Origin of the sequence: Bacillus infantis (assembly GCF_020171945.1) — a bacterium.
GTDB classification, from domain to species: Bacteria; Bacillota; Bacilli; order Bacillales; family Cytobacillaceae; genus Bacillus_AB; species Bacillus_AB infantis_A.
Genome location: NZ_JAIVAP010000008.1, coordinates 115344 through 173014 on the forward strand (window position 1 = coordinate 115344; position 57671 = coordinate 173014).

56 protein-coding genes and 2 pseudogenes (2 of these 58 cut by a window edge) are annotated in these 57671 nt (G+C 45.0%); 16 read left to right on the forward strand and 42 right to left on the reverse strand.

Annotated elements, in window-relative coordinates; all coding sequences use genetic code 11:
• From LCM00_RS13125 to LCM00_RS13145, 5 genes are all read right to left on the reverse strand, one after another.
• Positions 1-756, reverse strand: partial view of a murein hydrolase activator EnvC family protein gene (locus tag LCM00_RS13125; protein WP_224902617.1) — the 5' portion only. 609 nt of this gene lie to the left of the window's left edge; the window shows 756 of its 1365 coding nt (coding positions 1-756); its start codon is at positions 754-756; its stop codon lies beyond the left edge, outside the window.
• 164 nt (positions 757-920) lie between these two features.
• A complete protein-coding gene (gene ftsX, locus LCM00_RS13130; protein WP_224902618.1) occupies positions 921-1814 on the reverse strand; it encodes a permease-like cell division protein FtsX in 894 nt (297 codons plus the stop codon).
• Positions 1804-2490 carry a cell division ATP-binding protein FtsE gene (gene ftsE, locus LCM00_RS13135; protein WP_022544395.1) on the reverse strand — a complete coding sequence of 229 codons (687 nt, stop codon included), beginning with the start codon at positions 2488-2490 and terminating at the stop codon, positions 1804-1806. Before ftsE ends, ftsX begins: the two co-directional genes overlap by 11 nt.
• Positions 2491-2836: 346 nt before the next feature.
• Positions 2837-3154, reverse strand: a complete 318-nt coding sequence (gene cccB, locus LCM00_RS13140) for a cytochrome c551 (protein WP_224902619.1) — start codon at positions 3152-3154, stop codon at positions 2837-2839.
• A gap of 46 nt (positions 3155-3200) precedes the next feature.
• Entirely contained in the window at positions 3201-4073 is an 873-nt protein-coding gene (locus tag LCM00_RS13145) for a YitT family protein (protein WP_224902620.1), read from the reverse strand.
• Between the two features lie 305 nt (positions 4074-4378).
• Here LCM00_RS13145 and LCM00_RS13150 point away from each other — a divergent pair, with 305 nt between their 5' ends.
• Complete coding sequence (locus LCM00_RS13150; protein WP_224902621.1) at positions 4379-4879, forward strand: hypothetical protein; 501 nt, start codon at positions 4379-4381, stop codon at positions 4877-4879.
• An 85-nt stretch (positions 4880-4964) separates the two neighbouring features.
• On the opposite strand, the gene prfB is transcribed toward LCM00_RS13150, so the two are convergent.
• From prfB to LCM00_RS13175, 5 genes are all read right to left on the reverse strand, one after another.
• A protein-coding gene (gene prfB, locus LCM00_RS13155) for a peptide chain release factor 2 (protein WP_224902622.1) occupies positions 4965-6069 on the reverse strand; the annotation gives its coding sequence in 2 pieces (ribosomal slippage) (positions 4965-5996 and positions 5998-6069; 1104 coding nt in all).
• Between the two features lie 95 nt (positions 6070-6164).
• On the reverse strand, positions 6165-8681 hold the full coding sequence (gene secA / locus LCM00_RS13160; protein ID WP_224902624.1) for a preprotein translocase subunit SecA: 2517 nt from the start codon (positions 8679-8681) through the stop codon (positions 6165-6167).
• Positions 8682-9250: 569 nt separating this feature from the next.
• Positions 9251-9535 carry a hypothetical protein gene (locus LCM00_RS13165; protein ID WP_224902626.1) on the reverse strand — a complete coding sequence of 95 codons (285 nt, stop codon included), beginning with the start codon at positions 9533-9535 and terminating at the stop codon, positions 9251-9253.
• Between the two features lie 15 nt (positions 9536-9550).
• A complete protein-coding gene (locus LCM00_RS13170) occupies positions 9551-11446 on the reverse strand; it encodes a tetratricopeptide repeat protein (RefSeq protein WP_224902628.1) in 1896 nt (631 codons plus the stop codon).
• Between the two features lie 316 nt (positions 11447-11762).
• A complete protein-coding gene (locus LCM00_RS13175; RefSeq protein ID WP_224902631.1) occupies positions 11763-12605 on the reverse strand; it encodes a DUF1028 domain-containing protein in 843 nt (280 codons plus the stop codon).
• A gap of 129 nt (positions 12606-12734) precedes the next feature.
• Between LCM00_RS13175 and LCM00_RS13180 the strand changes: the two genes are divergently transcribed.
• A complete protein-coding gene (locus tag LCM00_RS13180; RefSeq protein WP_224902633.1) occupies positions 12735-13727 on the forward strand; it encodes a BMP family lipoprotein in 993 nt (330 codons plus the stop codon).
• Positions 13728-13740: 13 nt separating this feature from the next.
• A complete protein-coding gene (locus tag LCM00_RS13185) occupies positions 13741-15399 on the forward strand; it encodes a methyl-accepting chemotaxis protein (protein WP_224902635.1) in 1659 nt (552 codons plus the stop codon).
• A gap of 51 nt (positions 15400-15450) precedes the next feature.
• Here LCM00_RS13185 and LCM00_RS13190 read toward each other — a convergent pair whose 3' ends face one another.
• On the reverse strand, positions 15451-15981 hold the full coding sequence (locus tag LCM00_RS13190; protein WP_224902637.1) for a chromate transporter: 531 nt from the start codon (positions 15979-15981) through the stop codon (positions 15451-15453).
• Entirely contained in the window at positions 15978-16550 is a 573-nt protein-coding gene (locus tag LCM00_RS13195; protein ID WP_224902639.1) for a chromate transporter, read from the reverse strand. Before LCM00_RS13195 ends, LCM00_RS13190 begins: the two co-directional genes overlap by 4 nt.
• Before the next feature lie 711 nt (positions 16551-17261).
• Here LCM00_RS13195 and LCM00_RS13200 point away from each other — a divergent pair.
• The gene (locus LCM00_RS13200; protein WP_224902642.1) at positions 17262-17651 is read left to right on the forward strand and encodes a sporulation protein; all 390 of its coding nucleotides are present in this window, start codon (positions 17262-17264) and stop codon (positions 17649-17651) included.
• Positions 17652-18108: 457 nt separating this feature from the next.
• Here LCM00_RS13200 and hpf read toward each other — a convergent pair whose 3' ends face one another.
• The 20 genes and pseudogenes from hpf to LCM00_RS13295 form a co-directional block, all read right to left on the reverse strand.
• A complete protein-coding gene (gene hpf, locus LCM00_RS13205; protein ID WP_224902645.1) occupies positions 18109-18663 on the reverse strand; it encodes a ribosome hibernation-promoting factor, HPF/YfiA family in 555 nt (184 codons plus the stop codon).
• 249 nt (positions 18664-18912) lie between these two features.
• Positions 18913-19302, reverse strand: coding sequence for a hypothetical protein (locus tag LCM00_RS13210; protein ID WP_224902648.1), 390 nt, complete (start codon positions 19300-19302; stop codon positions 18913-18915).
• A 9-nt stretch (positions 19303-19311) separates the two neighbouring features.
• Positions 19312-19653, reverse strand: a complete 342-nt coding sequence (locus tag LCM00_RS13215; RefSeq protein ID WP_224902651.1) for a flagellar protein FliT — start codon at positions 19651-19653, stop codon at positions 19312-19314.
• Complete coding sequence (gene fliS / locus LCM00_RS13220; protein WP_224902654.1) at positions 19653-20054, reverse strand: flagellar export chaperone FliS; 402 nt, start codon at positions 20052-20054, stop codon at positions 19653-19655. The genes LCM00_RS13215 and fliS overlap by 1 nt, the downstream gene beginning before the upstream one ends.
• 42 nt (positions 20055-20096) lie before the next feature.
• Positions 20097-22178, reverse strand: coding sequence for a flagellar filament capping protein FliD (gene fliD / locus LCM00_RS13225; RefSeq protein WP_224902657.1), 2082 nt, complete (start codon positions 22176-22178; stop codon positions 20097-20099).
• Positions 22179-22194: 16 nt separating this feature from the next.
• Positions 22195-22557, reverse strand: coding sequence for a flagellar protein FlaG (gene flaG / locus LCM00_RS13230; RefSeq protein WP_224902659.1), 363 nt, complete (start codon positions 22555-22557; stop codon positions 22195-22197).
• Positions 22558-23795: 1238 nt separating this feature from the next.
• Positions 23796-23936, reverse strand: coding sequence for a YjfB family protein (locus tag LCM00_RS13235; protein WP_224902662.1), 141 nt, complete (start codon positions 23934-23936; stop codon positions 23796-23798).
• 79 nt (positions 23937-24015) lie between these two features.
• The gene (locus tag LCM00_RS13240; RefSeq protein ID WP_224902665.1) at positions 24016-24255 is read right to left on the reverse strand and encodes a hypothetical protein; all 240 of its coding nucleotides are present in this window, start codon (positions 24253-24255) and stop codon (positions 24016-24018) included.
• 100 nt (positions 24256-24355) lie between these two features.
• Positions 24356-24832, reverse strand: a pseudogene (locus tag LCM00_RS24965) (flagellin); the annotation flags it as partial.
• A gap of 1107 nt (positions 24833-25939) precedes the next feature.
• Positions 25940-26326, reverse strand: a pseudogene (locus LCM00_RS24970) (flagellin N-terminal helical domain-containing protein); the annotation flags it as partial.
• A 109-nt stretch (positions 26327-26435) separates the two neighbouring features.
• Positions 26436-26669: a carbon storage regulator CsrA gene (gene csrA / locus LCM00_RS13250; protein WP_129613318.1), complete on the reverse strand. Its 234-nt coding sequence runs from the start codon at positions 26667-26669 to the stop codon at positions 26436-26438.
• On the reverse strand, positions 26670-27101 hold the full coding sequence (fliW, locus tag LCM00_RS13255) for a flagellar assembly protein FliW (RefSeq protein ID WP_224902670.1): 432 nt from the start codon (positions 27099-27101) through the stop codon (positions 26670-26672).
• Between the two features lie 17 nt (positions 27102-27118).
• Positions 27119-27679 (reverse strand): DUF6470 family protein, encoded by a 561-nt coding sequence (locus LCM00_RS13260; protein ID WP_224902673.1) that lies wholly within the window; start codon positions 27677-27679, stop codon positions 27119-27121.
• A gap of 52 nt (positions 27680-27731) precedes the next feature.
• Positions 27732-28595 carry a flagellar hook-associated protein FlgL gene (gene flgL / locus LCM00_RS13265; protein ID WP_224902676.1) on the reverse strand — a complete coding sequence of 288 codons (864 nt, stop codon included), beginning with the start codon at positions 28593-28595 and terminating at the stop codon, positions 27732-27734.
• A gap of 11 nt (positions 28596-28606) precedes the next feature.
• Positions 28607-30193: a flagellar hook-associated protein FlgK gene (flgK, locus tag LCM00_RS13270; protein ID WP_224902681.1), complete on the reverse strand. Its 1587-nt coding sequence runs from the start codon at positions 30191-30193 to the stop codon at positions 28607-28609.
• Between the two features lie 17 nt (positions 30194-30210).
• Complete coding sequence (locus LCM00_RS13275) at positions 30211-30693, reverse strand: flagellar protein FlgN (RefSeq protein WP_224902684.1); 483 nt, start codon at positions 30691-30693, stop codon at positions 30211-30213.
• An 18-nt stretch (positions 30694-30711) separates the two neighbouring features.
• On the reverse strand, positions 30712-30978 hold the full coding sequence (flgM, locus tag LCM00_RS13280) for a flagellar biosynthesis anti-sigma factor FlgM (RefSeq protein WP_009792978.1): 267 nt from the start codon (positions 30976-30978) through the stop codon (positions 30712-30714).
• A gap of 115 nt (positions 30979-31093) precedes the next feature.
• Complete coding sequence (locus tag LCM00_RS13285) at positions 31094-31510, reverse strand: TIGR03826 family flagellar region protein (RefSeq protein WP_224902686.1); 417 nt, start codon at positions 31508-31510, stop codon at positions 31094-31096.
• A 38-nt stretch (positions 31511-31548) separates the two neighbouring features.
• Positions 31549-32268 (reverse strand): ComF family protein, encoded by a 720-nt coding sequence (locus tag LCM00_RS13290; protein ID WP_224902688.1) that lies wholly within the window; start codon positions 32266-32268, stop codon positions 31549-31551.
• Positions 32249-33616, reverse strand: coding sequence for a DEAD/DEAH box helicase (locus LCM00_RS13295; RefSeq protein WP_224902782.1), 1368 nt, complete (start codon positions 33614-33616; stop codon positions 32249-32251). The genes LCM00_RS13290 and LCM00_RS13295 overlap by 20 nt, the downstream gene beginning before the upstream one ends.
• On the opposite strand from LCM00_RS13295, the gene LCM00_RS13300 reads away from it, so the two are divergent.
• Positions 33521-33748: a hypothetical protein gene (locus tag LCM00_RS13300; protein WP_224902788.1), complete on the forward strand. Its 228-nt coding sequence runs from the start codon at positions 33521-33523 to the stop codon at positions 33746-33748. The genes LCM00_RS13295 and LCM00_RS13300 overlap by 96 nt on opposite strands.
• A 339-nt stretch (positions 33749-34087) precedes the next feature.
• Entirely contained in the window at positions 34088-35017 is a 930-nt protein-coding gene (locus tag LCM00_RS13305; RefSeq protein WP_224902690.1) for a manganese-dependent inorganic pyrophosphatase, read from the forward strand.
• A 36-nt stretch (positions 35018-35053) separates the two neighbouring features.
• Here LCM00_RS13305 and LCM00_RS13310 read toward each other — a convergent pair whose 3' ends face one another.
• The 4 genes from LCM00_RS13310 to LCM00_RS13325 form a co-directional block, all read right to left on the reverse strand.
• Positions 35054-35893 carry a DegV family protein gene (locus tag LCM00_RS13310; RefSeq protein WP_224902692.1) on the reverse strand — a complete coding sequence of 280 codons (840 nt, stop codon included), beginning with the start codon at positions 35891-35893 and terminating at the stop codon, positions 35054-35056.
• A gap of 140 nt (positions 35894-36033) precedes the next feature.
• Positions 36034-36186: a sporulation histidine kinase inhibitor Sda gene (locus tag LCM00_RS13315; protein ID WP_224902694.1), complete on the reverse strand. Its 153-nt coding sequence runs from the start codon at positions 36184-36186 to the stop codon at positions 36034-36036.
• Positions 36187-36311: 125 nt separating this feature from the next.
• Complete coding sequence (locus tag LCM00_RS13320; RefSeq protein ID WP_224902696.1) at positions 36312-36995, reverse strand: response regulator; 684 nt, start codon at positions 36993-36995, stop codon at positions 36312-36314.
• A 69-nt stretch (positions 36996-37064) separates the two neighbouring features.
• A complete protein-coding gene (locus tag LCM00_RS13325) occupies positions 37065-38207 on the reverse strand; it encodes a sensor histidine kinase (protein WP_224902698.1) in 1143 nt (380 codons plus the stop codon).
• 556 nt (positions 38208-38763) lie between these two features.
• Between LCM00_RS13325 and LCM00_RS13330 the strand changes: the two genes are divergently transcribed.
• Together LCM00_RS13330 and LCM00_RS13335 are read left to right on the forward strand one after the other, a co-directional pair.
• Positions 38764-39402, forward strand: a complete 639-nt coding sequence (locus tag LCM00_RS13330; RefSeq protein ID WP_224902700.1) for a YigZ family protein — start codon at positions 38764-38766, stop codon at positions 39400-39402.
• A 92-nt stretch (positions 39403-39494) separates the two neighbouring features.
• Positions 39495-40526: an LCP family protein gene (locus tag LCM00_RS13335; protein WP_224902703.1), complete on the forward strand. Its 1032-nt coding sequence runs from the start codon at positions 39495-39497 to the stop codon at positions 40524-40526.
• Between the two features lie 61 nt (positions 40527-40587).
• On the opposite strand, the gene LCM00_RS13340 is transcribed toward LCM00_RS13335, so the two are convergent.
• Both LCM00_RS13340 and LCM00_RS24655 read right to left on the reverse strand, forming a co-directional pair.
• Positions 40588-40929 (reverse strand): hypothetical protein, encoded by a 342-nt coding sequence (locus LCM00_RS13340; RefSeq protein ID WP_224902706.1) that lies wholly within the window; start codon positions 40927-40929, stop codon positions 40588-40590.
• A gap of 288 nt (positions 40930-41217) precedes the next feature.
• On the reverse strand, positions 41218-41343 hold the full coding sequence (locus tag LCM00_RS24655) for a hypothetical protein (protein WP_257992449.1): 126 nt from the start codon (positions 41341-41343) through the stop codon (positions 41218-41220).
• A 225-nt stretch (positions 41344-41568) separates the two neighbouring features.
• Here LCM00_RS24655 and LCM00_RS13345 point away from each other — a divergent pair, with 225 nt between their 5' ends.
• From LCM00_RS13345 to LCM00_RS13365, 5 genes are all read left to right on the forward strand, one after another.
• On the forward strand, positions 41569-42438 hold the full coding sequence (locus LCM00_RS13345) for a helix-turn-helix domain-containing protein (RefSeq protein WP_224902709.1): 870 nt from the start codon (positions 41569-41571) through the stop codon (positions 42436-42438).
• Positions 42439-42536: 98 nt separating this feature from the next.
• Positions 42537-43199 (forward strand): hypothetical protein, encoded by a 663-nt coding sequence (locus tag LCM00_RS13350; protein ID WP_224902712.1) that lies wholly within the window; start codon positions 42537-42539, stop codon positions 43197-43199.
• An 11-nt stretch (positions 43200-43210) separates the two neighbouring features.
• A complete protein-coding gene (locus LCM00_RS13355; RefSeq protein ID WP_224902714.1) occupies positions 43211-44422 on the forward strand; it encodes an efflux RND transporter periplasmic adaptor subunit in 1212 nt (403 codons plus the stop codon).
• A 182-nt stretch (positions 44423-44604) separates the two neighbouring features.
• Complete coding sequence (locus tag LCM00_RS13360; protein ID WP_224902716.1) at positions 44605-46596, forward strand: S-layer homology domain-containing protein; 1992 nt, start codon at positions 44605-44607, stop codon at positions 46594-46596.
• A gap of 95 nt (positions 46597-46691) precedes the next feature.
• The gene (locus tag LCM00_RS13365; RefSeq protein ID WP_224902718.1) at positions 46692-47333 is read left to right on the forward strand and encodes a hypothetical protein; all 642 of its coding nucleotides are present in this window, start codon (positions 46692-46694) and stop codon (positions 47331-47333) included.
• An 88-nt stretch (positions 47334-47421) separates the two neighbouring features.
• Here LCM00_RS13365 and LCM00_RS13370 read toward each other — a convergent pair whose 3' ends face one another.
• Entirely contained in the window at positions 47422-48534 is a 1113-nt protein-coding gene (locus tag LCM00_RS13370) for a copper amine oxidase N-terminal domain-containing protein (RefSeq protein WP_224902720.1), read from the reverse strand.
• 153 nt (positions 48535-48687) lie between these two features.
• Positions 48688-49734, reverse strand: a complete 1047-nt coding sequence (locus tag LCM00_RS13375; protein WP_224902722.1) for a glycosyltransferase family 4 protein — start codon at positions 49732-49734, stop codon at positions 48688-48690.
• 338 nt (positions 49735-50072) lie between these two features.
• Here LCM00_RS13375 and secA2 point away from each other — a divergent pair, with 338 nt between their 5' ends.
• Together secA2 and LCM00_RS13385 are read left to right on the forward strand one after the other, a co-directional pair.
• A complete protein-coding gene (secA2, locus tag LCM00_RS13380; protein ID WP_224902724.1) occupies positions 50073-52427 on the forward strand; it encodes an accessory Sec system translocase SecA2 in 2355 nt (784 codons plus the stop codon).
• Between the two features lie 15 nt (positions 52428-52442).
• Complete coding sequence (locus LCM00_RS13385) at positions 52443-53333, forward strand: accessory Sec system S-layer assembly protein (protein ID WP_224902726.1); 891 nt, start codon at positions 52443-52445, stop codon at positions 53331-53333.
• Between the two features lie 56 nt (positions 53334-53389).
• Here the strand turns inward: LCM00_RS13385 and LCM00_RS13390 are convergent, their stop codons facing one another.
• Together LCM00_RS13390 and LCM00_RS13395 are read right to left on the reverse strand one after the other, a co-directional pair.
• Positions 53390-54709 (reverse strand): hypothetical protein, encoded by a 1320-nt coding sequence (locus LCM00_RS13390; protein ID WP_224902729.1) that lies wholly within the window; start codon positions 54707-54709, stop codon positions 53390-53392.
• A 107-nt stretch (positions 54710-54816) separates the two neighbouring features.
• Complete coding sequence (locus LCM00_RS13395) at positions 54817-56985, reverse strand: putative sodium/potassium/calcium exchanger (RefSeq protein WP_224902732.1); 2169 nt, start codon at positions 56983-56985, stop codon at positions 54817-54819.
• A gap of 320 nt (positions 56986-57305) precedes the next feature.
• Here LCM00_RS13395 and tagU point away from each other — a divergent pair, with 320 nt between their 5' ends.
• Positions 57306-57671, forward strand: partial view of a polyisoprenyl-teichoic acid--peptidoglycan teichoic acid transferase TagU gene (gene tagU, locus LCM00_RS13400; protein ID WP_224902734.1) — the beginning only. The gene runs 564 nt beyond the window's last position; only the first 366 of its 930 coding nucleotides appear in the window; it begins with the start codon at positions 57306-57308; its stop codon lies off the right edge, out of view.

Below are 57671 nucleotides of genomic sequence, written 5' to 3' on the forward strand. Positions count from 1 at the left end.
CTTGATGGCAGCCTCCTGGGCAGCAAGCAGTTCGTTTTCTTCTTCAAGATTCAGCTTTTCAGCATGCTTATGCTCTTCCTGATCCTTTAAGCTGGCCATCAGCTTGTTCTTTTGAGCTTTCTGTGCATTCAGCTGCTTTTTCATGTCTTCAAGGTCGGTGCGCATCTTCTCCAGGGAAGCAAGCTCACTTTCCACCTTTGCCTGAGTCTCTTCAAGAAGCTTTTTGTCTGCCTCATGCTCGCGCAGGATATCCTGGTCTGCTTCCACAATCGTAGCGACAGCCCCAACGCGGTCAATGAAATCGCTGAAGTTCTGTGCTCCCATCAGGACATCCAGATAGCTGACCATCCCGCCATTTTCCTGGAAGGAGCGGGCGCGGTCCTTAAGCATTTCGTTTCTTTTATTGATGCGGTCGGTGATGACCACGATCTCTGCCTTCAGTTTTTCTATTTCTTCTTTCGTTGCTGCAATTTGCTCTGTTTTTTCCTTAATCTTCGTTTCTGTATCAGAGATGGACAGGCTCAGGCGCTCAAGCTCCTTGCTCACCTTATCCTGCTCACCCTGTAGTCTATTAATCTCTGAATCAGCGCTGTTAATCTTGCTGTCATTGCCGGAGCGCTCTTCCTGAATTTGATTTTTCTTGCTTTCCAGATCACTGATTTTGCTCGCTGATGCCTGGCTGGCAGGGATTCCTCCAAAGATGCTTCCCAGGCCGACAGCCGCGGCAAAAGAAAACGCTGCTATTGATTTTTTCAAGTTCCGATTTCTCCTTTCCAATGGGGCCATATGTACGGGTTAGATCGTCCTCTATATGTTTTTGAAACTTTTCATACTATTCATACGTCTATTCTATGACGCATAAAGGGCCCGGAGTATGGTTCCCCCCTGAAGGGCCCTTCCATGCATCTTTTCTTTTAAACTTATACTTTAAGGAATTTGCGGACACTCATCAGGCTGCCCCAGACTCCGATCAATGCTCCCATCAGAATGAGGAGTGCGGATACCTGGTAGACAAATGGATTGAATTCCAGCAGCTGGATGAAATGGCCTTGAAGCCTTGGCGAGATATAATCATAGGCATAATTATAAGTGGTTGCGACCAGCACGATCGGAAGGATTGCTCCCAGCACTCCCAGCCACAGCCCTTCAAGGAAGAACGGCCAGCGGATGAATGCATTGGTCGCCCCAACCAGCTTCATAATCTCAATCTCTTTCCTTCTTGCAACGATTGTGATTTTAATAGTATTCGAAATCAGGAACATAGCGGTGAACAGCAGTCCCACTACCAGGACAAGACCGACATTCCGGCTTGTATTGATAAAGCCGAACAGCTTTTCTACCTGTCCCTGTCCGTATTTAACTTTTGTGGCATACTGAAGCTTCTCAATCTTCTCTGCCGTCTTCATTGTATCTTCCGGGTTTTTCGTTTTTACGATAAATACATCGTTCAGCGGATTGTCCTGTTCAAAAAGCTTGAAGGCCTGGCCTTCATCCCCAAGACTGTCTATCAGATTGGTCAATTCTTCTTCCTTGGCTGAAAATTCGACGCTTCCCACTTCGGGTATCTGTTCTATTTTATTCCGTAAAACCTGCTGATCCTTCTCATTTGCAGCAATATCGATGTGAACGCGGATTTCCACGTCCTCTTCAATGGTGGTAGCCACTTGATTGAGATTCATCATAATAACGAAAAACACACCGACCAGGATAAGAGTGACGGTTACCGCGCTGGCAGATGCGAATGTCATCCATCCATTCCGGCCGAGGCTCTTAAAGCTCTCCCTGATGTGACGGCGAAGGGTTCTAGCTTTCATAACCGTAATCCCCCCTCTGCTCATCACGTATAATTTTTCCGCCTTCAATGGCAATTACGCGATGTTTGATCGTATTTACTATTTCTTTGTTGTGAGTCGCCATCACGACGGTAGTGCCCCTCGTATTAATTTCATCAAAGATGTTCATGATTTCCCACGAGGTGTCGGGGTCAAGGTTCCCGGTAGGCTCATCGGCGATGACTACCTTCGGTGAATTCACGATGGATCGTGCAATGGATACACGCTGCTGCTCCCCGCCTGACAATTCAGTCGGCAGCATGCGCGCCTTATGCTTCAGATTGACCAGCTCAAGGGTTTCCATAACCTGTTTTTTAATATATTTTGGCTGTTCCTCGATAACTTCAAGGGCAAATGCGACATTCTCGTAAACTGTCAAAGTAGGAAGCAGCTTGAAATCCTGGAATACAACGCCGATGTTTCGGCGGAGCAGCGGAACTTTGTTTGGCCTCAGCTTTTCAAGGTTCACGCCATTAATCGTTATCGTACCGGATGTCGGCCTCTCTTCCCTGTACATCATCTTGATGAAGGTCGATTTGCCGGCCCCGCTCGGACCTACAACATATACAAACTCTCCTTGCTTGATCCGTACGTCTATCCCGTTGGCAGCAGTTACTCCGTTGGAATACTTCTTATATACGTCTTGCATTTCGATCATTTATATCACCTGTAGTTTAGTGTTAAGAATAGAATTAACTTTTCGCTATAAATCGACAGCAATTCGACAACAGTGTTTATAAAAACGTGACAAAATTAAACACAAAACTACTAAAAGCAGCTTGTTCGTATTCTCACTCAACCCATTATAACATCATAGTTTGTCAAAATAACGGAAAAAAATATTACAGTTTCTTTTCATTTGTATAAAAAATGATTCTTTTTTCCTAAAATCGGGTATCGTAATTTGTTAAAATACGACAAAAACACTGGAAAAACCTTCTTGTTTCTAAAAATAAAAAAACCGCTGTGTCCTACTAAAGTAGGACACAGCGGTTTCTAACCTCTTACTTTTTAGCTGCCAGCCATTCTGCCACCGCAGCGGCATCCTCACCTTCAAGAAGCCTTGGCGGCATGGCGCCTTTGCCTTCTGCAATCGTCTTTTCAATTTCTTCCTGGGAAAGCTGTGACCCGATCTTCTGAAGATTCGGGCCAACCCCGCCCTGAAGATTATCGCCATGGCAGGTTGAGCATTTCTGGGTGAACATTTTTTGCGGGTCGCCCGCTCCTGCCGATTCGCTGCCTTCATTTGTTTCTTCCCCGCCGCCGCATGCCGCAAGGACCAATGAAGCTCCCATAAAAATCATCATCAATTTCTTCTTCATTTTGCATACCTCCCTAGATCCGGATAATATCCGGACACCTGTAAGCCTAGGCGCGCTTAAAGCCTTCGCCGAGCACTTCAGATGCATCCATTACTATAATAAACGCTTGAGGATCTATGGTCTTGACGAGTTGTTTCAATTTAGTGAACTCCGTCTGATCAACAACACACATCAGGATTGGCCGTTCATGGTCGGTATATCCGCCATATGCTGATAGTTTTGTCACTCCGCGGTCGATTTTATTCAAAATGCCTTCCCTGACAGCTGCCTGATTGTCTGTTATGATCATGGCCATTTTCGAACGGCTGAAGCCAACCTGGATCAAATCGATCGTCTTAGTTGTCACATAAAGGGCAATAAGTGCATACAAACCTCTTTCAATATCAAAGATGACCGCTGCAGACAGGACGATCAGGCCATCAATGATGGCCACACATGTCCCAAGGGTCAGCCCTGTATATTTATTGATTATCTGTGCCGCCAGATCGGTGCCTCCCGTTGAAGCTTTCCCGCGGAATACAATCCCAAGTCCAAGGCCGACCCCGATTCCGCCGAACAGGGCGCCAAGAAGCGGGTCATGTGTCCAGGGCTCCGCACGGCTCGTCAAAAATACGACAAACGGAAGGAAAATGGTCCCCGCCAAAGTCTTTGCCCCAAACTGCCTGCCTAAGAATATCAGCCCTGCGACGAACAGCGGAATATTAAAGGCCCACTGCACATACGCCGGCTCCCAGCCAACCAATGCGTCCAATATTGTACTGATCCCGCTCACTCCGCCGGAAGCGATCCGGTTCGGCAGCAAAAACACATTGAACGCCACCGCCACAATCCCTGATCCCACAAGCACAAACAAATACTCAAGCGCCCGCTCCGCCCCAGGGTTATATGTACTTCCCCTCTTTTTCTTGCTCACTTGCATCCTGCTCCTTTATTGGTAACATTATTGGTGACAGGTACCTCCCGTTATTTGTCGAAAGTTTCCTGTTTACTTTTTTTCTTCCATAGGCTTTTCATAGCCGACAGTGAGTATAGCATGTTGAAAAAAGGCTGTAAATGCCAATAAAGTGACGTATTAAAGGAGTGGAGCGGAAGTGTATGGATCTTCGGGAATCAGATAAACTAAACTAATGCTGTCCTTAGTTTTTATCTTTTTTACAAAAATATACAGTGTGGATTCCTGTACACAGAAAAGTGGTATAATGTCGAAAAGGAGGTGAATAAAACATGGAGAAGTCCCTCGAACAAATCCTCGTCAGCATGCAGGAGCAGATGGCGAATCTTGGGTCACAGATGAACAGCCGGTTTGATGGTGTGGATAAAAGGCTGGATTCTATCGAAAACAGACTTACTAATGTTGAGACCAGGCTGGATTCAGTTGAAAACAGGCTCGATTCCGTGGAGAATAGGCTGGATTCAGTTGAAGTAAGGCTTGACGGCATGGATAAGCGATTCGATGTTATGGATCAGCGGTTTGATGCTATGGATCAGCGGTTCGATGCTATGGATCAGCGGTTCGATGCTATGGATGAAAGGTTTGACAATCTTACCACCGAAATGAGAAGCCATTTTAAAAAGATTGAAACGAAGCTTGATACCCATGAAAAGCTGTACCAGGTCGTTTCCAACGAACTGAACGCAGTGAAGATTGATATTGAGTACTTAAGCAAGAAAACCGGTGTCCATGATAAAGAGATCAACCAGCTGAAAAAGACCATAAAAGTATAAAATCTCCTCACCCTCATACAGGCCCCACACATATTCCACACAAAAAAAGCCATTGCCGGATCCGGCAATGGCTTTTCCTTCAATATTATAAGCTTAGTCTTGAACGCAGATAAGCATTGATGAATGGATCGAGATCGCCGTCCATTACGCCCTGCACGTTTCCTGATTCCGTGCTTGTGCGGTGGTCCTTGACCATGCTGTACGGATGGAACACGTAGGAGCGGATCTGGCTTCCCCAGCCGATTTCCTTCTGCTCGCCTCGGATTTCCAGCAGCTCCTGCTCCTGCTCTTCAATTTTCTTCTGATAGAGCTTAGCCTGAAGCATTTTCATGGCGCGTTCACGGTTTTTGATCTGGGAACGCTCGGTCTGGCAGGTTACCACTACATTTGTCGGCAAGTGGGTAATACGGACAGCTGAGTCGGTTGTATTGATATGCTGTCCGCCGGCGCCGCTTGCCCGGTACGTATCGATTTTCAGGTCTTCTGTACGGATATCGATTTCGATTTCATCATTGAACTCCGGCATAACCTCACATGAAACGAAAGAGGTATGGCGGCGCCCTGAAGAATCGAACGGCGAAATCCGGACGAGGCGGTGAACACCTTTTTCAGCCTTAAGATAGCCGTAGGCATTATGCCCTTTGATGGCAAGTGTTACACTTTTAATACCGGCCTCATCACCTGGCAGATAATCAAGCGTTTCTACCTTGAAGCCTTTTTTCTCTGCCCAGCGTGTGTACATGCGGAGCAGCATGGAGCCCCAGTCCTGGGATTCTGTACCGCCTGCTCCCGGGTGGAGTTCAAGGATGGCATTATTTTTATCATATTCCTCGCTCAGCAATAGCTGCAGCTCGAACTGCGCAAGGCGCTTGCTCAGCTCGGTCAGCTCTTCTGCAAGCTCATTCTGGAGGTCCTCGTCGCTTTCTTCCTTTACAAGCTCATAAGTCAGCTCCAGATTTTCAAATGTTTCAAACAGGTCATGAAATTCATGTACCTGATCCTTCAGGGCATTCGACTCGCTGATGACAACCTGCGCCGCTTTCTGGTCATCCCAGAAATTCGGGTGCAGCATTTCTTCATCAAGCTCGGCGATGCGCGCCTCTTTGTTTTCTAAGTCAAAGAGACCCCCTAAAGTCCGCTAATACCTTAGCTGTTCTCTCTAACTCATTGCGAATGTCTGCTAATTCCATTCCAGTCACCTCTAAATAGTTTTTTTACAGTGTATCAGGAAAAAGAGAGCAGGCAAAGCTGATCGAGCTTTACCGGCCCTCTTCTGTTCTTATGCTTAAGCTTCTTTGCCGCAGCAGTTTTTGTACTTTTTGCCGCTTCCGCAGATGCAGCTGTCATTGCGTCCGACATCCAATTGCTTTACAGCCGGTTTTTTCTTTACTTTGCCGCCCTCATTTTCCTTCGGGTTGACCGCCTGGCCTTTGGCAACTTCTTCACGCTGAAGGTTGTTGCGGATTTCCGCTTTCATGATGTACTTGGCCACATCTTCTTCGATGCTTGCAATCATGTTCTCGAACATCGCAAAGCCTTCATGCTGGTACTCGCGCAGCGGATCGATCTGGCCATAGGCGCGCAGATGGATTCCCTGGCGAAGCTGGTCCATTGCATCGATATGGTCGATCCACTTAGAATCAACCGCACGAAGCACAACAACCTTTTCGAACTCGCGCATCTGATCTTCAGCAAGAATTTCTTCTTTTTCATCATAGCGCTCTTTTACCTTCGCATAGATGGTTTCAAAGATTTCCTCTGTATCCTTGCCGCGCAGGTCATTGACAGTAAGGTCGCCTTCATTGAGAAGGTTGCCGTTCACATAATCAAGCAGGCCATCCAGATTCCAGTTCTCTTCATCCTCGACAGCAGGGGCAAAAGCCTCCACATTGCGCTGCAGGGCAGCCTGGATCATCTTCTCGGCAATTTCGCGGAGGTTTTCAGACTCAAGCACCTCATTGCGCTGTGCATAAAGGATTTCACGCTGCTGGCGCAATACATCATCATATGACAGAAGCTGCTTACGGGCATCAAAGTTATTGCCCTCAACGCGTTTCTGCGCAGATTCAACCGCTCTTGATACCATCTTGCTCTGGATCGGCTGGCTGTCATCCATGCCAAGGCGCTCCATCATTGATTTCATGTTGTCAGATCCGAAGCGGCGCATCAATTCATCTTCCATGGAAAGATAGAACTGAGTCACACCCGGATCTCCCTGGCGTCCGGAACGTCCGCGGAGCTGATTGTCGATCCGGCGGCTTTCGTGCCTTTCCGTACCGATGACCGCAAGGCCGCCCACTTCCTTCACGCCTTCACCAAGCTTGATGTCAGTACCGCGCCCCGCCATATTCGTGGCGATGGTAACAGATCCTTTTTCACCGGCATGGGCGATGATTTCCGCTTCACGCTCATGGTTTTTCGCATTCAGGACATCGTGGCGGATGCCTTTTTTCGTCAGATATTTAGAAATGATTTCAGATGTCTCGATGGCCACCGTACCAACAAGCACAGGCTGGCCCTTCTGGTTGCGCTCGGCAATATCCTCGACCACCGCACGGAACTTGCCGTCCATGCTTGCATAAATCAGATCTGCACGGTCGTCACGTGCAATCGGCCTGTTCGTCGGGATGACCGTTACATACATATTATAGATATTGCGGAATTCCTCTTCCTCTGTCTTCGCTGTACCTGTCATACCGGCCAGCTTTTCGTACATACGGAAATAGTTCTGGAAAGTGATAGTCGCAAGCGTCATGCTTTCGTTCTGGATCTCCAGGCCTTCCTTCGCTTCGATCGCCTGATGGAGACCGTCGCTGTAGCGGCGCCCCTTCATCAGACGGCCAGTGAACTGGTCAACTATGACGATCTCGCCGTCCTGGACGACATAATCGACATCAAGATGCATGCTCGCATGCGCCTTCAAGGCCTGTGTGATATGGTGGTTGATCGCCACATGGGAAATGTCGAACAGATTATCGATCCCGAAAGCTTTCTCTGCCTTCGTCATCCCTTCTTCTGTCAGCTGGACACCTTTTGTTTTTTCATCATAAGTGTAGTCATCTTCTCTTTTCAGGTTGCGGACAAAAGCATTCGCCTGGATATAAAGCTGGGCAGACTTTTGCGCAGACCCGGAAATGATGAGCGGTGTACGCGCCTCATCGATCAGAATGCTGTCGACTTCATCTATTACCGCATAATACAGCGGGCGCTGGACCTTCTGCTCTTTATAAAGGACCATATTGTCGCGCAGATAGTCAAAGCCAAGCTCATTATTCGTGCCGTAAGTGATATCAGCCGCATACGCAGCCTGCTTTTCTTCTTTTGAAAGTCCGTTCAGGTTCAATCCGACAGTGAGGCCCAGAAATTCATAGAGACGGCCCATTTCCGTCGCATCACGGCTGGCCAGGTATTCATTGACCGTTACAACGTGAACGCCTTTTCCTGCCAGGGCATTCAGGTAAACAGGCATTGTGGCTGTCAGCGTTTTACCTTCACCGGTTTTCATCTCGGAAATATTCCCCTCATGAAGGGACACGCCCCCCATCAGCTGGACCGGATAAGGATAAAGGCCAAGCACACGCTTCGCGGCCTCGCGGACAACAGCAAATGCTTCGACAAGAATGTCATCAAGCGTCTCGCCTTTTTCCAGGCGTGCCTTAAACTCAGCCGTCTTGTCGCGCAGCTGGTCATCAGTCAGTTTATCTATAGTGGAAGCCAGGGCATCAATCTGCTCCGCCTTCTTTGACAGTTTCTTCAAATCGCGTTTATTTTGATCGAACACTTTGTTTAAAATCCCAAGCATCAAAAACGCTCCTTTATATTGGATGTGGGCTCGTCAATTGGCCTCAGAGCTTTTTATGAAAAATAAACAGCAGCCTCTATGGCAACTGCCGCTCCTGTACCTTTCGCTATCACAGCAGCTATCTCCTCCTGCAAAAAATCGCAGGTTTCCTCCTTAATTCTACCACTTCCTCTATAGAGTGACAACAATTGTGAGAAAGTGCACGAAGTATGTGGTAAATGGGGTGAATGATTTTTAGGAGGTCAGGTTGGCAAATGGGCGTAAATTTATGGTAATGTGAGTTGATTTTAAGAAATGTGGTTTGATTTTGAGGCTGATGAGCACAATTATCTTGTTTTGGCCAATTTTTGAATCATAATCACAGTTTCTGAATCCGGAATTAAACTCCAACACAGCTTACCAACGGGGTTTCTACATAAAAATTTGTTTTTTCTACATAAAATTCCTGGAATTCTACCAAAAATCAGAATGATTCTACATAAAAAACGAATGATTCTACATAAAATACAAATATTATCAACAAACCACAAAAAAACCGGCACCCCCACACAATGGAGCACCGGCCCAATTCAAAACCTAAGCAAAGACGTAACAACCACAATCCCCAGCACAGAAAAAGCAAACGTACTGTACTCCAGCTCCTTATTTTGGTCGCCCAGGAATTTGGCTGTAATGGTTTCCAGCACCCGCACCAGGATAAAAAGCACCACCAGCACCGGAATTAGCAGATAGATATTATCCCGCACTGGCCCAAAGTCAATCAGCCTTACTAAGAGCAGCAGCACTCCGAGTGAGACCAGGTCACTCAGATTGCGGTAATTCTTTTTAAACAGCCATCCGAAAAATGTATTCAATATGTCGCACCCTTTTTAGTTATTTTGCAGCCATGTCTGAATCCCGGGAATTTCCTGCCATAAGTGAAGATGCCCATCCGCATAGGTTACAGCCTCATTCTTGTCGCCCCAGCTATAATAGTCCGGAATTGTGCGCGGCATTTTCTTTTTCCCTGAAAGATAGTCTATAGCATGCGGATTCTGCTTCTTCGCCTTCTTCAGCAGCGCAGCCGCTTTGCTTGTGAAACCTTTTTCGAGCAGTTCCAGCAGAACCTGATTGAAGAGTCCTGCAGCCATTTCTTCCGGATAAGCTTTCAATAGCTTTCTGGCTTTCTTGTATTGCCTGCTCTCACAGTAAGCCTGGAACAGCACATACCTGATACCCTGATTGTCATTCGGATTCAGCTCAAGAAGCTCTTCAAATTCCCTAATCGCTTCCGGCAGATTGCCAAGCGCATGAAGCGCCTGTGCATAATTGGCTTTAGCCCTCATAAATGGCCGCGTTTCAATCAGGCCCCAGAAGTGGCCTTTGTTTTCCTTGAAAAAGCCGTCCCCGAGATCCTTCCGGCCAGCCTCCATCCCCTTTTTAAACAGCTTAGCTGCTTCCGGGAGATCTTCCTTTTCAGCAAGGATATTATAGGCATCACTATTGAGCGGATTCAGCTCGAGTGCTTCCTCGGCAAGCTTGTATCTTTTTGCCCCGGATGATTCGAATGCTTCATACATAATATCCTGAGCTTTATCCTTCTTGGTGGCCGAAGCTTTTTTTGGCAGCGGTTTATTCATCAGCCCCTGAAGGAAAGTATCCAATTCCTGTTCGCTCTCGAACTCCTGCTCCCCGACAAGACCCATCAAATCCTGGATCATCCGCTCAGACTCCATCAGGGAAGCCGGCTCCTGGAGCTCAGCTTGAAAGATCTCCTCCAGCACATCCTCGATCGCATGATAGATTTCACCATAAGCATTCGATATGCTGGCTGCAGACACGCCATAAAGGGTTCCCAGCTGTTTTTGAGTATACGCAGGGCCCGACGGATTGGCCAGAGTGTCCACAAGATAGCGTAGCGCCGCCACATAAATCCCGGTCTTCTTCGGCTTCTTGCCAGTTTTCCCGGCATATTTCATCCAGAGGGTGACCCCCATATCAATGACCCAGCTTTCCTCGCCTTCCTGCTCCATATCTCTGGCAAACAAATCAGCAACCTCAGCCGCTCCTTCGTTCGGCCACTCAAACGCCATAGCAGCCCCCGGCACTTCTTCCATCATCTCAAGGAAGAACTCCTGCAGAAATTTCTGCGGATCCTCCATCCTGGTGGCTTTATATTCTTTTAAAATAAAATCCGTATATTGATCATTGTGTTCCCCGTCCAGTTCAAACGGCGCCGGGAAAAATACATGATGATCCAGATAAGGAAGCAGCATGCCGAATGCAAAACGGCCAGCCTCTATATCTCTGTATGATTCAAGGATTGTCACTGTAAACGATTTTCCGCTCAGTACATCCTCAACAAGAAGCTTATTATCGGCCTTCTCCTTGATTACGCCGGCAAAGGCAAACGGCTTGTCCCATTTCTGCAGGATATCCTTCAGGTAGGAATTCTTCAATACAGGGAGCATTTCTTCTATAAATAAATCCATGATCCGCTCGCCGGAATCTAGCTCCCCAAAAGCTGTGAACCAGAACGTGTGGACAAATTCATAGAACTCTCTTTCTTCCTTATCGAAGTACGGAAGATCCTCCAATTCAAAAGACTCCTGGAGCTGTTCTCCGTATACTCGCTTGGCAAATTCAATCGCTTCTCCCTGGAGAGCAATGATTTCCCCTTCCATCCTGTCTGATATTACAATCACATCCTTGCTTCCGCAGCATTTTTTGTATTTTTTTCCGCTGCCGCATGGACAAGGATCATTCCGGTTAATTCTTCCGCTCAACATCTATCTCTCCTTCCGTGCATTCATTCTATCTCTTTTTTAGCATAATCCCTGTTAAATTGAAACTACTAATAGGAAAAGCGGAAGCGCCTTGGTCCCTAAAGGAACGCAGACTAAAAACGCCACGTCCTGTGGCAACGTCTGCATGACCCCCATCCTGGGGGCCTCAAGACGATCCTGCCGAAAAGGCGTTCTTTGCCTTTTTGGCAGGATTGGCTTGTGACCTCGAGGGGGTAGGCGCTGTAGCTAGACAGTAATCGAAGTTAATAAAATATACTTACATATCTAATAAAAAACAGCCGCCAAACGGCAGCTGCTATTCTTGTTTCTTCATATATTCCAGTATATCCAAATCTATTTTCCCCTCATCCTGCTCGCGCTCTTCGAAGTTTTCTGTATGGATATAGGTTTTCAGCGCTTTGTATAACTCCCCGCCAGAGGCCTTTTTCTCGAGATAGCCGAGCCTCACCAGCTGGCTGCCCAATTCTGCCTCGACACCTCCTTCGATATCAGCAACCCTGCCCTCTCTGCTCGGTGCAAAATAAAGCTGCTGCAGATGGTAGATCCGGATCAATTCCGTGATCGGGTCAGGGTGGTCATCAACGCGGAGATCGATAAAGCGGTCATTAAAGCCGCCATAACCTCCTTTTTCTTTCACGACCAATAAAGCTGCTGACTGCTGGCCGCGGCTGTCCCCGCCTGCTTCCTGGCCAGCGTTAAGGGAGGCAAGCAGACGTTCAGCCAGGTTGCCTTCACTGCTGGTAAAAGTATCAGCCATCGCCTTTACTGTATTTTCATCTACTAAAATATTTCCCTGCGCTGCGAAATACTCGCCTGCAGTCCCGCCGGCCCAGTCATAGCAGCCGTTTCCTGTAAAGGTAGCCCCGTTGCCCTCGAAATCAACAATTCCGACCTGGCGCAGTTCCTTGTCAGGGTCTTCGGCTGTAATGAGATCAAGCGCCTCCTGGGCAGTCTTTCCCTGCTCCATTAATTCTAGAGCCTGCGGACCGTAAGCTGTATTCGCATAAGACTGCGTTGCCACTGCACCGACGCCTGCCTTGGCAAATGGCACGACCGCCCCTACACCCAAAAATTTGGATTGAACTGCAATCCCCCATTCTTTTTCCTTCGGATCATAGCCGACGATTGAAAATGTCATTATGTACTCCTCCTAAGATCTCTTTCACTACTATTTCGCGGCCCTAAACAATTTCTCCTGCTTGCTTTTTCTAAATAAATGTCTGATTTTGTCGATATACTCACCGTGAGAAATTTTTAATAGAGGTGAATGGAATTGGTGAAAAAGTTAGGCCTGCTTCTGCTGGGCATTCTGCTGCTGGCAGGATGCTCGCTGCCCGGCGATGCAGCGGAGGAAAAGCAGGAAAAGGAATATAAGATTGGCATTTTAATGTCGGAAACAGGATTAGGGGACGACTCCTTCAATGACTCGGCCTTCCGCGGCCTTGAAAGGGCCCGTGATGAGCTCGGCGTCCTGTTTGATTATAAAGAGGCCCCAGACGGAGATTCAGAGGAAAAGCTGACAGAGCTTGTCGAGGAAAAAAATGACCTTGTCATCGGCCTAGGTTTTACAGCACAAGAGCCGCTTGAAAAAATCGCTAAGAAATATCCAAAACAGCAATTTCTGCTGATTGATGCCGTATCAGAATTGCCGAATATCGCTTCAATCACATTCAAAGAGCATGAAGGCAGCTTCCTGGTCGGAATGGCAGCAGCCATGGCCAGCAGAACGGGCACACTTGGCTTTATCGGCGGTGAGGATGCAGAGGTCATCCACCACTTTGAGCAGGGCTTCATCCAGGGTGCCAGGCATGTGAAACCCGATATCAAGATTTTAACCGAATACGCAGGTTCATTCAGCGATGCTGAGCTTGGCGGCAAAATTGCGGAAACGCAGATCAGCAAAGGTGCGGATTTCATTTATCCGGCAGCCGGGTTTACTGGCTATGGTGCCCTGCAGAAGGCCCAGGAAAAAATGGTTCACGCAGCAGGAGTCGACTCTGATCAATTCTTCGTTGCGGAAAAAGCCATTGTCACCAGCATGCTGAAAAATATTGATGTTGCGGTCTACGATATCGCTAAGCTTTTAAAAGAAAAAGGGAAAGTGGACCAGCATTCATTTGTCCTTGGCCTGGCGGAAAACGGCGTCGGCCTGGCGGAATTGCGTGCATTCCCATTCTCGGAAGAACAGAAAAAAGCCCTTATTGCCGCCAAGGATGAAATCATTGCCGGCGACATTACTGTAAATTCTACTAAACCATAAAGGAGGCTGCAGCATGAGATTGCGCAACCGACTGATGATGATTGCCATCATCCCTCTTATCTTATCAACTCTAATCATCGGTTATATGATCAGCCAGATTCTTGAGCTTCAGAGCTCCTCCAGGGAGGATGTAGAGGTCCTGCTGCAGATAGAAGCCCTGAATGGCGACTTTGTCAGCGCCAGGCAGTCACTGGCAAACGCAGCGGCGACCGGCACGGACGCTAATAAGCAGGAAGCTGCCGGAATGCTCGGAAATATTGAAAAAGAAATGAAGAAGCTGAAATCTGCCATAAGTGAAGCAGACCAGAAAGACACCTTCTCAAAAGCAGAAAATAAATTCAGCATCCTAACAAAAGAAGCCGGCGACGCCCTTAAAAGCGGGAACCAGCCGGAAATCAAGCGGCAGTCCATCCGCATTGCAGGCATCATGAATGATTTTTACTTTTTGGACAAGCAGGCAAAAGAGTGGTATGAAGCCAAGACTGCCCAGATGGAAAAACAGATTGGCTTCATTGTCACATCATCCCTGATTGCCAGCATCCTGCTGATTCTTCTGTCCGGAGGATTTTCATGGCTGGCAGCCAGAAAGATTACAATGCCGCTTAATGAAATCGTCCAGCAGGCAGGGCGTGTCGCCAAGGGAGATTTGACCATCGAGCTCCAAAAGGCGAAGCCGGCCAGCAAATTTGAAATAGACCTTCTGCGTTCAGCTTTTGCCGACATGATTGGCAACGTAAAATCAACCGTTGAATCGATCGATGATGTCGGGAAGCAAGTGTCCACTTTCTCAAAGGAAGTATCCGGTTATATGGAAAGTGTGACAGAAAGCAGCAGCCAGGTGGCCGTTTCTACTGAAGAACTCGCAAAAGGAAGCCAGGCGATTTCCGAGGATATCCAGTCAACCGCAGAGCTAATGCGCAGCATGGGTGACAACTTTACAGTGGTCCAGCAGGAAAGCCAGTCCTCGCTGCAGGCGAGTATGGAGGCCCTGACTTCCATCGACGCTGGCCGAAAGTCACTGGAAAAACAGGCAGCCTTTGCCGGGCAGCTTTCCAGTTCATCAGAAGGAATCAAGACTTCCGTCCAGGAATTCGCCGAGTATACCGGCAAAATCGAGAATGCGGCCAATACGGTCAGAGAAATAGCAGAACAGACCAATCTGCTTGCACTGAATGCAGCCATTGAAGCAGCCCGCGCCGGCGAGGCAGGCAAAGGCTTTGCCGTTGTTGCGGAAGAGGTAAGAAAGCTCGCAGATGACAGCTCGAAAGCAACCGTCCTGATCACCAGCATGGTTTCAAGCATCAAGCAGGGTGTTTCTACCATACTGAATGCAACAGAGCTGGGCAGCAAACTGACTGACGAACAGCTAGGGTCCATCAAAGAAACAGAAGACAGCTTCTTCACCATCGCCGGTCATGTGGCAGGAATCTACGACCAGCTCACAACATTGGCGGAAGGCACGGAAAAATCCGCAAGCATGAGCCAGCAGGTCATCGCGGCGATTGAAAACGTCTCCGCTGTTACGGAAGAAACCGCAGCCGGAACAGAAGAGATTTCCGCTTCCACCGATGCCCAGCTCCGCTCCTTCGAGCAGGTAGGCGATAAGGTTTCAGCACTTGAAAGATTGACTGAGGAAATGAAGCGTGAGCTTGGGAAGTTTAAGGTAAGTTAAGATGGCACAAAAAAGAACCGAATCCAATTGGATTTGGTTCTTTTTTCTCTATCACGCTAAAAATATCCCGCCATAAACAAGCGATCCGGCAATCACATACGCAGGGTGCACTTTGAACTTTTCCATAAGCACAAGGCTGACGACCCCGATGAAGAGAGTCTGCCATATGCCGGCACCTTCGTATGAGGAAAACAGGAAGTCGTACGTCATGACTCCAAGAAGGACGGCGATAACCGGTCTGATGACAACCGTCATCCGTTTGACGCGCGGTGATTCCTTGTATTTCATCAGCAGTCCGAGAAGGCCGATCATCAGGATCAGCGAAGGGGCGACAGTGGCAAAAACGCCGACCGCGGCACCCAGAACACCAGCCTGGTCATAGCCGATATAACCGGCCATCTTTGTGGCTATCGGGCCGGGAAGTGTGTTCCCTAATGCAAGCATCTCACTGAACTCACTTGTGCTGAGCCAGTCATAGCGGTCGACCACTTCATTCTCAACCAGCGGGATGGACGCCGGGCCGCCGCCATAGCCCAGGATCCCGGGGATGAAAAATGCTAAAAATATCTGGATATAAATCATGCTGAATCTTTCTCCTTTTCCGCATTTTTGCCAGCCTTATCCTTTTTAAGGAGCGCCCCGAGCAATAAACCAATAATAATGATTGCGGGATGAACGTTCAGGACCTCCAACACAACCAGGCTTCCGGCCACAAAAAGCAGTGTCCAGCCCCAGCCGAGATTCGATTTGACTGATTTTTTCACAAAATCCCAGGTCAAAGTGCCGAGCATCACAGCAACGACAGGCACAACCGCCATTGACATCCCCTGCACCCAAGGCTGGTCTTTGTAGGAATTCAGCACGGTCAAAAGAAGCACCATCAGAATGATCGTCGGCACAATCGTCGCGATGATGGCATTCAGCATCCCCCAGACCCCTGCAACCCGGTAGCCGATATAGCCGGCCATTTTCGTGGCAATCGGTCCCGGAAGCGCGTTGCCGAGCGCGAGCACATCGCCGAACTCATCTGAATCCATCCATTTATATTTTTCCACAACTTCTTTATGAACGAGCGGAATAGAGGACGGGCCCCCGCCATAGCCCAGGATTCCTACCCTGAAAAAGGCTAAGAATATGTCTGCATGCTTCATGACTGATTCACCTTTTCATCCTTTCCGGCCTGCCCGATGAACAGGCATCCGGCAGCCCTCCCGGCACAATGTCAGGAGGGCTGCCCTAATTATTATTATTTTCTAATTATAACGCTCTATAACCCCTTTGCCTATCCATTTACTTTATTTCGTTACCATGCAGCAATGGTTCCGTTGACCAGGACAAGGCTGGTAAATAAAAGGGCTTCTATTTGCAACATACTAAGCTCGATTTCTTAATTAGAATTAAAAAATCATTAGAACACCTTGTGAAAACAATTGATTTTCCCGGCGATTTTTTGTACAATAAACCTATAAATTCATAGCACGTCTCCCACAAAGGGGAGTAGCTTTTACAGCATAGTCGTCATTACAGAGCATACGCTCTCGGCTTTGCTGGCAGACCTTATTCTGTTAGCCAGACCTTTGCCTGAACGGCAAAGGTCTTTATTTATGCTCTAAAAAGGCCTTTGCCGCGCTGGATGATTCCAGCATTGGCAAAGGCCTTTTTTCGTTGCGGGACATGCGCCTTTTTTGGCAGACAAGTGTGGTAATTGGCTGCGGGCGTGCATATGAAAAGAAAAGAGCTTTGTGGCTGGAATGCCAGAAGGAGCAGGGAATGTAAAGAGAGAAAGTTCCAAAATGAAGTTTAAACAGGACATCCAAAGACTAACAGAATAATAAAACACAAAAAACTAATAGGAGAGATTTATGTTGCTTTTACGAAAGTATATGTCATTGATCGGTGTCGGGTCGGCGAGGATTGACCTTATATTGCCAAAGCTGAGCTACAATCCAGGCGAGAGCATTTGCGGCTATTTCAACATCGAGGGAGGCACAATCGACCAGCAGATCAAACGTATTGAATGCGACCTGGTGGTGACAGATGAAACGGGAGAGAGTGTAGTAGACTCTACCACCATCCTGACTACGAAAAAAATTGAATCGGATGAATGCAACCATATGCCGTTCCACTTCACTTTGCCGGAGACACTGCAGCCGTCAGGCAAAAAGCGCTCCTACCGTTTTAAGACGCGGATGATTTTTAACGAAGGCGTTAAAAGTGCGGATTTAGATGAAATTACAATTGTTCAGGCTTAATGGAGGAAAAAGTGAATATCAAACAAATGAAACAGCTCATTATGGCCGCGGCCCTTGTGAGCATCATCGAAACCGGCTATCAGGCTGTATCCGCACTGGAAATTAAAAACCCGCCGCGGGTATAGCTCGTTCAGTCCAGCTTTCAAAAACCCTCAAAATTCGACATAAAGAACATCTTGACTTTTTCTTTATAAAGAATTTTTATCCACTTAATGTTAATTTTTTAGGAAAAAAGGAAGGTTTTTTTCCAGTTTTATAGTATAGTAGAGGGTATAACATTCGAAGGAGTGAACGTACTTGAAGTTTAAAGCCCTCTTTTGTTTCTTTTTAAAGAACCACAAATACAGCTACTATAATGATCAATGTGTCCGGTGCGGGAAAAAGAGAAAGCGTACCGCTGCCTAAGTCATCTAAATAATAAGACCCTGCTCCATTTGGGAGCAGGGTCTCTTTATCATTATTGAGCTTCAATCAGACCATAGCGGCCATCTTTACGCTTATAGACAACATTGGTACGGTTTGTTTCCGCGTTTGTGAATACATAGAAGCTGTGGCCGAGAAGGTTCATCTGCAGGATCGCTTCTTCATTGTCCATCGGCTTCAAATCAAAGCTCTTCTGGCGGACAACCTCAAGCTCGTTATCCTCTTCTTCCAGGACAGGTGCCTCCGGCTCATCAAAAGAAGCGAACATCAGCGTCGGGCTTCCCTTCTCACGGAACTTGCGGTTCACCTTCGTCTTATGCTTGCGGATCTGCCGTTCCAGCTTATCCACAATCAAATCGATGGCCGCATACATATCATCATGATCCTCCTCAGCACGGAGCACCAGATTCTGCATCGGAATGGTCACTTCCACTTTGGAGCGGTTATTATTATACGTTTTTAAGTTTACATGTACATTTGCATCAGGAGTTTCAGTAAAATATTTTTCCAGTTTCGCAATCTTCTTCTCTACGTATTCTCTAATCGCTGGAGTTACCTCAATGTTTTCACCACGAATGTTATAATTCATAGATGAACTCCTCCTTTTCATTATACAGTAAAACTTTCACAGGCATCCGCGGCCCAATAAGCTGCCGCTCCCTGAAAAAGCCTAGTCTTAAGAGTTTATTAAGACTATGTAAATATAATTCTACTGTACCCCAGAAAAGTCCTGCAAAAACGTTGAGATAAATTGAAAACATTTGTCGAATGCGTGTCGATTCAGCTGCTTCAATGCCTCCGGCAGCAGAAAAGAAAAAAGACCGCCAATAAAAGACGGTCAGGATTGTGTATAAGGCTTAAGCTCCTGCTGGATCATGAGGCTCCAAGCGGCAAAAGCAGGATACAGCTGTTCACGGATGATCTGCTGTTTTTTCTCAAGGCTGCCGAAATTACCTTCCAGCATAGCAGCTTTTTCAGCCACCTCATGAAATGAGGCAAGAGCTCCTTCAAGAGAAGGGGACTCTTTTTCAAACAGCCTGCTCAGCTGTTCACTGGTACTGGCAATATGAGGCAGCGCCTGGAATACATCCAAAAGTAAAAGGTCACCTTCAGTCTTCTCAAGATTGTCAAAGCTCGCCACGATGTATTCAAGTGCCTCTTCCACCGTTACTAGCAGATCCTGATATTCCTTAATTAATATATGCTGATTTTCTTCGAGTTTGATCATAGAAGCCACCTATTTTCGTTTATCGTAAAACATACCGTCCGTTGCCATCGACTGATATGGATTCACGTATTTATTGTTCGATTCCTTCTTAATTGACAGGCCTTTGATATCTTTCTGAATCAGCGCCTTTTCCTTCTGCAGCAGCTGTGACAATCGGATGTTGAGGTCAAGCAGCTTTTTTCCGAGGGCCTTTTCCCCTTCTGAATACGGCGGCTGGAGCTCCTGCATTAGCTGGTCCCGCTCCTCAAGGGCAGCTTCAATCCAGCCGATCTTCTCATCGCGGTCGCTGCCCTGCTCCAGCCGATCAACCAGCCCCACAGTTAAAGCATACAGCCGCTCAACCGAACTCATTAAATCTGCCCCGCCTGGCTGAACTGCTTCTGGCGGTTCACTTGGATAACCTCTTTCCATGTATCACGGAACTCGGTCACAAGCCCTTCCACCTCATCAAGGATGGCTACATCACTTTTCAGATTCGCCTCAACCAGCTGACGGTTCATATAATCATAAAGCGACATCATATTCTGAGACACTTCCTGATCCATATTAAGCGTCACCATCAATTCCCTGATGATGTTCTGCGCCTTCTGGATATTCGTATTCTTCGCTTCAATATTCTTATCAGCAATTGCTTTCTTCGCCTGAAGAATGAACTTCAAGCAACCATTATAAAGCATCAGCGTCAGCTCCCCAGGCGAAGCCGTTGTAACCGAGTTCTGCTGATATGATTGGTATGGATTTTGTGTGGCCATTAAGGACACTTCCTTTCAAAACTGTATTCCCTGTGGCTTTGACTATCCTCCGAACTGTTGCATTAGGTAGGCCATCTGCTCGTTCGAGCGCTGGATGGCTTTTTCCATGGCGGTGAATTGGGACCAGTAGCGGTTTTCCACCTGTGTCAAACGGTCCTCGAAGCGGTCGATGCTTTTGTTGAGGCTGTCAAGCTGCTTGCCCATTGTAAACTGCTGATTGGTAGAAAAAGAGTTTCCTGCCTTCAGCTTGATTTTCTCCATTGAATTATTGACTGTATCATAGAGACGCTGAACAATTCCTTTTTGATCATTAGTTGTTCCAGAGGCATTAAATAACTTTTCAACGGAGGCAGGATCAGCCTCAATCGCTTTTTTTAGCTCTGCCTCATTAATCTCAAGCTTACCGCCTTCAAGGTAATTAGCCGTCGTTTTTATGCCAATGGCAGAAAGCTGCTTATATAGCGGATTAATTCCTTCACTGTTGACGGAAGTGTAAAAGTCCGTTCTCATTGTTGTAAGAAGGCTTGATAGTGTAGGATCCCTGCGCAGAGTTCCGCTTTTTGCCTTCTCCTCCCACTGCTCCTGCTGCTTATCAGACAGCTGCTCGCGCTGTTCATCAGTGAGAGGTGTATATGTTTTATATTTCTCCTCGGATACCTCACTCTGTATTTTGCCGATTAATTCATTATACTTGTCGACGAAACCTTTAATATTTTCATAGATATCATTTGTATTATTATTGATCGAAATATTGACTGGCGCATCTTCAAAAATTTGCTTTAACGTAAAAGTAACTCCACTGATGTCAAATGTGTTGGAGCTTCGTTCTGTTTTTAGCCCATTAATGGTGAAGACGGCATTGTCTCCTCCTGTTTCTTCAGCACCTGCGAATTTAAGTACATTGTCTATAAATTCACCTGAAGTCACAATCTCTTGATCCTCAGGAGCTACTTTGATAATGTTTCCATCTATATCAGTTTGTAATGAATCTTTCCCTTGGAAATTCCCTGTTTCTGTCCTTGTTAGAGTAATCCGATCAGTAAAAGAATCATAAAACATCGTGACACCGGCTGTTGAAGAGTTTACTTTGTTAATCACATTATTAAGGGACTCTGAACCTTGAATATTGAAATTCTCTGTTACCAGTCCCTTTGAGGTATAAGAACCCACTTTAAAGTTGGTATAGTTTTGCTGGTAGTTGACTTCGATAACTGTATCTTTAGAGATCGGGCTATTCATCGTGACTTTTCCATTTGTCTTGTCAAGTGTTCCTATTACGTCATCACCATTTTTAATTTCCAAGACTTTGTCAGCTGATTGATCATCAATTTTATATTCTTTTCCTGCAATTGTAAACGTTGCAGAGCTAATGGAACCTTTTGATAATGAGAACGAGGTGAAATTTTCACCTGCAGTAAAGATTTCGATTTTATTTGTTGCTACATAATCAACTTTAATAGAAGAGCCCTTAGTTAGAGAATCTTTAAAAGTTAAGTTTCCTTTATTATCAACTAACACCTGTCCATCCTTTAAGCTATCCGCACCTATTCCCGATACAACTTCGTATGTTACTCCATTGACTTTAACATTCATACCATTTATATTGGCAATGCTGACTTTTTCATTAAGTCCCAGTGAGAAATTTTTCACTTCATCGGATACGTTTAGAGTCTTGGATTCAACACTCCCTTTATCCCACTCAAAGCCTGTGCTTACTGAAAAGCTATCCTTTTCTTCAAATAGAGATCTGTTAACATCAACTTTTTTATCACTAGATTTTGAAATACCTTCGTTATTTACTTTTGTTGCCGCTGAAGCCAATTTCTCTACTTTAGATATTGAATAGGAAGCCAATGCAGCTGCACTGGTAGCTGTCGCAGTGACCCTGGCATCGTTTGTGGTAGTTGTTGAACGTGCTCTATATTTTGTAGATAGTTTCATTTGTGTTAATTCAGTTCTGAAATTAAGCAAAAGAGTATTCATAGAACGGTAATCATCCCGCTGCCATTCCATTACTTGCTTTTTTTGCTTCATCTTATCTAATGGCATCCGCTCAGCCTTCATTAAATCCGATACGAGCTGATCTATATCCATTCCACTTGCCAATCCACCGATTCTAACCAAGATTGGTCACCCCGCTTTAAATCTTTTTATCAACCATCAGCCCAACAAAATCTGTCATGGCTGCATACATATCAAGCATTTTTTTGGATGGTATTTCCTTCACAACCTCGTGAGTGTCATTATCTACGATTGTTACATAGTACTCATTTAATTTCTCATGGAGCTCAAATTTGAGGGAAGTGTTTGAAGGCTGGAGAAATTCATTCATACCATCAATAATATCATCGAGTTTTTCTTTGCTTTTTTCATTCGGATAAGTATTTTGTCCTGTTAATACAACATCAACTTGCTCTTTATTATCCTGCGTTTCCGTCTTTTCTAAAGATGTAGTTCTAGGTGAATAGGGGACAACGCTTTGCCCTAAAAGCCTCTCAATCATGGAGATCCTCCTATTCTAGTACATGTTAATTATATCGGCTTTAAGAAAGAATATTTTAGCGAAAATAATGTTGCTAGCTTTTATTTAATATTGCGAGTGGATTCAATGCTATAATTAGAACGAACGTTCTTTAGCTGAAGTTATATGATAAAGGAATTTTATAAACTCTCATTAGTCCAGTAAAGCATTCTGGTAGCAAGCATCCTTGGTAATCGTGAATTAACTAAACTATAAAGGGGTTCACGCAGAATAACAATAGCTATCGGGAGCTCTACGGACCTAATTAAAAAGAAAAGCGTAAATGGGAACAAGCTTATTGTCCTGATTTCCTCTATATCACTCCTATAAGCAGTAATTTACGTTCTTCTCCCCATTTACGCTTTACCGAGTTATTACTACATTTTTCATGATAACACCGGAAATAAACAAGTTCCTCAAGCTCAATTAAAGCACTGTTTTGGAACGAGTTTATTCAATAATTCTTTCCATTATTTATAGTTCACTTACGTTTGGGACGTGAAAGGTTTTAAGATGTATTTAGAAGAGAAGGCGGTTGAATCCAATCAGCCGCTTTCTCGTTTTTTCTCTGTTTGATGCAAGCAATACCTCCTGGACCACAACTTTGCCATTGCGACTGGAGGTTTTATTATGAACAAAGTTTTAACTCAATGTCTGAGCAGTATAAATATAGAACTCAAGCAATTTCTTATTTAGTTTAGTCGTAAGATTACGGGAAGAAATGTCGTGAGTTCATTCATGATTCTCTCTCCTTCCAACCAATTTCTACAAAACTGGGTCTCCATTCTTTAGAATAATCTCGATTAGCCATTTCTACACTCTGGATGAGCACTAACTTTAGACTAACGATGTTCATACGCTTTACAGGCTTTTTCTTCATTTCCACTACATTTTCAAGCAGTTCCATCTGTTTAAAGGTTTCATTGAGTATAGATTCATCGTTTGCTCCTCTTAAAATAGCAATAGCCCCTACTCCGATAATCGAAGTAGAGGCTTAGATCGCTTGGTTCTTAAACATCTAGTACCCACCGAACAAAACATACGTACTATAATTAAAATGTATATCTTAATATCTTGTTATTACTTGTTATGTATTTTTGCTATTTGAGTTTCTGTGCGCAGAGCATGTGGCAAGTTGATGGACTTTAGGGGCACAAATCAACTTTCCCCATTTGCCCCAAAAAGAAAAAGAGTAACCTAAACTGTTATTCTTGGTATTCTTATCCTTTTAAATCAATGGTCCCACCTAAGTGTGGATGCGCGGCAAGTTGGATTGCTGATGCATCAGTAGTGCTCTTCAACTTTTGAATTGCATCCCCTTGCTGTTCAGCACTTCCCATCGACATTTTCATCACTGACATAGGTGCCTATTGTTGGACTTAACTTTGTCTTAATGCTATTGACTTTAGGGCTATGTCCATTTAATACACTTCTTTCATACTAATTGTTAATGGATCTTAACTGTTCTTCTAAAGAAAATACTTCGTTCTTCAATTCATTTAATTGATAATTTAACACTTCTACCTGCTTCGAGCTAAGCTCATGTTCAAGAGCATATTCAGCTATCCTTTTCATTTCATATAGCTTTGAGTCTAGGTTTTCCATTATACTCTCCTGCTCCTTACACCATAGAAGCTGTTCTTCAAGAAACCTTTTTAACTCTTGTTGATTATTATCCATCTCGTTTTCTCCTGAAGCTTTCTGCTAGTTTATGGTATTTGGTCTACTTGTAAAAAAAGAGACACTAGGAAAACTAGAGTCTCTTTTTTTAAATCTAAGATTAACGTAATAATTGAAGTACACCTTGTGGTTGTTGGTTAGCTTGAGCTAACATAGCTTGAGCAGCTTGAGAAAGAATTGAATTCTTCGTTTGAGTCATCATTTCTTTCGCCATGTCTACGTCACGTACACGAGACTCAGCAGCTGTTAAGTTTTCAGAAGAAGTGTTCAAGTTGTTGATTGTGTGTTCTAAACGGTTTTGAGAAGCACCTAGTTTAGAACGTTCAGCAGAGACTTTTTCAATTGCATTGTTTATTACTTCTATCGCTGCAGTTGCACTTTCATGTGTACTTACATCAAGAGCCGCCACGTATTCATTATTATCTGTACCATTAGTTACATTGTTAGCGGCTGTGAATTTAGCACCGTCAACTGTTGTATGATCTTGACCAGCCTTACCAACGATATTTAATGCTTCTGAACGCATATCACCAAATTCAACTGTCATTGATTGACCTTTGTTTGCACCGATTTGGAAAGCTGCTTTGAATGTGCTACCAATTACATCTGAAGCTGGACGACTAACACCGTCTTTTACTTCAATTGAATTACCTGCTAATCCTGGCTCTTTTGCTGTTACATCAATGCTACCAGCTGCTCCTGAGTTAACTGTAAGAGTTACATCTTTCATCTTACTGCCAACTTGATCAACAATACTTGCAACTAAAGCTTCTTCATCGGAGGAATCTAACGCAGTTGTTCCACCATTAGCCCAGGTAACAAGAGATAAGTCTACAGAAAAATCTGCGCTTCCTTCGTATTTGCCCTCATTACCATTAAAAAATTCAATTGTTTCATTACCAATAGTAAATCCTTTTCCAGCTAGGAATTTAGTAGCCCCATCTGCACTAACAGTACCAGAATCAAAGTAATCTGTGTTTGATACACTGATACCAGATTCAAGAATTTGACTCTTGATGTCTGCAGCTGTGAAATCGGCTAAGGTAGCTGTAGCTCTTGTACGAGATTCAGCAGATCCAGTAACTTCTACCGCTGTATCTTCTACGGCAGCAAAGTTTGCTCCCTTGTCACTACTTGCAGTTAAAGCAGTCTGCCCAGATGCACCAACAACTGAGATTGATTGACCTTCCCCTATAGCAACTGAATTTACAGTTAATACTGCATCATTACGAGAGAATGTATAGTTATTAGCATCAATATTTGAATTTTGCTGAAGAGCTGCTTCTAATCCTTCTTGTAATTTACTCGTAATAAATTTTTGATTAGTATTACCATCTACCAAGGAAATAGTTACTTCTCTACCGCCATCTTTTACTTCAAAAGTATTTGCTTTTGGATCTGAAGCATCTGCAACATTAGAGAAATTTACTTTTACTGATTCACCATTAAATTCAAAAGTAAACTCTTGTCCATCAAGTTCATCAGCGCCTTCACCTGATGTTAAAGAAATCTGTAGGTTTGCTCCTGTAGCTGGTGTTACTGAACCTGTAGACAATGCTGTTTGAGCGATCGCACCTGTTTCACCCAACTTGAGTTCACCAACAGCCTTAGCATTTGAGCCGTCTCCACGAAGAATTTTCTTCGTATTGAATTCTGTTGTATTACCAATACGATTGATTTCAGAAGTTAACTGATTCATTTCTTTTTGAATTTCGCCACGGTCAGAATCAGTATTTGTATCATTAGAAGCTTGCGTAGCTAATTCGCGCATACGTTGAAGGATATCATGTGTTTCATTTAATGCTCCCTCAGCAGTTTGAATCATTGAAATACCATCTTGAGCATTTTTTGAAGCCATATCTAAGCCACGAATTTGTCCACGCATTTTTTCAGAAATTGCAAGACCTGCAGCGTCATCCCCAGCTTTATTAATACGAAGACCTGAAGATAATTTCTCCATAGATTTAGACTGTGCAGTTGATGCTGTATTCAACTGACGATAAGTATTAAGCGCAGCAATATTATGATTAATTCTCATTACTTTCTTCCTCCTTGAGTGTTTTTCCCACATCCATGTGGTTAATTTTTCAGCTGTTCTAAAGTCGGCCGCCTTTAGGTTAGCTGGTTACATAGTTAATATCGGCCGGTTTAGACAATGTTTAACAAAAAATAAAAGTTTTTTAGTTTTTTTGTCTAAAGAAAGACGTAAGGCTGCCCAGCAGCTCGCTTTCTGTTTTAGTTGCGCTGCTGTTTTCCTGCTGGATGGAGAGATAGATTTCTTTTCTATGTATCTCTACATTCTTAGGGGCATTGATGCCGAGCTTGACCTGATCTCCGTCAATCGAAACAATCGTGATTTCGATGTCGTCATTTAGCATAATCGACTCTTTTGTTTTGCGGGTGAGGACGAGCATTTATTTCCCCTCCTTGGTTATTAGCAGATGCTTCGTTGTATAGGAAGTTCCATTCAGGATAACTTGCTTGCCTTGTTTTTCTTTTTGATTGATGATGACCGGCGCCTGGAGGTTGGCGGTTGTTTTTTCAAAAGGCTCCTGGACCGTTAAGATGGCAAATACGGCAACGTCCTTATCAGATGAAATGGATAATGCCTCGGTCACCTCTTCCGGCAGATCAAATTCATAGTCTGTGAAAAAGCTGAATGGATCTGTCAGGATGAAGGCTGTTTGAGCAGTCTTCACTGACTGCAATACGAATAAAGGCGTTTCCTTAATAGGCAGAATGCAGTATTCCTTCTCATCAATAAACCCAGGTATCCCAGCATTAAAATGAATGACTTGTTTTTCGTTTATTTCTAGTTCTCCATGAAACTTTGTTTGCAGGTTCATGCTATCACCACATTCCTTTATTCATTGCTGACAAAATCGATTGTCAGGCTGTTTTTTTCGAGCACTTCGGGCGTGACTTTTCCAGGTATATAATGATGGATTGGCTTTTGGGTTTCTGCGCTGATGATTGGCTTTTGCGGTGTAGCGTTTATTTTGACCTGTGCAGGTTCATACTGCAGCTTCACACTGAAATAGGACGGCAGCCAGCCGATATTGAACTGCTTTTCCGGCCCTTCGCTGTTTGCCTTGGCCTGTCTCGGGATAGGATTGCCTCCGTTTTCAATCTTCATCAGCTCACTGCCTTCTGAGGCTCTTCTCTCTAGCCCGGAAAGCCAATCCTGGTAGCCATTTTGAGCAAATTCAGCGATCCGTACACTGAGTGACTTAAGATCAACATCTTCCCTTGCCTTTGTTTGGTCAATTGTCAATCTGCCAGGAACCGTTTCAATTTCCAGCTTGGCCTGCGGCTGTTCAATCGACTGAATTGCTTGGGGCTGCTGGATTTCCTGGACGGGCTTTTCAATATTGAGCCCAAGCCGTATAAAGTTAGATTCAAGTCTTATTTGAGGAACCTTCATCTGCTCTTCTCCTTTCTATGAAAAAAAGCTATCACTCGGATAGCTTTCATTTTTATCTTAAAAAGTCCACAAGTGTCGGCTGGATAATCCGCGAGCCAACACTTAAGGCGGCACGATGGACGCTTTCCTGTGTAGTAAGTTCCATGATGACCTTTTCCATATCGACATCTTCATTGTCTGATAGGATTCGGGTCGAGAAGACTTCCTGCTGCTGGAGGCGGTCGTCCATTAGTTCGATGCGGTTTTGCTTGGCACCGATCTTCGCCCGTCCGGCAAGCATTTGATCGATATATTTATCAACCTTTTCAAGATATCCGCCAATTTCAGGGCTGTCTTCATTTAAAGAGTTGATAAGACCTTGAATATCACCGCTGTCTTTTAACATATCACCAAAAATCTCATTGCCGCTCATATTTACTTGAACTTTTATATTTGAAAAGACCTCAAGGTTGATAGCTCCATCATTAAAGGTGCCTTCTTCAGCTGGCTTCACATTAGTCTGCGTTCCGTTAAAAATGTACTTTCCGCCTACTTGTGTTTCACCGATATTAACCAAATGTTCCTTGAGCTGTTTTATCTCTTCCATAATGTTTTTCTTTTGGTCGCCTTCAAGTGTCCCATTACTTGCTTGGACGGTTAATTCCCTAATCCTCTGCAATGCCATGACTCCCTTATCCAAAGCATCATCCGTACTGTCAATCCAGTTCTTCGCTTCGCCGATATTTCGCTGAAACTGCTCAATCCGATTGAGATCGGTCCGATAGTTCATCGCGAGCATCGCTGATACAGGATCGTCCGATGGCTTTGTGAACTTTTTCTGTGTGGAGATCTGGTCCTGCAGCTTGCCAAGCTTGGAATAGCTGTTGCTCAGGTTGCGGAGCATATTATTTGATAACATTGATTGCGTTACGCGCATTTCTTTTCACCTTACCTTCCGACGACGCCCATGCCGTTAATGATTTTATCGAGCATTTCGTCCACTACAGTTATATTCCGGGCTGCCGCGTTATAGGCATGCTGGAATTTAATCATATTGGTCATTTCTTCATCGAGTGAGACGGCACTTACTGATTGTCGGCTTTTATCTACAGAGTCCGCCAGAACTAGTGAGTTTTTCGCATTTTTCTGGGCGCTTTGAGAATCGACGCCGAGACGGCCGATGACTCCGGAATAGTAGGTGTCCAGGTTTCCGGAGGTCATAGTTGCCGGAGGAGTGGATTCATAGCTGCCAAACGATTTAGTTTTTATCAAGGCAAGCTTATGGGCATTTTCGTTATCTCCCGAGCCGCCGTTTTCTTTTGCTGCTGCAGCTATTAAACTGGAGTCTTTCAAAATATCAGCATTCACCTTAATCTGCTGGGCGGGATTATCACCCAAGGCTGGATCAAGGACAAAGAATTCAACTCCTGCTTTCCCTGCTAAATCAAAGCCTTGTTTATGAATGGCATTAAATTCATTCACAAAAGCAGTCGTAAAATCATCCAGCTTCTTCAGCATATCCGGATAATACCCAGCCACATTCCCATTACTGTCCTGATAACCATAACTTTTAACCAATCCAGCAAGCTCGCCTGAGAAATTAATGCCATCCAAAGCGACATCCCCGACTTTTACCTGAGTGATCGTTCCGCTGATCAGCTCCAAATCTTCGTTTGTGGCATCAGCAGTATCATAGACCTCAAGCTTATTAGCAGGCTTAAGACCGTCCTCTTTTGTTACATCCAAAAGCACCGCAGGCGTTGAGAAAGATTTTCCATCCTCCCCAACAATCTCGATCTTATAAAGCCCTTCGGCAATATCCTTAGCATGCCCATACTCAGTCGGTTTCACATTAGTCACTTTAACATTAACCAGTTGCGAAAGCTGATCAACGTACATATCCCGTTCATCATAAAGGTCATTCGGCAAATAGCCGTTCGGCTCTACGCTCGCAATCTGCTTGTTAAGCTGATCAATCTGCGAGACTAGGGCATTGATTTCTTTTACTTTGACACCGATTTCGTTGCCGATGTCCTGCTGGACTCTTGATAGAGAATTATAATAGTAGTTTAATGTGTCTGCCACCATCTGGCCGCTTGCCGCCGCTACATCGCGTGCACCGGTGTTTTCTGTATGGCTGGCGATATCCTGTAGGGAATTCCAGAACTTCTCCATTGTCGCATGAAGGCCGCTTTCAGAAGGCTCGTTCATGATTTCCTCCATTTTTGTAAGCGATTCGCTCATGGAGCTGTAGTAGCCGACTTTATTGGCTTCGACGCGGTATTGGAGGTCAAGGAAGCCTTCACGGATCCGCTGCACGGAGCCCGCTTCCACCCCAGTTCCCATCTGCCCCGGTATTTGCGGACGGTTCATCGATGCTGCCGGGTATGGCGATGTCTGTTCAAAGTTGATGCGCTGGCGGGAAAAGCCTGGCGTGTTGGCGTTGGCGATATTGTGGCCTGTTACATATAAGGCGCTTTGCTGGGTGAACATGCCGCGGCGGGCTGTTTCGAGTCCCATAAAGGTTGAACGCATGGTGATTCCTCCGTCTCTTAGGCTTTCGAGTTAAACAGCCCTTGAGAAGGAAGCTGTTTGTTCTGCTGGCCGGCTGCCGGTCCATAGTTGATATTTTCCGGCTGCGGCCTCATCAGATTCATGGAAACATTGATATACTGCAAGCTTTGGTCCAGCAGCTGCTGGTTCAGATCATTGGCATCTTTTATATGAAGGATGGCTTCTGCCAGCTCTTCCGTCAAACCCGCCAGCTTTTCCTGGTCCGGGAGGCTTAGAATCTCCAGACAGTCTGAGATTGTAGGATTCGCTTTCCCCGGCACCAGGGCCGCTGCCGTTTTCTGCCTGTCATTTTCAATTCTTCTGATCGCAGCCACATGGGTCTGTTCTTCTTTTAAAATCTGGCTGAGGGCTTCAGTGTCCCCTGCCTTGATGATACCGGTTTTCCGGGCAGACAGCTCAGAAAGGCTTTTATGGAGCCTGATGAGCTTCGTCATACTCTCGAACAATAGTTCAGCGGACATGAAGTCCCCTCCCTTCTGTTAATTCTTTGTATAGTAATCAAGCAGGCTTTTCGCCACTTCTTTTGGATTTACTTTATAATTGCCGTTCTCGACCTGGATGCGCAGCTCCTCAACTCTTGCCTGGCGCTGCTGGTCGATCTTGGAGGTTTGCTGCATTTCCTTGGCAGCAGATGAGATCTCCACCTTGTCCGCGGCTTTTTTCGCCTGGGCATTGGCGCTGTCCAGCTTGTTCTGCTGGCGTTTGTATGGGTTAATTCCTGAAGGTCCAAAATTATTAATCTTCATTGTTTTCCCTCGCTTTCGACCGAACGATAGTCTTTCCTCTATTATCGGCTATGCCGGCAGTTTTTTAAATAAAAAGAGCAAAAAGGAATAAAATGCATCTATTTGCCTATATTCTTTACTTGTCATTGATTGAAAAATAGGTGCCTTGCTTCTCCTTAAGCGCCAACTGCTTTTTCCGTTCCTCTTCAGCCTGTAAGCTGTTTATATCCTTCCGCAGCTCTTTTGCACATTTTTGGCAGATCTTCCCTTCGCGGATATATGCTCCGCATTTATCACAAGGATAGCCGAGATTCGGGAACTGAGCCAGCTTCAGCTTGCCTGTCCGGATGAATTTTAAAATCAGCGTCTCTTCAATCCCTGTTGCGTGAACCACCTGCTCCATCGTTGCCGTCCGGTTCTCTCTTTTGCGGATATATTGATAAACCGTTTCGTACTTCAGCTCCTCTTCCTTCCAGCAGTCATTGCATATATCACGGAATTGATTTTTCACAAAAATCTTGTCACAGTAGGGGCAATTTTCCAGTTCAGCCATATCAGTTCTCTCCTAAATAACTTATATAGTGGTCACGGTCACCCTCTCGCCAGTGTGAGAGACATGATGTTAGACGCACCTGCCTGTTTCAGCGGCAGGGCAGCATGCCTGAGGGTGCTTCCTGTAGTATATATATCGTCAATGAGGAGGATGTTTTTAGCTTCGAATGTGGCGGAAGAGCTTATTTGAAAGATTTCACTGAGATGGATTCTTTCTTCCCGCGATTTTTTGGACTGCTTTTCGGTGTGGTTTCTGGTGAGGAGATGGGATGGAGTTTGGCCTGCTGAGGTGATGAGAGCTTCAGCCTGGTTGAAGCCGCGCTCGTAGAGGCGTTCGGGGCTGAGCGGGATAGGGGTGATGAAATCTGGTTTGAGGCTTACTATTTTTCTTTTTATCTTCTGTTTAAACACATTGGCCAGGATGTAGTCCCCTCTGTATTTATAGCGGGCAATCAGCTCCTTGAGGAAATCATTGTATGTGTAAAGAGAAATATTTCTGTTGAGGACGCCTTCCCATTCGGGGTCTTTTTCCCAGCGGATGCAGTCATAGCACATTTCGCCAGCAATGAACTGGGGATCAAGCCCCTGCAGCCGCCTCCCGCAAATTTTGCATAGCGCTCCCTTTAGCTCTTCAAAGCTCTTCTCACACTCCCTGCATATTACCTTCTCTTCTGTCCGTGTAAACAGCTCCTGCCAGCCGATTTCCGCATCAATCTCTTTATGACAGATCAGGCAATGATTAGCTTGAAAAAGATTCATACAAGATTAGCCCCCTTCGTTTCGCTTCCCTGTTCATACTGGTAATTTGGTTTCTCGCTTTGATCATATCTTCTGTTTTGCCGAAGTGGAAAAAGGTAATGGTGCCGCTGGGATGATCTGCGCTCCTGCCGACCCTGCCGGAGATTTGGACGAGGGCGCTTTCGGTAAAAATGTGGTGATCGGATCCGATGACAGCTACGTCGATGTTCGGGAAGGTTACGCCTCTTTCCAGGATGGTTGTGGTTAAGAGTATCTCCGTTTCTTTATTGCGCATTTTTTGGACCTTGGCTTTTCGGTCGGGATCTTCGGCATGGACGGAATCAGTTTGTGTGTGGAGCTTTTGTATCAGCGGCAGTGCTGCTTCCATGATGTCGATGCGCGGGAAAAACAGGAGGATCTGCTTGGAGGTTTGGATGCGTTGGTTGATCCAGCTGATAAGTGGAGCGGGCAGCTTGTTCTTCTTTAAGAGCTTCTCCCAGTTACCGCACCAGCGGTATTCCGGGACAGGGAGGGGATGTCGGTGGTAGCGCGCGGGAATGGTGACGTGGTCTCTTTTTCCGGAGGAGCAGTCTCTCTGCCATTTTTGGTTGGGTGTGGCGGTTAGATAGATCATGGATGACTCCGGCTTTCTTGCCTGCTGGACGGCGTATTGGAGGGTGGCATCGACTGAGTATGGGAAAGCATCCACTTCGTCCAGGATGACAGTGTCGAATGCCTGGTAAAAGCGGAACAGCTGGTGGGTGGTGGCGATGGTGAGCGGGGCGTAGATGTGGCGGTCTTCGCTGCCGCCGAAGAGGGAAGCAACGGTTATTCCAGGGAATACTTTTTTCAGGCGCGGAGTGAGTTCAAGGACTACATCGGTTCGCGGTGTGGCGAGGCAGACTCTTTTTCCAGCTTGGAGGGCATGGTCGATGCCTGCAAACAGGACCTCGGTTTTTCCGGCACCGCATACCGCCCAGACCAGGAGCTCTTTGTTTTGCTGGATGGCTTGTGCTGTGCGGTCGGAGGCAGTCTGCTGGCCGTCGGAAAGATTGCCTGTCCACTCTAGGTAGGTTTTTGACTGGGGCTGCGGTGGTTTTGGACCTTGCCAGCTGACGAGCGGGGTGCAGGAGCTGACCCGACCCATCATGATGCAGCTTCGGCAGTAGAGGCAGTCTTCACCGCATCTGGCACATGGGAATTTGGCGAAAAGGTGAGGTTGAGCGTTGCCGCAGCGGGCACATTGGGGCTTTTTGCCGGTGAGTAGGATGCCTTGGCGGTAGTTGATGTAGCCGTTTTGGTAGTGCTGATCGATTTCTTGTGGTGTGAAAGGGAGTTCGTCTGTGAGGAGCTGCTTGCCGGTGAGCATTTCGGCCAGTTTTTTGTCCGGATTGAAGGCTGGATTGAGGGGAACTGTAGGAATTTCTGCTATTTTGGAGATTTGGGTGCCAATTGGGTCCTGGATGAGGCGCCCTTCTTGGATTTTGAACTTCAAAACTAATCATCCTTTCCTGTTTATTTGCGGGATTTAAGATATATTTGCGACTTTTGAGTTTTATTTGCGACTTTTTCTTTTTATTTGCGAGTCCAAGCCATATATTTGCGACTTTTTCTTTTTATTTGCGACCTCGCCCTTGGGCGGCGTACGCCGCGAGATGCCGCATCCCCCTCTTATTAGCAACTTCCACCATATATTAGCAACTCCCCCCTTCCCACAATCTGCCCCATCCCAAAACCCGCCCAGCCACCACGCCAAATCCCAAACCCTCCCCCTAGATTCCCCCCTCAATTTCCTCTATAATAAACCATGAAGAATCCACCTAAAAAAGGAGATTTACATATGGAAAAAACCTTAATTTTCGGACATAAAAACCCAGATACAGATACAATCTGCTCAGCAATCGCCTACGCTGACCTAAAAACACAGCTTGGCCAGGAAGTAGAAGCTGTGCGCCTAGGCGAGATCAACGGCGAAACTCAGCACGCGCTGACAAAGTTCAACGCTGAAGCCCCTCGCCTGATCAGCAATGTGGCTGACGAAGCAAACACTGTCATTCTAGTGGACCATAACGAGCGCCAGCAGAGTGCGGACGGAATTGAAAGTGTGCGTGTGGCTGAGGTTATCGACCACCACCGTATTGCCAACTTTGAAACGAACGATCCTTTGTACTACCGCTGCGAGCCTGTCGGCTGTACGGCGACGATCCTGAACAAAATGTACAAAGAAAATAACAAGAGCATTCCAAAAGAAATCGCCGGCCTCATGCTATCAGCAATCATTTCTGACTCTCTTCTGTTCAAATCACCGACTTGCACAGACGAAGATGTGAAGGCAGCACATGAGCTTGCAGAAATCGCGGGTGTTGATGCGGAAGAGTACGGCCTTGAAATGCTGAAGGCTGGTGCCGACCTGAGCGATAAATCTGCTGCACAGCTGGTCAGCCTGGATGCGAAGGAATTCCAGATGGGTTCTGCTAAAGTGGAAGTAGCGCAGGTGAACGCCGTTGATACAAACGATGTGTTTGCGCTTGAAGAAGAATTGCGTGCAGTGATCAGCAGCACGATTGCGGAAAAAGGATTGGATCTGTTCCTGTTTGTTGCGACGAATATCCTGACGAACGATTCTGTTGCACTTGCGCTTGGCAAGGAAACAGCTGCTGTCGAGAAAGCATTCAATGTGGTGCTTGCTGATGAGAAGGCTGTCCTTCAGGGGGTTGTTTCACGTAAAAAGCAAATCGTGCCTAACCTGACTGATGCACTGACAAAGTAAAAACTAGCCGCTCCGAAAATTCCGGAGCGGCATTTTTTATTTCTTATACCAGCCAAGCCCCATTGAGCCTTCGCCAAGATGTGTGCCGATGACTGGGCCAAAGTAACCGATCATGAATTCAACGTTCGGCAGCTCTTTTTCAAGCTCTGCTTTCCACTCGTCAGCTTCCTTCTCGCGGTTCGCGTGGATGATGACGGCGCGGTACTCCCCGCCGCCTGATGCAGCATCACCAAGAAGATCAGCGATCCGCTTCATCGCTTTTTTGCGTGTGCGGATTTTTTCAAATGGCACGATGACCTTGTCCTGGAAATGGAGGAGCGGCTTGACCTGAAGCAGGCTCCCGATCAGTGCCTGGGCGCTTGAAAGGCGTCCGCCGCGCTGGAGATGGGAAAGGTCGTCCACCATGAAGTAGGCGCGGACTGTCTGTTTCATTTCCTCCAGGCGGGCCATGATGTCCTGCGGATCCCTGCCAGCGGCAGCCATTTCCGCAGCTTCGATAACATAAAAACCCTGGACCATGCAGCTGATTTCAGAATCAAACGGATAGGCCCTGATTCCTTCAACCATGCTGCCGGCAGTGACAGCTCCCTGATAGGTGCCGCTGATGCCGCTCGACAGATGGATGCTGATGACTGCATCATAATCGGCCGACAGTTTTTCAAACAGCTCGACGAATTGGCCCGTCGATGGCTGTGAGGTCGTCGGCAGCTCCTTATGCTTCACTTCTTCGTAAAATGCTTCTGCTGTAATTTCTACCTCTTCCTCGTATGTTTCGTTTCCGAAAATGACGCTGAGAGGGATCATATGTATGTTCAGTCGATCCCGCAATTCCTTCGGGATGTATGCAGTACTGTCTGTTACTACGGCTGTTCTCATATAAAGAGTACCATCCTTTGTTTTTTCTCTACTATATGTCCAATTTATATTTTATATGAAAACAAGGGAAAATCCTAGGGAGAAAACAAAGCTTAATAATGGGGAATCACAATTGCAATGAGGCGAAAAAGAGAGAGTCATTAATTTGAAGCGGCGAGCAGGAGATGCGAAAGCTGCCTCCGGTTGATTTCATCGGCGATCAGTTCAATAAAGTCAGTGTCTACTTTACATATCAGGGCGTCCTCAAAAACTTTGAATAAATTCTCATCAGATAAAAGCAGCAGGCTGGACATAATCTAGTGGACCTCCATCCATTACTTTTATCCTATATTTAACACAAGATTACATATTCTGTAAACTAGTATTTTAAATATATCTATTTGCCATTAAAAAGAGCACGCCTCAGCGTGCCCCTCCATTATCTTACCTCAACCCAGCCGTTCTTGATGGCTACAACAACAGCCTGGGTGCGGTCATTCACATTCATTTTTTGCAGGATATTGCTCACATGGTTTTTAACCGTTTTTTCACTGATGAACAATGCTTCTCCGATGCCGCGGTTGCTTTTTCCGTCAGCAAGGAGCTGAAGGACTTCACATTCCCGGCGTGTCAGCAGATGCAGCGGGCGGCGGATTTCAACTTGTGTGTATCCTTCGCTGCTTCCATTTTCATCAGATGCCAGACGGCGGTATTCTTTGACGAGATTATGGGTTACCTTTGGATGCAGGTAAGAGCCTCCATCAGCCACCACTTTGACTGCTTCAACAAGCGCATCGGCATCCATTTCCTTCAGCAGATAGCCGCTCGCTCCCGTTTTCAGTGCATGTGTTACATAGTTTTCATCATCATGGATGGAAAGGATGATGACCTTTGCATCCGGGTATTTGTCGACTAATTGCTTGGTCGCCTCCACGCCGTTGATTGTCGGCATGTTGATGTCCATGATCACTACATCAGGGTTGTATTCTTCAACAAGGCCAAGGGCTTCGTTTCCGTCATCGCCCTCAGCCACTACTTCAAATGTTCTTTCAAAATCAAGGATTCTTTTTACCCCTTCTCTAAAAAGCTGATGGTCATCAATAATGACGATTTTTGTAGTCATTGTTACGCCTCCCTAAAATCTCCAAGTATGATATCTCTCTAGGTAATTCTTGTATGTTTCATAGGGCCTTTACTGATTCAAAGGCACCTGTATGATTACCAGCGTTCCCTTATTAATCTTTGAATCAATTGACAGCTGGCCATCAAGGAGCTCAACCCGCTCGTTCATGCCCATGATCCCAAATGATTCCTGTTTCTTCTGTTTTATATCAAAACCTTTTCCATCATCCTTAACAACGACAGTGACTTTGGAAGAGGTGATTTCAAGCTTTACATTGATTTCCTTTGCCTCTGCATGCTTCAGGGCATTCTGGACAGATTCCTGTATGAGCCTGAACAACGCAACCTCATATTTGGAAGGCAGCCTTTTATCGTCCCCCAGATTAGCAAAGGTGATTTTTGTATGATGGTGATATTCTTCGATTGTCTGAAGATATTTTTTCAAGGTCGGGACCAGTCCCAGGTCATCAAGCGCCATCGGCCTTAAATCATAGATGATACGCCTTACTTCATAGAGGGCATTGCGGACCATTTTCTTCAGGCTCTTAATTTCATTCAAGGCTTCGCCCGGCCCCCGCTCTTTATACATCCTCTCGACCAGATCGGAGCGCATCATGACGTTTGCCATCATCTGGGCAGGGCCGTCGTGAATCTCTCTCGATAATCGTTTGCGCTCTTCCTCCTGCGCCTCGATGATCTTCAAGCCGAAGTCCTGCTTTTGCTTGGCATCCTCAAGCACTTCTCCCATCTGCCGAAGGTCGCTCATCAGATAATTCATGACCACTGTAATCTGCGAGACGAGGTTTTCTGCGCGGTCGATCGTTTCGGTAAGGCCGACAAGCCTCCGTTCGATGTCATCCCTCCGGTCCCTCAGCTGCTTTTCCAGCTGCCTGTTCATGGATAATTCCATCTGCAGGTTATGGGCCTTCTCGTATGCTTCGCGGACCTCCGCCTCTGTATAATCCTTGAAATGCATACTGACCTCGGACAGCCGCTTCCTGGCGAACCTTGTCTGTCCTTCCAGCTTGTCCCCCTGGTCGATTGTGCCGATCACCAGCTGTTTAACTTCCTTGAGCTCATCAACCAATGTCTCGTAATCCTGCCGGCACTGCTCGCCAATGCGGAATATTTCATCCTTGCTGTTTCCGACAGTATCAATCATATTCTCGAGAATAAAATCAAGAGCTTTTGTATCAAACTTCTTTATCTTCATAGCTATTCCTCCACTATTGAAGAGCAATCCCAAAACGCAAGCGTTTGAGCTCCTTATTAAGCTGATCCTGCACGGCTGATGACCGCACCTGCTGATTAGCTCCGCTTTAGATACTATGTAAACCATTTCAGCGCCACATTTATTTTAGCGCGAATCAGGAAGTTATACTATCAGTAAGATAAGAAAACTATGCCAAATTAGCAAAAATTCGGTAAAATGGCATATAAGCAGCAGATTCTATTATGTCTTATAGCCTATTTCTTTTTTCGCGAAACAGTAAATTTTTACAGCGATTCCAGTGATAAATATCACATGAAAGAGAAATTCCAATCTATTTTACTATTTCCAAATAGCAATTTTTCTTCTATTAGAATAATGTTTATTATACCATGCTTTAAAAACGCCGATATTAAAGTTTCATTACAATAGGATGAAAAAAGAGAGCTGTTTTGTCATCCTTCCTTGATGCAAGAATCATTTTTCATGTTTAACACTGCAGGACCTCTGTTAAAATGGAGGGGCCAGCTTTAGACAGGCACGGAAAGGAACGATTTGCATGCTGAACAGTTACTATACTGTAAAAGAATATGGCGAACATGAAATCATTATCCAAAGGTCCCGCTTCATCGCTCATGTGACGAGAGCCGAAACGGAGGAAGAAGCGCAGGAATTTATTGCAGCCATAAAGAAAAAACACCATAGCGCCACACATAACTGTTCTGCCTATTTAATAGGGGAAAACGATCAGATACAGAAAGCAAATGACGATGGTGAGCCCAGCGGAACCGCCGGCGTACCCATTCTTGAAGTCCTGAAAAAAAAGAATCTGAAGGACACGGCAGTAATCATAACAAGGTACTTCGGCGGAATAAAATTAGGAGCGGGAGGCCTCATCCGCGCATATGGAAAATCAACTTCTGAAGGCATTTCCGCAACAGGGATCGTCGAGAGAAAGCTTATGAAGGTCATGCATACAAAAGTTGATTACACCTGGCTCGGCAAGCTTGAAAATGAGCTTCGGTCCTCCATCTATAGCATCAAGGATATCCACTACCTGGATACAGTTGAGATCCAGACCTATGTGGAGGAAGATGCCAGCGAAAAATTCACACAGTGGATGACCGAATTGACTAACGGACAGGCAGAAATATCAGCAGGCGAATCACTTTATCTCGAAAATGAAGTGATTTCATAAATTTAGATTTACGAATCATTATAAAGAGAGTAAAATAAATTTGATTTTCAATACTGATTCTTCAGAATCTTAAGCTCCAAAGGAGAAAAGCTATGGCTAAAACCGGCAAAGACGGCCGTACACCCAGGAAAAGAAGCAAAAAGAAGGAAGTTCTTTTCTGGGTCGTTATCCCTCTTGTGATTTTGCTGCTAGGAAGCACGATTTACGGTGTGCTGCTTTACAACAAGGCGCAATATGTTGCAGACGAGTCCTATAAGCCTATTGAGAGAAAGACAGTTCTGCGGGAAGAAAAAGCTGACCCTCATATAGATAATATTTCAATTCTCATAGCAGGCATTGATGACAGTGAATCAAGGAATTTCAGTTCCGCCTCCAGGACAGATGCATTGATGCTCGCCACTTTTAATGAAAAGAAAAAAACCGTCAAGCTTCTGAGCATCCCGCGTGATTCTTATGTGTATATACCAGCCAAAGGCTATGAAGATAAAATAAACCACGCCTACGGTAAAGGGGGCATTGTCTCCACCATTGAAACGGTCGAGAACTTCCTTGATATCCCGGTGGATTATTACGTAAAGCTGAATTTTAATGCTTTCATAGATATTGTCGATGCCCTGGACGGAATTGAGGTGGATGTTCCCTTCGCATTCAGCGAACAGGATTCTTCCGACACGCAAAATGCGATTTCCCTCCAGCCCGGGCTTCAGGAGCTTGACGGCGAGCAGGCGCTCGCATTGGCACGCACCCGGCATATTGACAATGATATTGAGCGCGGCAAACGGCAGCAGCAAATTTTGAAGGCTGTCTTTGACAAAGCTGTTTCCGCCAAGTCGATCACAAAGTATTCGGACATCATCCAGGCGATCGGCGATAACTTAGAGACCGACCTCCTGTTCAGTGAGATGACATCACTCATTGATTATGCCACCGGAGGCTCAGGCCTGGAAATCGAGTCCCTTACTTTGGCAGGCAGTGACAGCTATATCGGCGGCGTCTATTATTATCAGCTTGATGAACCTGCCCTTGAGGAAATAAAGCTGAAATTGAACCAGCACATGGAAACAGGAGATTTTGCAGAAGGCACCTCCGATGACAGCATGTCAGACAGCCAGGTCCTTCCTTAGACCCATCCATCCCGGATGGGTTTTTTCTTAGCTCCCGACTCCTTAAAAGGCAGGCACGTCACTATGCCATTACAGGTGCACTGCGGTTCATCCCGTATACAAACTGTTCAACTCCGATAATCTTCAGGAACTCCATGACCTTTGCAAAAGATCTGCCTTTAAATTCCTCAATCACCTCGAATTCTTTCACATATGCAATGGTTCCATTTAAAGAGGGCTCTGGCAATGGATCGTTCTTTTGAAGGAGCACAGATTGACTGGCCTCTTTTAATCCCGCTGAACATGTAAGGATGATGGCTTCACCAATTTTCTTTTTTCCAATCCTGAAGGAGAAAGAGAAAACAATAGTACATTGTTCATCACAGAAAGACGGCAGCACTCGCATTTCAAAATCTTTTTCCATTTTACACCTCTTTCGTTTTTATTAATTCTAATATACCAGTTTCCGATTTGGGCCCATTTTGCTATATATGTTCCTCTAAGGAGCAGGCTCCTGTTAAGCCTTCATTCCACCTATGTATTGTATTAAAATATAATTATAAGCATATTTTTCTCCGAAACTTCCTCCAATCAAAAAAATCACCCCGAACATCCGGGGTGAAAAGCTGTTTACATTTTTATGAAATAGGGGGGTAAATCAAATGATAGCTTGGCTGCTGCATTACTCGATAAGCTGATATGACAGGAGTGATCAGTGAACTGATGGAAGCTCTAATGTCCGGGCTCCTCCGTCATTCGCACTCCCTGTTCCGGCTACACCGGCAGCTCCAATCAATAAGGTCATAACCGCCAAAATAGCAAAAATGCGTTTTTTCATGAACAGGTTCCTCCTTTTTTTATAAAAGCTTTTCCGATAAAATAAGAGTCACACAACGGGACTTCTTATTTTTACCAAAAACTCTACAGTCCTATTTAACCACATTTCAAAAATGTACATATTGCCGGTTTAAAGGCCTTATGACCGAAAATTCTCTCAATTGCTCTTATTCTTACGGCCTGCCCAATCAGTTTATAACTATAGGAATAATTACTTGGAGGTGTTATGGTGGATTTTTCTGCCATTGGTGAAAAAATCAAAGAACTGCGGAAACTTATGGGGTTATCGCAAAAAGATTTGGCTGCAGGGATATGCACACAGGCCCAAATCAGCAAGATTGAAAAAGGCGATGTCTACCCCTATGCTTCAACCCTTTACTTAATATCCCAGCGGCTCGGCGTTGATGTCAACTATTTCTTTGACATCGGTACGACGCCGCGAATGGACTATATCCAGGAGGTCAGCCGGCAGCTTAAGCTTTCCAGGCGGAACCTATATTATGAAGATATAAGGGAGATTGTAAAGACTGAAGAAAAAAACCCGCTTTTCACTAGAAACCGCAGGAATAAGCAGCTGATCCTCTGGCATAAAGGGATATGCGAATACCATCTTAATAGAAATGTGGAAAAGGCGCTGGCCTTGTTCAACGAGGCGATTAACCTCACCCATGATAAAATCTGGACCGAGCGTGAAATCGAAATTTTATTAAGCAAAGGAATTATCTTTTTTGAAGAAGGCCTTATGGAGGAGGCCCTTTCCATATACGAACCATCAAAGGAGTTCCTGGATGCCCTGCCCCATCTGAATGACGATACCATTAAAAGCCGCCTGTACTACAACACTGCCCGGGCACTGACCCGGCTTGAGCAATATGACAAATCGTCCTCCTACTGCAAGCAGGCCATTGATTGGTGCATCGACAGGGACAATCTTTATCTGCTTGGAGAGCTTCACTACCATATCGGATATAACCTTGAGCTGCAAAAGGAATATCAGCTTGCCAAGTCTTATATGAAAAGGGCATTGATCATATTTGAGCTGCAGATGGATGAAAAATATATCTATTTTATTAAAAATAAAATATCCAGATGGTAGTCTATTATACTCAAAGTCTGCTAATAACTGGATTTATTGCCGAAAAATGAGCTAAAATGGAGAATAGTTTAAAATTAATTATCTGGAGGATTATGTTAATGTACTATCGTGTCCGGCTGTTTAAAGGAATTTTTTCTCCCTCTTACCGGTCCCAGCAGCTTGAAGAAGCAGAAACACTGGCCGGTTACCGGCTTCGGCTCCTTTTGATCATAACAGCCAGCGCACTTTTGTATATGCTGGCTGCCTATTTTGGCTTGGGGCTTGAACAGCTTTCAAACAAAATCACAAGGTTTACAGGAGCCGATTTTGAAGCAAGGAAGCTGTTGTTTGTAGCTGGAAAAGGAATTTTCGGAATTGTGTATGCCGCAGCCATACTCTTTTTTCCCGCTCTGATCTTTTGGATCTCATTCGATGCTCCATACAGGAAGCTTGTCGCCATCCAAATGCTTGTCCTGCTGGTGCTTTTAATAGAGAAAGCCTTGTTTGCTGTACTTGCACTTAGCCTTGGCCTGGATTCAGTTTCTTCTCCCTTCACGCTTGGCGTCGTCATGCAATACTTAACAAACAATGAGTTTTGGATCATCCTGTTCAGCTCTATCTCTCTCTTCCATATCTGGACATTGTACCTGCAGACCTGCTATATAAAAAAACTGACTGAAAAAAGCAGCAGGATCGTTTATCTTATCGTAATTGCAGTTTATATATTTGTTCTGCTTATCTCTACCCTATTTTCCTACATAAGATTCGATAAGCTGTTATAAGGCGGTGCACTATGAAAACGTGGAAAAAACAAACGATAGCTATAATTTCTGTACTATTTACAGCTGGGAACCTGTTCCTTATAACAAAGGATAAAAGTAAAATTGAGCGGGTTGAAAAGATAGATCATTGGCAAAGAGCTGAAACCGGTTATATCAAGAATACGCTTGAAACCTCCGGTGTGGCCATACCTGCTGAAGAACAGAAAATTTTCTTTGATCAGAATTCCGGCTCCTTCACACAATTTCTCGTAAAACCGGGACAAGAGGTCTCCCCTGGGACTCCTTTATTTGAATACTCTCCTTATAATGAGGAAAGTGAAATTGAAAGGCTCGAAGCAAAACAAAATGAACTAAGCGATAAAGCAGCCAGTGTTTCTTCTGCAATTTCCCAGCTTCAGTCCCTGCTGATGCAGGCCAGGTCAGAAGCAACTCTGGAGGACCCCAATACTGCGGTCATTTATGATTTGGAAAAGGAAATCTCCCAGAAGGAATTGGAGGAGGATCTCCTTGAAAGCGAGTCCTCCAGCATAGACTCACAAATTGATGCACTGGAATCGAGGTCGGCACCTATTACGGTGAACAGCAGCACAGAAGGATATGTCAAGGAACTAAAGGATGATCTGGAGAATCCTGTAGTAACCATCAGCTCCACTTCCCTTTCAGTCGAAGGATCTCTGAACGAGGCTGAGGCTTTGGAGGTAAAAGAAGGCATGGAAGCTTCCATCCTTGGTCCTTCTATTAAAAAAGAGCTTGAAGGACAGGTTCTTGAAGTATCGCCTGCTCCCGATAACGAGCCTGATACTGATCTTGAATCGATGTATCCTTATGTCGTACAGCTGAGCGAACCAGCCGCTGAAGAGCTTCTTTCCGGAACTCATGTGAGTATAGAAGTCCTTCTTCAGGAAGCCGAGAATGCTATCCTAGTACCTGCCAAAAGTGTCCATAAGGGCAAAAAGAAGGAGCAGAACTTTGTGCTGACAGATGCCGGCAGGGTTGATCATCGCCAAGTAGAACTTGGCATGAGGGAAGATAAGAGGCAGGAAATTTTATCCGGTCTGGAAGAGGGGGAGCTTATTGCTTCAAGAGCCAAGGATGTTGAGTATAAAAATGGCTCACCCTTCCGGACGCCCCTTAAACTGGAGAAGCTGGGCAAAACAAGCCTTAAAACCACCATCAAGGATGATTGGGGCTATATATTAAGAGGTTTTTTCTCTAAAGACTAATGTTATGTAAGCGGGCTGCTGCCCGCTTTTTTTCTTTGGATCTGCAGCCATTTTCATTCCTATCATTCTCCTTTTTCCTGCTTTTGTGACTTTCAGCATTCGACAATCTATTTATCTTATGGTAGAAATATAGAGGCAATACATTAACTGGAAAACCATAAATTTATAGGAGGCTATTATTAGTGTTACGTAGCAAGAAAATCATCCCTGCAATCGCCTTTTCGCTGATGTTTCTCACTCTTCCCCAAGGCCCCGCTCTGGCTGATACCACTGACGAATTCAATGTTTCTTCCGGAGTCAAATACAAGCACAATAAAGAGGTCATCAATTCTTACCAGCAGCATGTGAATCTGCTGGAAATCAATCTGGCAGATCCTTATACAAAGATGGATCTTACCTATCCCAGTCCGCTGAATGCCCTGATTCCTACTTCTGCACAGGCAAAATCGAATCATTATGAAGGCCACCGCGTGGTTGGAGCAGTCAATGGATCGTTCTTTGATCCAGCATTGAGGGTTCCCATGTATCTAATCTCTTATAATAACAAACTCGTAAACTATGGATTATCAGAATTTGAAAAAGATCATTATGTAGACAAGCCGGCTGCTTTTGGCGTTACCAGCTCTGGAAAAGGATTGATCGATACATATAGCCTCAGCCTGAGCATGACCCACGGAGGCAGGACCTCTGTTATTTCAAGCATGAATAAAACCCGCCTGGCCGATGAACTGATTTTGTACACTCCCGAGAATCTGAAGCCGACCACTGAAGCTAATCAGTACGGGATAGAGTTAGTCTTCTCTAACGCGACTAAAAACCGCGACCTGTCCTTTGGGGACACGATTACAGGGACGGTAAGCAGCATCAGGCCTTTCAACGATCCAAAGGTCTCTGCCATTCCTGCAGATGGCTTTGTTTTGTCTGCACACGGAAATAAAATGGCCCTGTTAGAAGGCCTTTCACTTGGTGATCAGGTGCAGATCGATTTATCAATCGATGACAAGTGGAAAAACGCACAATTCATGCTTGCCAGCGGTCCGATGCTGGTGACTGGCGGCAGAGTCAGCCTGACCATGGATCCTAACAATGTCCGCTCCAGAGAACGCGCCCCAAGGACCGCGATTGCTTTGGACCAGACAGGGACAAAAGCAACCATGGTGACTGTCGATGGGCGGATTTCCGGCTACAGTAAAGGAATGACGCTTCCGGAATTTGCACAGTACCTGCAAAAGCTTGGCGTATACAATGCCATTAACCTCGATGGCGGCGGCTCGACTACTATGGCGGTCAGAAAGCAGGGAACCGAATACGCTGCGGCCATTAATCGTTTCTCTGATGCCTATGAACGCGGTGTTTCCACTACCCTGCAGGCGATCAGCACGGCCAGTCTTGGAAACCCGAAATATGTGAATGCTGCATTGTCCCATAGCGGATCAGTCAAGCAAGGGACAGATATTACTGTCTCGCTCAAAAGTGTACTCGATCAGTTTTATAATCCGCTGAGCATTGACCCGGCAAAGCTGAACATTACAAGCACAATCGGAGAGGTGCAAGGCTTAACAGTTAAAGCTTCAAAGCCAGGGCAAGGAACGATAACTGTAGATTACGCTGGAGTTAAGAAGCAATTCTCAATTTCAGTAACAAGTGATGCACCATCATTTTCTGATGTTCCGTCAACTTATAAATACTATAAAGAAATCAGCAGCCTCACCAGCCAAAGCATCATTAATGGCTACCCTGATGGAACCTTCAGGCCGAATGTATCTTTAACAAGAATGGATGCTGCCCTGCTGCTGGCAAGGACATTAAAGCTAGATACAGTCAACGTACCTGATGTAACATTTAAAGATGTTCCGAAAACACATAAATTCTATAATGAAGTTGCAGCAATTGCAGGAGCAGGCGTAATGAACGGAAAAGCTCCAGGAGTATTTGATCCGAAGTCTCCCCTGACAAGAGCCGAAATGGCAGTGATCCTGCACAGGGCTTTTGACCTGACAGGCTCTCAGAAAGTAGCCTTCAAGGATGTTACACCTGACACCTTTGGATACTATTCCATTTCCACACTTCTGGCTAACGGCATTACCGAAGGATTCCCGGACAACACCTTCCGTCCTAAGGAATCTGTCAACCGATTCCAATTTGTTTTATTCTTGTACAGGATTATAGAATAAGAGAAAAGAACACAGGCCTGGAGAGGGCCTGTGTTTTTGTTTGGTTGGTAATATTTAACTGATAGGTGAGCTAGAAAATTATGCTAATATAGTCAGTGAAAAATATTACATATCAAGGAGCCATCATGAATAAATTCAGCAAGATTTTGATAAGTGTTTTTCTTGGACTTGTTTCTTCTTTTATGGTTTGGATTACAATTTTGTACTCTTCGTTCAGCCTGATCTTTCTCATACTGACGAAAAGAGGCGAAGATTTATCCGGATCGTCTGTGGTCAGTATTTTTGGAGGCCTTTTTGCCATTATATTTGGAGCTATCTCGGCAGTCGCGTTCGCCGTTTTCATTTATAATAAGCTATTTAAAGCGGAGAAAAGGAAAAGTCTGTTTTTAGGCATCATTACCGGATATACCGCCGGAAGCTTCCTCTACTCAACATATGACCTGCTGACTGGGTATGCCGGTCCCTTAGGAGACGTATTATCATCAAATGCCAGTTTCAATCTCCAGGCTGCACTCCTGACAGCCGGAATCCTGATTGGAATGTTTGTTTACAGCCGGGCACCATACAAGCTCAATTACTTCCTGTTCTCCATTGCCGCAGGAATCATCCTGGTACTGGAACTAAGCTCCTTCACCATAAACTACTATTCACCATTCCTGACAGGGCCAGCCTTCATCCTCCTATTCATCAAGCGGCCCTCTAAGCCCGTGCCTGACACGCCAAAAAGACAAATATAGCCTATTTGTCCATTGCAGGTGCGAGGCACGGCCATAACCAAAGCAAAAAGCCAGCAGAATATCTGCTGGCTTTTTGCTTATTTTTCATTTATTTGTATTTGTATTGGAACTTGTATTCCTTTTGGTCGATGACGCTGTAGAAGTTGAAATACAGGACGCCGTCTTTTTCGTTTGTGAATTTGAGGGCATCTCCATAGTATGGGATATCATTCTTTTCGGCATATTCCTGTTCCTTCGGCGGCAGCAGCTCTTTATACAGGAGTGTACGCTCTTTCGTTTTAGGATCGATCAGCATGAGGAGACCCTTCTTATTTGGCCTGATTAAGATATAGTCTTCTCCGTATCCTTCAACAAAATAAGAATCCTCTTCTCCACCCAGCACCGTCAAATCATGACCGCGAAGAGGCTTTCCAGTCCGATCATCATAAACTACAGCATTATGGCCATCGTTTAAAATAACATAATTACCTTGAACGACTGCATTTTCCTCGTAGCGATTATGGTAATAAGCTTGTGAAATTTGCGGCGTGCTTCCGCTCCTCAGATAGACCGTATAAAAGTCATTGTTAATATGCGGCTCTCCGTAATTATCATCGATAGTTAATACTGTATTGCCATTCCCTGTTGTATAGCCATTAATGAAAGCATTCCCGACGATTTCGCTATCCAGGCTTGCGATTTTCTTTCTGGCATGTGAACCAGTCCGCTCATAAATGTCCCCAGTACGGTGGTCTACTGCATAGCTGCGGTCCTTAAGCCAAGCACGGGTATATTTATGTGTAATAGTCACAGATGGTTCGGAGCTATTCCACATAACATAAGCGCTGAGTATTTCAGATATAGCCCTGAGCGGTACGTATGTCACTCCAGCCTTAATAAAGGGAGCTGCATCACTTACCATAGTCTGTCCATTGCGCTTATACTGTTTAGAATTGATTTTCCAGCTTAAGTCCAGTCCGTCGTCCTTCACTAAAAAGGTCTTGGTCTTTGAATCCCACTTAACCGCGGCTCCAAGCTCCTCAATGATAGCCCTCATTGGCACGAATACCCTGTTTTGAACCATGAGCGGTTTGTGCTCATAGCTTTGCTTTACGTCATTAATATAGATGGCAATTTCCTTTTTTCCGGCGGCACCAGCGACAGAAGAAGCAAACGGCAGCAGACATAATACAAGTGCGATAATTATTACTTTGATTTTCATTTAGAAGCACCTCCTTAACAATTGACGAAGGAGGTCTCCAGAAAGTTACAGAAAATTCCTTAAACACTAGATTTCCTAAGCTTATTCTTCCTCTTTTCAAAAGAAAATTATGCAAAAAAAACAGCCTAAACTAAAGTTTAGGCTGTTTATGAATTAACGATCTTTGACCTGCTGGCCCATCATTTTGAGCAGCGGCTGATAATCTTTGCCGACAAGTCCAATTTTTTCAACGAACAATTCAATTGCAACCAGCAGCACCGCTATAACAAGCAGTGCACCCCAAACCGTGGATTGGGAGAAAATCACTGCAGCCAGGCCGAACATTGCCGCAATGCCGTAGATGATCAAGACTGTCTGCCTGTGTGTATAACCCAGGCGGAGCAGGCAGTGATGCAAGTGCGACTTGTCTGGAGCTGACAGCGGCTGCTTATTTACAAAGCGCCTGATGATGGCAAAGAATGTATCCGAAATTGGAACACCCAGGATGATGACCGGTACAATCAGCGAAATGATTGTAACGTTTTTAAACCCAAGGAGAGAAAGTACGGCAATGATATACCCAAGGAAAAGGGCGCCGGTGTCTCCCATGAATATTTTAGCTGGATGGAAATTGTAGACGAGGAAACCAAGTGTACTTCCAAGCACAATCAATCCCATGCTCATAACAAATGTATCGCCCATGATGATGGCCATCCCTGAGATGGTGATAAGCGCAATGGAAGATACGCCTGCTGCCAGGCCGTCCAATCCATCAATCAGATTTATGGCATTCGTAATTCCGACAATCCAGATAATCGTGAGGGGTATGCTGAATAGTCCAAACTGAATCTCTCCCATGAAGGGTACGTTGATCATTTCAAGCTGTACCCCGCCAAGAACGACTACAAGAGCGGCTGCAAGCTGCCCGATTAACTTAATCTTAGCTGAGAGCTCGAACATATCGTCTAAAACACCTGTGATAATTATGATAAAACTGCCTATAATAATGTAAGCAGAATATTCATCTGCAGGCCGGAGGAAAACAACTCCGATGATGAAGCTGATAAATATGGCTAAACCGCCTAAACGCGGCATTATTTTTTGGTGAACCTTCCGCTGATTCGGTTTATCTGTTGCTCCAATTGCTATAGCTAGCTTTTTCACAAAAGGTGTTATAATAATCGAGGCAATAAAGCAAAGTAACAAGGTCCAGTAAACCATCAAATACCTCCTCAAAAATAGCTTAACCAATAACAGTTAAATTAAATTGTTAATTTCAGCAATCACTAGTAATCCTAAGGAACAGAGCATAATCGAATTTGATTATATCACCTTACTAAAAATATTGAAACGAAATTTCTGCTAAATTAATAAATTGGAAGAAAAACTCGACTTTTATCCCCTAGAAATATATATCCATATTTATTAGACGGAAAACCATGAGGATGGTTGCATAATTTTGCTAGTTTTTTAACTTTATAGTAATTACTTGTCGGATTTGGTAAGATATTTGTAATTGCACCAATAAATAAGAAACATTGCAAAGGGAGCATTTACACATGTTGACTTACCTGAAAAAGGCTTTTGGAGACACAAATGACCGGCGTCTCAAAGCATACATTAAAATAGTAGAACAAATAAATAATATTGAAGACCAGTTCATCTCCCTTACGGATGAGGAACTGAAGGCTAAAACAGAAGAATTCAAAAGCAGGCTTCAGGATGGAGCTTCTATAGATGATATCAAAACTGAAGCTTTCGCAGCAGTAAGAGAAGCTGCTAAGCGTGTCTTGAATATGCGCCATTTTGACGTACAGCTTGCCGGCGGGCTTGTCCTGACAGACGGCAATATTGCAGAGATGGCAACAGGAGAAGGAAAGACACTGGTTGCTTCCCTTCCCAGCTATTTGAGGGCCCTTGAAGGAAAAGGTGTCCATGTCATTACCGTCAATGACTATCTGGCAAAGAGGGACAGGGAGATAATCGGGAAGGTCCACGAATTCCTTGGCCTTACAGTTGGACTGAACCTTCCGATGATGGACCCTCTTGACAAGAAGAAAGCCTATCAGGCAGACATCACTTATGGGGTCGGAACAGAATTTGGATTCGATTATTTAAGAGATAATATGGCAAGCAGCCCACAGGAAAAAGTTCAGAGGCCATACCACTTCGCCATCATTGATGAAGTGGACAGCGTCTTGATTGATGAGGCGAAAACACCTTTGATCATTGCAGGAAAGATGCAGTCCGGCCAGGAGCTGCGCCATATTGCGGCAAGGCTGGCTTCACGCTTCCAGCAGGATGAAGATTATCTCTTAGATGAAGAAACAAAAGTAACAAGCCTGACAGATAAAGGAATTGAAAAGGTCGAGAAAGCCTTCGATGTCGATAATCTTTATGACTTGGAGCATCAAATGCTCTACCATTATGTGATCCAGGCTGTAAGGGCCCGGGTTTTATTTAAAAGAGATGTAGACTATATCGTAAAAGACGGCAAAATCATGCTGGTCGATATGTTTACCGGAAGAATAATGGAAGGCCGCACACTAAGCGACGGCCTCCATCAAGCGATAGAAGCAAAAGAAAAAGTGGCCATTACAGAAGAAAACAAAACGCAGGCTTCTGTAACCATCCAAAACTATTTCCGCATGTATCCGGCCTTATCAGGGATGACCGGTACAGCCAAAACAGAAGAAAAAGAATTCCAGCAGGTATACGGGATGCAGGTGATCCAGGTACCTACCAACCGCCCGAAAATCAGGGCTGATCATGCAGATAAAGTTTTCAATACAACGAAAGACAAATATACAGCGGTGACTGCTGAGGTAAAAGAACGACATAAAAAAGGACAGCCTGTCCTGATTGGGACAACCTCCATCCTTCAATCAGAGGAAGTTGCAAAATACCTTTCTGAAGCCGGACTCAGCTTTGAGCTTTTAAATGCCAAAAGCGTGGAACAGGAGGTTGAGCTGATTTCAGCTGCCGGAACAAAAGGGCATATTACCATCGCCACCAATATGGCCGGCCGCGGGACTGATATTCTGCTCGGCGAGGGTGTGGAGCAATTGGGAGGCCTGCATGTCATCGGCACAGAGCGCCATGAAAGCCGCAGGATTGATAACCAGCTGAAAGGCCGTTCAGGACGCCAGGGAGACCCGGGATCATCTCAATTCTTTATATCCCTTGAAGACGATATGTTCCGCCGCTTTGCAGCCGAAGATATCAAGAAGCTAAAGAAAAAACTCACCTTTGATTCCGAAGGGCTGATTACCTACAAAGATATCCATGAATTTGTTGACCGTATCCAGCGGATAGTAGAAGGCGCAAACTATTCAATGAGGGAATTCAACCTTAAGCTCGATGATGTGATCAATGAACAGAGAAATATCATTTATACATTACGAAATAGAATAATAGAAGATAAGGACTTGGCAGGCATCATTATCTCATCGGCAGAAAGCACGGTGGAAAACGAGACAGCTGCCATCTGCAGTCCTGAAATAGATTCAGAGGAATGGAAAACAGACCATCTTAAGCAGGTATTGAGCGAAGTTCTTTTTAATCAAAATATTGATTTCCCTGATCCTGTTCTTGGCTTGAAGGATATAAAGGAGTCCCTGAAGGAGCCGATCAGCCTTTACACAGAGTATGTCCGCACTCAGGCTGAACAGAACAGCCAGGCCTTTGGCCAGACCCTTAAAGGGTATATGACAGCGATTGTTGATTATAATTGGGTGCAGCATATCGAATCTATGACAAGGATGAAAGAAGGGATCGGACTCCGGGCCTATCAGCAGGAGGATCCGATGAGGCTGTACCAGAATGACGGCCTTGAGCTCTTCACAATGACTTATCATAAAATCGAAAAAGATATTGCGATTTCTGCAGCCAACTATTTCAGAAGTATGCAATAAAGGGGAGTTTTAACCATGTTTTCAATATTCCAGCGGAAAGAGAATAACAAAATGAAGAACAGCGGTAAAGATGCTGCCATTTCGGCAAAGGACCTGCTTGATGTAACAGAGGAAGGCAGCGAAGCTGAGGTCAATACCTCCCTCTCCCTCCATCCGGCCTGGAACCTGCCAATGGAGCAGCAGTACGTATTCCGTTTTCTTCATAACGAGCTGAGCCCATTGCAGCCAAACCAGATTTCAATTGCTGGAACAGATCTCGAAAAGGGTGCCAGCGGCATTGAAGTGACGGCTTTTGTCAGGAACAGCTTAAATAAGAAGATTACTTTTGGAAGCACTCCGCTGCTGCTTTTAGATGAGAATCAAAATCTTATCGCACGCCAGGTTTTCAATATGGAGGAAATTGGGGAACTGCCGGAAAAAAGCAGCCGTCCTTGGGTATTCCATTTCCCTAAGGAGACCATCCAGCAGGATGAGTTTAACGAAGAAAACTGGACATTGGCTTTTGAAATCAATAAACCGCATTCCCTCGACCTGCATGAAAGCTGGCAGCAGGCACTGCCGAAAGAGCAGATTGATAAGCTGCAGCAGGTTGTCGAATCCATCGGAGCCCCAAATAAAGGGGAAGTTAATTTTATGGGACTCCAGGCTCAATACCTTGAGGATGGCGGATTATCAGTTACCATTCTGATCCGCAACGGCACAGAACAGAATATGCATCTTGAGCACCTGCCGCTCACCGTACAGGATGCAGATGGGGAAGTAATTGCCGAGGGCGGCTTCGCCCTGTCTGACTTTGCCGTTCTCTCCAATACGACAAAACCATGGACGTTCCAATTCCCTGAATCACTTGTAAGGAAGAAGGATGCAGATTTGTCCAAATGGTCGATTGTGGTAAGCGGAGCATAATAAAAAGGGCTAAATCACTAATAAGTGGTTTAGCCCTTTTTAATCTCTCTTTATTTTTAATCCGCAAAGTAAGGGTTCGTTCCCTTACTTTGTTCTTTCAGGTTATTAAAGCCATCCTTGTCGAGATCCTCGCTGCCATCCGGAATGCCATTGCTGTTTGTGTCCTTAATCAAAGGATTCAAATCCTTAGGGGAATATGCCGAAACATTCGTAATATCAATAAAGATGCTGCTGGAGCTGTGATAGACAATTTCAAATAAGTCAGTCAAGCCATCTCCATCAGTGTCAGCATGAAGAGGATTTGTCTTATAAGATCTGACTTCCAGGTAATCTGTTATCCCGTCTCCGTCTGTATCAGGATTAAAAGGATCAGTCCCCAGCCTATTTTCCTCTCTATCCGTTAATCCATCTCCATCACTGTCATTTTCTTCTCTGATTGGAGCTGGTGCTGAAAACTTTAATTCAATCAGGCTTTCCATAAAGGATGATACCTCATCATTATCACTTTTGCTGATAAGTGCTTTATTCAAGATTAAAAGGGTGCCCCATCCGAAAGAATGCTTATATTCCTGCGTTTGATTAATTTCATCGTTCCCAAGGATATACTCATGCTCGAATTCCTTTGTCGTCTGATCATCAATTGCAATTGATTGGTAGATTTTAATAATTGTATTGGTGGCATCTTTTATTATTTGAATAATGTTGGAGGTGTTTGCTTTTACTTTTCCTTCCTTCTTGTCCTGTTCAACGTTCTTTCCTGAAGCCTCAACAGATTGAGATTGTTCCAATTCGGCATTGCCAGAAGTCACTGCAGCCTGGGATTCCTTAACATTAACCTCTGTCTTTTGCTGTTGAGAGTTTGCCTGATCTCCCAGTTTGCCCTCCTGCTTAGTCTTTATTGCGGCAGATTGCTCCTGTTCCGCGAAATCCGTACTTTCATCCGTCCGGATAGATTGATCCTGTTCAGTTTTGATGGCCGTATTCTGTTCCTGCTTTTTTTCATTAACCTTCTGAGATTGACTCGATTCTAAAGAAGCATCCTGCTCTTGTTCAGAATCCAGTTTATCTGCACCAGTTACTTTTTGATTTTGTGTCGCAGTGATTTCTGTTGTCTGATCTTGCTTTACTGGCTGACCTGCTGAGCTTCCTGATTGATTTCCACTATTATCTGTTTCAGAATCCTGTTCCTGGACGATGTCCTCTGCCGTGCCGCCAGTTGATACACTCTGTCCCTGAGTGACACTGCTTTCAGCCTTTTGTTCCTGCTTAATATTTTCGGAAGAGGATTGGCTTGATGATTCCTGCGCCCAGACACCAGTACTCCCAAATAGTAAAAATTGAATTGTAACTGCAGCTGCTATTATCCTTTTAAACAAAACCTTCACATCCCAACTCTCGAAGTCTTTTAAAAATAAACAAGGATTATCTCAAATTTAAAGCCAATCCACCTTCTTATCAGATAAGAAGGTGGATCCTGCTTCACTTAGTTAGCTGACTGTCTTTGAACAACCGTTGAGGAAGAATTTTGGCTTTGGCTTATGTTAGACCCGCTTGCACTTTGCTCCTGTCTGGTGCGGTTACGGTTTCTTTGATCCTGTTTGTTATTTCTTCCCTCAGAGTTTTGAGAGACTTTTGTTGTATTGGATGAATTTTGATTTTGTTCAATATTGCTGCCTGCCGCTGCAGAGCTCTGTTCTGTCTCATTTTTGACGGATTGCTCCTGATCATTGCCGCTGCCATGTGCTTCCTGGCTTAGGTCGATATTGCTGTCAGAATTTTGGTTCTGATTGATTCCAGTACCAGCACCAACAGTAGTCTGTGTTGTATCGGAATCGACATCCTGCTCCTGATCATTGCCTCGGCCACCTGCTTCCTGCTCCAGCTCTACATCAGTATCTGCTTCCTGGCTCTGGCCGATCAATCCGCCAATTGCTCCCGCTGACTGCTCTGTGTCCACATCTGCATCCTGGCCCTGATCATTATTTTTGCCGTATGCTTCCTGCTCCAGCTCAACATCAGTATCTGAATCCTGCTCTTGGCCGATCAATACGCCAATTGCTCCCGCTGACTGCTCTGTGTCCACATCTGCATCCTGGTCCTGATCATTATTTTTGCCGTATGCTTCCTGATCAAGGTCAACATCCGTATCTGCTTCCTGGTCCTGGCCGATCAGTACGCCAATTGCTCCGGATGACTGCTCTGTGTCCACATCTGCATCCTGGTCCTGATCATTATTTTTGCCGTATGCTTCCTGATCAAGGTCAACATCCGTCTCTGAATCCTGCTCCTGGCCGATAAGCACACCAATTGCTCCCGCTGATTGATCCGTATCCGTTTCAGCATCCTGGTCCTGATCGTTTAGCAGGCCGTCTGCTTCCTGCTCCAATTCAACTTCACTATCAGAATCCTGCTCCTGGCCGATGATTATGCCAATTGCTCCGGCTGATTGATCCGTATCCGTTTCAGCATCCTGGTCCTGATCGTTTAGCAGGCCGTCTGCTTCCTGCTCCAATTTAACTTCACTATCAGAATCCTGCTCCTGGCCGATGATTATGCCAATTGCTCCGGCTGATTGGTCAGTATCAGTTTTTCCATCCTGGTCCTGATTGTTCAAATCACCATAAGCTCCCTGCTCCAGCTCTACATCAGCATCTGAATCCTGCTCCTGGCCGATGAGACCTCCGATTGCTCCTGCGGATTGGTCAGTGTCATTGTCTGCATCCTGCTCTTGATTATTCCAGCTGCCATATCCGGTCTGCCCAGAACTTGTGCTGCTGTCTGCATCCTGGTCCTGGCCAATTACTGCGCCAATCGCACCGGCTGACTGGTCTGTATCATTATCAGAGTCCTGGTCCTGGTAATTGCCAGCTCCCTCAGTATCCTGATACTGATAACCTTCGCTGTCAGCATCCTGCTCTTGACCGATAAGACCCCCGATCGCTCCAGCAGATTGCTCAGTGTCATTGTCTGCATCCTGATTCTGGCCATTCCAGCCTCCATAGCCATATTGCTCGGAAACGTTGCTGTTATCTGCATCCTGGTCCTGGCCAATTCCGATGCCTGCTGCACCTGATGCCTGATCAGTTTCATTATTTGAATTCTGGTTTTGGGAGTTTCCAAATCCTCCTGTTTCTTGATACTGATCACTAAAATTGTCATTATCCTGGAACTGGTCGAGGCCTATCCCTAGCCCATCCGCAGACTGCCTGGTTGAATTGTCAGCGTCCTGATTCTGTTTTAAATATTTGCCCCATGCGTATTGATCTCCCCAGTGTTCGTTATCACTTTTCTGCTTTTGGGAAATTAGCCCTCCAAAAGCTGACGAAGTTTGTACTGTTCGTTTTCCTACATCCTGGTTCTGTCTGACTCTACGACCTTCTGCCTCTTGATTTATATCGGTATAGTTGTCTCTTTCAGTATACTGCCACACGAATTTAGAATTTTTAATGCTCTGATCTAAGTATGAAAACTCTTTATAGTTTTGCTTTTGTTCCATATTGGTTCCATCTGCATGGTGTGTCAAATAATCTCTTGAATCTACATTATATTTTTGCTTCACATTACTGCTGCTCGCAGAAGCTGCCCCGCCTCCAATTACAGAAGCAAGGATGAAACTAGTGCTTAATACCTTTAGAAATCTACCTTTTTTCATTTTATTACCTCCAAAAGTAATATTTTCCACAAGTTTAGTATAGTGGAGGCAGATTTCTTTGAAAAAGTCCATTTTGGGTCAAAATACTTTATAAAGAACGTTTTTGTTGGCTATATTGCCACTTTCCTATTGTTTTCTTAGTTTCTCATATTTTATTTAGAACATATTGTTCATTATTATGAACTTATTCACCGAAATAAAAAGGACCACCCTTTGTGCCGTAAATGAATGACAATTTTTCACATCTAACCTCTAGTCTTTAACGACCATATTTGCTATTCTAATAGTTAGGTTTTATATTATCCTTGGAGGTAGACAGCTTGGCCAGACCAACTAAAAAGAAGAAAAGAACATGGCTTCGAATAACTGGAATTGTTTTATTTCTATTAATTGCTGGTGCCGGTGCGTACGGTTTTACAGTTTATAAATCATTGACAGATGCAGTCGAGACGATGCATGAGCCAATTGAGCGAACGAAATCCGAAAAGCGGGAAGAAGTAATCACCCTTGAGAAAAGAGACCCTTTTTCAGTCCTTATGCTCGGAGTTGATGAACGCGAAGGTGACAAAGGAAGATCTGACACGATGATTGTTCTCACTGTAAATCCGGAAAAAAATTCCGTTAAAATGCTCAGCATCCCAAGGGATACCAGGACAGAAATTATCGGCAGGGGCACTGTGGACAAA

What these genes read in the sequence shown, in the direction of transcription:
- LCM00_RS13370 (WP_224902720.1), bottom strand. Translation starts at nt 48,534, where the DNA reads ATGAAAATCAAAGTAATAATTATCGCACTTGTATTATGTCTGCTGCCG.
- LCM00_RS13195 (WP_224902639.1), bottom strand. Translation starts at nt 16,550, where the DNA reads ATGAAGCATGCAGACATATTCTTAGCCTTTTTCAGGGTAGGAATCCTG.
- hpf (WP_224902645.1), bottom strand. Translation starts at nt 18,663, where the DNA reads ATGAATTATAACATTCGTGGTGAAAACATTGAGGTAACTCCAGCGATT.
- LCM00_RS13185 (WP_224902635.1), top strand. Translation starts at nt 13,741, where the DNA reads ATGAGATTGCGCAACCGACTGATGATGATTGCCATCATCCCTCTTATC.
- LCM00_RS13235 (WP_224902662.1), bottom strand. Translation starts at nt 23,936, where the DNA reads ATGTCAGTGATGAAAATGTCGATGGGAAGTGCTGAACAGCAAGGGGAT.
- LCM00_RS13340 (WP_224902706.1), bottom strand. Translation starts at nt 40,929, where the DNA reads ATGGAAAAAGATTTTGAAATGCGAGTGCTGCCGTCTTTCTGTGATGAA.
- LCM00_RS24655 (WP_257992449.1), bottom strand. Translation starts at nt 41,343, where the DNA reads ATGAAAAAACGCATTTTTGCTATTTTGGCGGTTATGACCTTATTGATT.
- LCM00_RS13275 (WP_224902684.1), bottom strand. Translation starts at nt 30,693, where the DNA reads ATGTCCGCTGAACTATTGTTCGAGAGTATGACGAAGCTCATCAGGCTC.
- LCM00_RS13305 (WP_224902690.1), top strand. Translation starts at nt 34,088, where the DNA reads ATGGAAAAAACCTTAATTTTCGGACATAAAAACCCAGATACAGATACA.
- LCM00_RS13290 (WP_224902688.1), bottom strand. Translation starts at nt 32,268, where the DNA reads ATGAATCTTTTTCAAGCTAATCATTGCCTGATCTGTCATAAAGAGATT.
- LCM00_RS13345 (WP_224902709.1), top strand. Translation starts at nt 41,569, where the DNA reads ATGGTGGATTTTTCTGCCATTGGTGAAAAAATCAAAGAACTGCGGAAA.
- LCM00_RS13375 (WP_224902722.1), bottom strand. Translation starts at nt 49,734, where the DNA reads ATGGTTTACTGGACCTTGTTACTTTGCTTTATTGCCTCGATTATTATA.
- LCM00_RS13190 (WP_224902637.1), bottom strand. Translation starts at nt 15,981, where the DNA reads ATGATTTATATCCAGATATTTTTAGCATTTTTCATCCCCGGGATCCTG.
- ftsE (WP_022544395.1), bottom strand. Translation starts at nt 2,490, where the DNA reads ATGATCGAAATGCAAGACGTATATAAGAAGTATTCCAACGGAGTAACT.
- LCM00_RS13385 (WP_224902726.1), top strand. Translation starts at nt 52,443, where the DNA reads ATGTTTTCAATATTCCAGCGGAAAGAGAATAACAAAATGAAGAACAGC.
- csrA (WP_129613318.1), bottom strand. Translation starts at nt 26,669, where the DNA reads ATGCTCGTCCTCACCCGCAAAACAAAAGAGTCGATTATGCTAAATGAC.
- secA2 (WP_224902724.1), top strand. Translation starts at nt 50,073, where the DNA reads ATGTTGACTTACCTGAAAAAGGCTTTTGGAGACACAAATGACCGGCGT.
- LCM00_RS13145 (WP_224902620.1), bottom strand. Translation starts at nt 4,073, where the DNA reads ATGCAAGTGAGCAAGAAAAAGAGGGGAAGTACATATAACCCTGGGGCG.
- secA (WP_224902624.1), bottom strand. Translation starts at nt 8,681, where the DNA reads ATGCTTGGGATTTTAAACAAAGTGTTCGATCAAAATAAACGCGATTTG.
- flaG (WP_224902659.1), bottom strand. Translation starts at nt 22,557, where the DNA reads ATGATTGAGAGGCTTTTAGGGCAAAGCGTTGTCCCCTATTCACCTAGA.
- LCM00_RS13295 (WP_224902782.1), bottom strand. Translation starts at nt 33,616, where the DNA reads ATGCTCACCGGCAAGCAGCTCCTCACAGACGAACTCCCTTTCACACCA.
- flgM (WP_009792978.1), bottom strand. Translation starts at nt 30,978, where the DNA reads ATGAAGATTAATAATTTTGGACCTTCAGGAATTAACCCATACAAACGC.
- flgL (WP_224902676.1), bottom strand. Translation starts at nt 28,595, where the DNA reads ATGCGCGTAACGCAATCAATGTTATCAAATAATATGCTCCGCAACCTG.
- LCM00_RS13315 (WP_224902694.1), bottom strand. Translation starts at nt 36,186, where the DNA reads ATGTCCAGCCTGCTGCTTTTATCTGATGAGAATTTATTCAAAGTTTTT.
- LCM00_RS13330 (WP_224902700.1), top strand. Translation starts at nt 38,764, where the DNA reads ATGCTGAACAGTTACTATACTGTAAAAGAATATGGCGAACATGAAATC.
- fliS (WP_224902654.1), bottom strand. Translation starts at nt 20,054, where the DNA reads ATGGCCACACAAAATCCATACCAATCATATCAGCAGAACTCGGTTACA.
- LCM00_RS13350 (WP_224902712.1), top strand. Translation starts at nt 42,537, where the DNA reads ATGTACTATCGTGTCCGGCTGTTTAAAGGAATTTTTTCTCCCTCTTAC.
- LCM00_RS13335 (WP_224902703.1), top strand. Translation starts at nt 39,495, where the DNA reads ATGGCTAAAACCGGCAAAGACGGCCGTACACCCAGGAAAAGAAGCAAA.
- LCM00_RS13215 (WP_224902651.1), bottom strand. Translation starts at nt 19,653, where the DNA reads ATGAGTTCGGTTGAGCGGCTGTATGCTTTAACTGTGGGGCTGGTTGAT.
- LCM00_RS13210 (WP_224902648.1), bottom strand. Translation starts at nt 19,302, where the DNA reads ATGATCAAACTCGAAGAAAATCAGCATATATTAATTAAGGAATATCAG.
- LCM00_RS13355 (WP_224902714.1), top strand. Translation starts at nt 43,211, where the DNA reads ATGAAAACGTGGAAAAAACAAACGATAGCTATAATTTCTGTACTATTT.
- LCM00_RS13260 (WP_224902673.1), bottom strand. Translation starts at nt 27,679, where the DNA reads ATGAAGGTTCCTCAAATAAGACTTGAATCTAACTTTATACGGCTTGGG.
- LCM00_RS13395 (WP_224902732.1), bottom strand. Translation starts at nt 56,985, where the DNA reads ATGAAAAAAGGTAGATTTCTAAAGGTATTAAGCACTAGTTTCATCCTT.
- LCM00_RS13320 (WP_224902696.1), bottom strand. Translation starts at nt 36,995, where the DNA reads ATGACTACAAAAATCGTCATTATTGATGACCATCAGCTTTTTAGAGAA.
- LCM00_RS13200 (WP_224902642.1), top strand. Translation starts at nt 17,262, where the DNA reads ATGTTGCTTTTACGAAAGTATATGTCATTGATCGGTGTCGGGTCGGCG.
- cccB (WP_224902619.1), bottom strand. Translation starts at nt 3,154, where the DNA reads ATGAAGAAGAAATTGATGATGATTTTTATGGGAGCTTCATTGGTCCTT.
- LCM00_RS13285 (WP_224902686.1), bottom strand. Translation starts at nt 31,510, where the DNA reads ATGGCTGAACTGGAAAATTGCCCCTACTGTGACAAGATTTTTGTGAAA.
- fliW (WP_224902670.1), bottom strand. Translation starts at nt 27,101, where the DNA reads ATGAACCTGCAAACAAAGTTTCATGGAGAACTAGAAATAAACGAAAAA.
- LCM00_RS13180 (WP_224902633.1), top strand. Translation starts at nt 12,735, where the DNA reads ATGGAATTGGTGAAAAAGTTAGGCCTGCTTCTGCTGGGCATTCTGCTG.
- ftsX (WP_224902618.1), bottom strand. Translation starts at nt 1,814, where the DNA reads ATGAAAGCTAGAACCCTTCGCCGTCACATCAGGGAGAGCTTTAAGAGC.
- LCM00_RS13240 (WP_224902665.1), bottom strand. Translation starts at nt 24,255, where the DNA reads ATGGATAATAATCAACAAGAGTTAAAAAGGTTTCTTGAAGAACAGCTT.
- LCM00_RS13325 (WP_224902698.1), bottom strand. Translation starts at nt 38,207, where the DNA reads ATGAAGATAAAGAAGTTTGATACAAAAGCTCTTGATTTTATTCTCGAG.
- LCM00_RS13310 (WP_224902692.1), bottom strand. Translation starts at nt 35,893, where the DNA reads ATGAGAACAGCCGTAGTAACAGACAGTACTGCATACATCCCGAAGGAA.
- LCM00_RS13175 (WP_224902631.1), bottom strand. Translation starts at nt 12,605, where the DNA reads ATGACATTTTCAATCGTCGGCTATGATCCGAAGGAAAAAGAATGGGGG.
- LCM00_RS13150 (WP_224902621.1), top strand. Translation starts at nt 4,379, where the DNA reads ATGGAGAAGTCCCTCGAACAAATCCTCGTCAGCATGCAGGAGCAGATG.
- flgK (WP_224902681.1), bottom strand. Translation starts at nt 30,193, where the DNA reads ATGCGTTCAACCTTTATGGGACTCGAAACAGCCCGCCGCGGCATGTTC.